This is a genomic window from Nostoc sp. NOS(2021) (genome assembly GCF_017115025.1).
Classification (GTDB): domain Bacteria; phylum Cyanobacteriota; class Cyanobacteriia; order Cyanobacteriales; family Nostocaceae; genus Nostoc.
This window is the reverse complement of sequence record NZ_JABXKM010000114.1, coordinates 1-57,671: the sequence shown is the minus strand read 5'-3', so window position 1 is coordinate 57,671 and position 57,671 is coordinate 1. Positions and strand designations below refer to the sequence as shown.

General features: G+C 43.0%; 44 protein-coding genes (1 of these 44 running past the window's edge). 15 read left to right on the top strand and 29 right to left on the bottom strand.

The window, feature by feature from the left end:
- A protein-coding gene (locus HWQ41_RS14375; protein WP_292763694.1) for an Nramp family divalent metal transporter crosses the window boundary here: on the top strand, positions 1–1,325 show its 3' portion. 13 nt of this gene lie to the left of the window's left edge; the window shows 1,325 of its 1,338 coding nt (coding positions 14–1,338); its start codon lies beyond the left edge, outside the window; its stop codon occupies positions 1,323–1,325.
- Positions 1,326–1,704: 379 nt separating this feature from the next.
- Entirely contained in the window at positions 1,705–2,088 is a 384-nt protein-coding gene (locus HWQ41_RS14370; protein ID WP_292763691.1) for a hypothetical protein, read from the top strand.
- A 273-nt stretch (positions 2,089–2,361) separates the two neighbouring features.
- Here HWQ41_RS14370 and HWQ41_RS14365 read toward each other — a convergent pair whose 3' ends face one another.
- The 5 genes from HWQ41_RS14365 to pipX all read right to left on the bottom strand — a co-directional run bounded on the left by HWQ41_RS14365 (position 2,362) and on the right by pipX (position 8,636).
- Complete coding sequence (locus HWQ41_RS14365) at positions 2,362–5,037, bottom strand: RNA helicase (RefSeq protein WP_292763689.1); 2,676 nt, start codon at positions 5,035–5,037, stop codon at positions 2,362–2,364.
- Between the two features lie 134 nt (positions 5,038–5,171).
- Positions 5,172–5,990 carry a pyrroline-5-carboxylate reductase gene (gene proC / locus HWQ41_RS14360; RefSeq protein ID WP_292763688.1) on the bottom strand — a complete coding sequence of 273 codons (819 nt, stop codon included), beginning with the start codon at positions 5,988–5,990 and terminating at the stop codon, positions 5,172–5,174.
- A gap of 477 nt (positions 5,991–6,467) precedes the next feature.
- Positions 6,468–7,067 carry a cell division protein SepF gene (locus HWQ41_RS14355; protein WP_292763685.1) on the bottom strand — a complete coding sequence of 200 codons (600 nt, stop codon included), beginning with the start codon at positions 7,065–7,067 and terminating at the stop codon, positions 6,468–6,470.
- 625 nt (positions 7,068–7,692) lie between these two features.
- Positions 7,693–8,361, bottom strand: coding sequence for a YggS family pyridoxal phosphate-dependent enzyme (locus tag HWQ41_RS14350; protein WP_292763683.1), 669 nt, complete (start codon positions 8,359–8,361; stop codon positions 7,693–7,695).
- Complete coding sequence (gene pipX / locus HWQ41_RS14345; protein ID WP_109010971.1) at positions 8,358–8,636, bottom strand: transcriptional coactivator PipX; 279 nt, start codon at positions 8,634–8,636, stop codon at positions 8,358–8,360. Before pipX ends, HWQ41_RS14350 begins: the two co-directional genes overlap by 4 nt.
- A gap of 48 nt (positions 8,637–8,684) precedes the next feature.
- Here pipX and HWQ41_RS14340 point away from each other — a divergent pair, with 48 nt between their 5' ends.
- Entirely contained in the window at positions 8,685–8,855 is a 171-nt protein-coding gene (locus tag HWQ41_RS14340; protein ID WP_292763677.1) for a hypothetical protein, read from the top strand.
- A gap of 299 nt (positions 8,856–9,154) precedes the next feature.
- Here the strand turns inward: HWQ41_RS14340 and HWQ41_RS14335 are convergent, their stop codons facing one another.
- The 4 genes from HWQ41_RS14335 to HWQ41_RS14320 form a co-directional block, all read right to left on the bottom strand.
- Positions 9,155–10,699, bottom strand: a complete 1,545-nt coding sequence (locus tag HWQ41_RS14335) for an anthranilate synthase component I (protein WP_292763674.1) — start codon at positions 10,697–10,699, stop codon at positions 9,155–9,157.
- Positions 10,700–10,791: 92 nt separating this feature from the next.
- Positions 10,792–11,712: an energy-coupling factor transporter transmembrane protein EcfT gene (locus HWQ41_RS14330; RefSeq protein ID WP_292763671.1), complete on the bottom strand. Its 921-nt coding sequence runs from the start codon at positions 11,710–11,712 to the stop codon at positions 10,792–10,794.
- Between the two features lie 79 nt (positions 11,713–11,791).
- Complete coding sequence (gene der, locus HWQ41_RS14325) at positions 11,792–13,162, bottom strand: ribosome biogenesis GTPase Der (RefSeq protein WP_292763668.1); 1,371 nt, start codon at positions 13,160–13,162, stop codon at positions 11,792–11,794.
- A 258-nt stretch (positions 13,163–13,420) separates the two neighbouring features.
- A complete protein-coding gene (locus tag HWQ41_RS14320; protein ID WP_292763666.1) occupies positions 13,421–14,617 on the bottom strand; it encodes a site-2 protease family protein in 1,197 nt (398 codons plus the stop codon).
- A gap of 149 nt (positions 14,618–14,766) precedes the next feature.
- On the opposite strand from HWQ41_RS14320, the gene HWQ41_RS14315 reads away from it, so the two are divergent.
- Complete coding sequence (locus HWQ41_RS14315) at positions 14,767–14,961, top strand: hypothetical protein (protein WP_292763664.1); 195 nt, start codon at positions 14,767–14,769, stop codon at positions 14,959–14,961.
- Between the two features lie 51 nt (positions 14,962–15,012).
- Here HWQ41_RS14315 and psaK read toward each other — a convergent pair whose 3' ends face one another.
- The gene (psaK, locus tag HWQ41_RS14310; RefSeq protein WP_292763662.1) at positions 15,013–15,267 is read right to left on the bottom strand and encodes a photosystem I reaction center subunit PsaK; all 255 of its coding nucleotides are present in this window, start codon (positions 15,265–15,267) and stop codon (positions 15,013–15,015) included.
- Positions 15,268–15,388: 121 nt separating this feature from the next.
- Here psaK and HWQ41_RS14305 point away from each other — a divergent pair, with 121 nt between their 5' ends.
- Positions 15,389–16,027, top strand: coding sequence for a phosphoribosylanthranilate isomerase (locus HWQ41_RS14305; RefSeq protein ID WP_292763660.1), 639 nt, complete (start codon positions 15,389–15,391; stop codon positions 16,025–16,027).
- Between the two features lie 350 nt (positions 16,028–16,377).
- Here HWQ41_RS14305 and folE read toward each other — a convergent pair whose 3' ends face one another.
- From folE to HWQ41_RS14280, 5 genes are all read right to left on the bottom strand, one after another.
- Entirely contained in the window at positions 16,378–17,085 is a 708-nt protein-coding gene (gene folE, locus HWQ41_RS14300) for a GTP cyclohydrolase I FolE (RefSeq protein WP_292763657.1), read from the bottom strand.
- A gap of 248 nt (positions 17,086–17,333) precedes the next feature.
- Entirely contained in the window at positions 17,334–18,059 is a 726-nt protein-coding gene (locus tag HWQ41_RS14295) for an SDR family oxidoreductase (protein ID WP_292763654.1), read from the bottom strand.
- A 354-nt stretch (positions 18,060–18,413) separates the two neighbouring features.
- Entirely contained in the window at positions 18,414–19,394 is a 981-nt protein-coding gene (locus tag HWQ41_RS14290; protein ID WP_292763652.1) for an acetyl-CoA carboxylase carboxyltransferase subunit alpha, read from the bottom strand.
- 162 nt (positions 19,395–19,556) lie between these two features.
- Positions 19,557–20,576, bottom strand: coding sequence for a long-chain acyl-[acyl-carrier-protein] reductase (locus tag HWQ41_RS14285; RefSeq protein WP_292763649.1), 1,020 nt, complete (start codon positions 20,574–20,576; stop codon positions 19,557–19,559).
- A 142-nt stretch (positions 20,577–20,718) separates the two neighbouring features.
- Entirely contained in the window at positions 20,719–21,417 is a 699-nt protein-coding gene (locus tag HWQ41_RS14280; protein ID WP_292763646.1) for an aldehyde oxygenase (deformylating), read from the bottom strand.
- 179 nt (positions 21,418–21,596) lie between these two features.
- On the opposite strand from HWQ41_RS14280, the gene HWQ41_RS14275 reads away from it, so the two are divergent.
- From HWQ41_RS14275 to HWQ41_RS14255, 5 genes are all read left to right on the top strand, one after another.
- Entirely contained in the window at positions 21,597–22,424 is an 828-nt protein-coding gene (locus HWQ41_RS14275) for a carbohydrate ABC transporter permease (protein ID WP_292763644.1), read from the top strand.
- Positions 22,425–22,958: 534 nt separating this feature from the next.
- Positions 22,959–23,267, top strand: coding sequence for a hypothetical protein (locus tag HWQ41_RS14270; RefSeq protein WP_292763642.1), 309 nt, complete (start codon positions 22,959–22,961; stop codon positions 23,265–23,267).
- Positions 23,268–23,565: 298 nt separating this feature from the next.
- Positions 23,566–26,013: a filamentous hemagglutinin N-terminal domain-containing protein gene (locus tag HWQ41_RS14265; protein WP_292763640.1), complete on the top strand. Its 2,448-nt coding sequence runs from the start codon at positions 23,566–23,568 to the stop codon at positions 26,011–26,013.
- Positions 26,014–26,616: 603 nt separating this feature from the next.
- Complete coding sequence (locus tag HWQ41_RS14260) at positions 26,617–26,955, top strand: hypothetical protein (protein ID WP_292763638.1); 339 nt, start codon at positions 26,617–26,619, stop codon at positions 26,953–26,955.
- A 488-nt stretch (positions 26,956–27,443) separates the two neighbouring features.
- Positions 27,444–29,684, top strand: coding sequence for a filamentous hemagglutinin N-terminal domain-containing protein (locus HWQ41_RS14255; protein WP_292763636.1), 2,241 nt, complete (start codon positions 27,444–27,446; stop codon positions 29,682–29,684).
- A 362-nt stretch (positions 29,685–30,046) separates the two neighbouring features.
- Here the strand turns inward: HWQ41_RS14255 and HWQ41_RS14250 are convergent, their stop codons facing one another.
- Positions 30,047–31,078, bottom strand: a complete 1,032-nt coding sequence (locus HWQ41_RS14250; RefSeq protein WP_292763634.1) for a hypothetical protein — start codon at positions 31,076–31,078, stop codon at positions 30,047–30,049.
- Between the two features lie 161 nt (positions 31,079–31,239).
- On the opposite strand from HWQ41_RS14250, the gene moaA reads away from it, so the two are divergent.
- Complete coding sequence (moaA, locus tag HWQ41_RS14245) at positions 31,240–32,226, top strand: GTP 3',8-cyclase MoaA (RefSeq protein ID WP_292763633.1); 987 nt, start codon at positions 31,240–31,242, stop codon at positions 32,224–32,226.
- 225 nt (positions 32,227–32,451) lie between these two features.
- Here the strand turns inward: moaA and rpsD are convergent, their stop codons facing one another.
- Positions 32,452–33,060 (bottom strand): 30S ribosomal protein S4, encoded by a 609-nt coding sequence (rpsD, locus tag HWQ41_RS14240; protein WP_292763632.1) that lies wholly within the window; start codon positions 33,058–33,060, stop codon positions 32,452–32,454.
- A gap of 606 nt (positions 33,061–33,666) precedes the next feature.
- On the opposite strand from rpsD, the gene HWQ41_RS14235 reads away from it, so the two are divergent.
- Positions 33,667–34,347, top strand: coding sequence for a hypothetical protein (locus HWQ41_RS14235; protein WP_292763631.1), 681 nt, complete (start codon positions 33,667–33,669; stop codon positions 34,345–34,347).
- Positions 34,348–34,661: 314 nt separating this feature from the next.
- Here HWQ41_RS14235 and hetR read toward each other — a convergent pair whose 3' ends face one another.
- The 8 genes from hetR to HWQ41_RS14195 all read right to left on the bottom strand — a co-directional run bounded on the left by hetR (position 34,662) and on the right by HWQ41_RS14195 (position 49,933).
- A complete protein-coding gene (hetR, locus tag HWQ41_RS14230; protein WP_292763630.1) occupies positions 34,662–35,561 on the bottom strand; it encodes a heterocyst differentiation master regulator HetR in 900 nt (299 codons plus the stop codon).
- Positions 35,562–37,339: 1,778 nt separating this feature from the next.
- Positions 37,340–39,511, bottom strand: a complete 2,172-nt coding sequence (locus HWQ41_RS14225) for an EamA family transporter (protein WP_292763628.1) — start codon at positions 39,509–39,511, stop codon at positions 37,340–37,342.
- A gap of 627 nt (positions 39,512–40,138) precedes the next feature.
- Positions 40,139–41,455 carry an inorganic phosphate transporter gene (locus HWQ41_RS14220; protein WP_292763626.1) on the bottom strand — a complete coding sequence of 439 codons (1,317 nt, stop codon included), beginning with the start codon at positions 41,453–41,455 and terminating at the stop codon, positions 40,139–40,141.
- Positions 41,456–41,591: 136 nt separating this feature from the next.
- Positions 41,592–42,638 carry a zinc-dependent dehydrogenase gene (locus HWQ41_RS14215; RefSeq protein ID WP_292763764.1) on the bottom strand — a complete coding sequence of 349 codons (1,047 nt, stop codon included), beginning with the start codon at positions 42,636–42,638 and terminating at the stop codon, positions 41,592–41,594.
- 58 nt (positions 42,639–42,696) lie between these two features.
- Positions 42,697–43,242 carry a PIN domain-containing protein gene (locus HWQ41_RS14210; protein ID WP_292763624.1) on the bottom strand — a complete coding sequence of 182 codons (546 nt, stop codon included), beginning with the start codon at positions 43,240–43,242 and terminating at the stop codon, positions 42,697–42,699.
- Positions 43,243–43,268: 26 nt separating this feature from the next.
- Positions 43,269–43,697 carry a helix-turn-helix domain-containing protein gene (locus HWQ41_RS14205; protein ID WP_292763622.1) on the bottom strand — a complete coding sequence of 143 codons (429 nt, stop codon included), beginning with the start codon at positions 43,695–43,697 and terminating at the stop codon, positions 43,269–43,271.
- A 267-nt stretch (positions 43,698–43,964) separates the two neighbouring features.
- Positions 43,965–46,421, bottom strand: a complete 2,457-nt coding sequence (locus HWQ41_RS14200) for a 3'-5' exonuclease (RefSeq protein ID WP_292763620.1) — start codon at positions 46,419–46,421, stop codon at positions 43,965–43,967.
- Between the two features lie 17 nt (positions 46,422–46,438).
- The gene (locus tag HWQ41_RS14195; RefSeq protein WP_292763619.1) at positions 46,439–49,933 is read right to left on the bottom strand and encodes an RNA-directed DNA polymerase; all 3,495 of its coding nucleotides are present in this window, start codon (positions 49,931–49,933) and stop codon (positions 46,439–46,441) included.
- Between the two features lie 271 nt (positions 49,934–50,204).
- Between HWQ41_RS14195 and HWQ41_RS14190 the strand changes: the two genes are divergently transcribed.
- From HWQ41_RS14190 to HWQ41_RS14180, 3 genes are all read left to right on the top strand, one after another.
- The gene (locus HWQ41_RS14190; protein WP_292763618.1) at positions 50,205–50,519 is read left to right on the top strand and encodes a hypothetical protein; all 315 of its coding nucleotides are present in this window, start codon (positions 50,205–50,207) and stop codon (positions 50,517–50,519) included.
- Between the two features lie 212 nt (positions 50,520–50,731).
- On the top strand, positions 50,732–50,860 hold the full coding sequence (locus tag HWQ41_RS14185; RefSeq protein WP_292763617.1) for a hypothetical protein: 129 nt from the start codon (positions 50,732–50,734) through the stop codon (positions 50,858–50,860).
- 51 nt (positions 50,861–50,911) lie between these two features.
- Positions 50,912–51,409 carry a GNAT family N-acetyltransferase gene (locus HWQ41_RS14180; protein ID WP_292763616.1) on the top strand — a complete coding sequence of 166 codons (498 nt, stop codon included), beginning with the start codon at positions 50,912–50,914 and terminating at the stop codon, positions 51,407–51,409.
- 186 nt (positions 51,410–51,595) lie between these two features.
- Here HWQ41_RS14180 and dacB read toward each other — a convergent pair whose 3' ends face one another.
- The 4 genes from dacB to HWQ41_RS14160 all read right to left on the bottom strand — a co-directional run bounded on the left by dacB (position 51,596) and on the right by HWQ41_RS14160 (position 57,617).
- Positions 51,596–53,059 (bottom strand): D-alanyl-D-alanine carboxypeptidase/D-alanyl-D-alanine-endopeptidase, encoded by a 1,464-nt coding sequence (gene dacB / locus HWQ41_RS14175; RefSeq protein ID WP_292763614.1) that lies wholly within the window; start codon positions 53,057–53,059, stop codon positions 51,596–51,598.
- Between the two features lie 75 nt (positions 53,060–53,134).
- Positions 53,135–53,683, bottom strand: coding sequence for a tellurite resistance TerB family protein (locus HWQ41_RS14170; protein WP_292763612.1), 549 nt, complete (start codon positions 53,681–53,683; stop codon positions 53,135–53,137).
- 625 nt (positions 53,684–54,308) lie between these two features.
- Positions 54,309–56,222 carry a biosynthetic-type acetolactate synthase large subunit gene (ilvB, locus tag HWQ41_RS14165; protein WP_292763610.1) on the bottom strand — a complete coding sequence of 638 codons (1,914 nt, stop codon included), beginning with the start codon at positions 56,220–56,222 and terminating at the stop codon, positions 54,309–54,311.
- A gap of 132 nt (positions 56,223–56,354) precedes the next feature.
- On the bottom strand, positions 56,355–57,617 hold the full coding sequence (locus tag HWQ41_RS14160; RefSeq protein ID WP_292763761.1) for an MFS transporter: 1,263 nt from the start codon (positions 57,615–57,617) through the stop codon (positions 56,355–56,357).
- Positions 57,618–57,671: the final 54 nt, after the last annotated feature.

Here is a 57,671-nt window from a genome sequence, read left to right as displayed (position 1 = left end):
AAAACCCAGACAGGAAGCCCAGCCTACCTGAAGTTCACCGCAGCATTAAAATTCCTAACACTAAAAGCATCTGGCGCAAGATGCTGGCTTATGGAGGGCCAGGATATCTCGTATCTGTAGGGTATATGGACCCTGGTAACTGGGCGACTGACTTAGCTGGCGGGGCTAAATTTGGTTATGCGTTGCTAACGGTGATTATGCTTTCCAACTTGATGGCGATTTTAATGCAATCGCTGTGTGTGCGTTTGGGAGTAGCAACGGGGCGAGATTTAGCGCAGGCTTGTCGAGATCACTTCAGTCTGCGTATCAACTTCGGGTTATGGATACTTTGTGAGATAGCGATCGCCGCTTGTGACTTAGCGGAAGTTTTGGGAAGTGCGATCGCGCTGCAACTGCTTTTTGGCATTCCCCTGAGTTTGGGCGTGTGTATAACAGCCCTAGATGTATTTGTATTGTTACTGCTACAAAACAAAGGCTTTCGCTATACAGAAGCTTTGGTAATCTTGTTGGTAGCAACTGTAGGCATCTGCTTTGCAGCAGAAATCATCTTTTCGCGTCCTAATTTGGGCGGAGTTTTATTAGGATATGTTCCCAAAATAGAAATTGTCCAGAACCCAGAAATGCTCTACATTGCTATTGGCATTTTGGGGGCAACGGTGATGCCACACAACTTGTATCTGCACTCATCAATCGTGCAGACGCGGGATTGGGAATCAACATCCCAAAAGAAATGGGAGGCTATTAAGTTTAGCACAATCGATTCTACAGTTGCTTTATGTTTCGCCTTGTTTATCAACTCAGCAATTTTGATTATTGCTGCTGCCACTTTTCATTTTTCTGGTTATCAGAATGTTGCAGAAATTCAAGATGCTTATAAATTGCTCTCTCCCTTATTGGGTGTGAATGCCGCTAGCGCAATTTTTTGCGTAGCATTACTTGCTTCTGGACAAAGTTCGACCCTTACCGCCACTTTAGCAGGGCAAATTGTCATGGAAGGCTTTTTGAATCTGCGTCTGAAACCTTGGTTACGTAGGTTATTAACTAGATTAATTGCGATTATCCCAGCATTAATTTCAATTATGCTTTTGGGAGAAAAGAGTACAGGCGGCTTACTAATTTTCAGCCAAGTTATTTTGAGTTTACAGCTATCATTTGCCGTAGTGCCGTTGGTGATGTTTACAAGTAATAAACGCTTAATGGGTGAATTTGTCAATCCTTGGTGGTTGCAGATTTTATCGTGGTTAGTAGCGATTGTTATCGGCAGTTTAAATGTTTGGCTGTTATTGCAAACTATTTCAAGCTGGCTGTTTCCGAATCCTAGCTAGAATGTTTATCCATAGCCGCCACAAATACCGATCAACCGTCAGAATACTATAATCAGGGGATGCAAAAGCTTCAACAGGTAATTTTAACGGAGCGAAGTCTGACTCGCTACCGCCACGCGTCTACGCAGACTTTAACTAGGTAAGTAGATCAACTTAATTAAACATCAGACACTCAGGATATAGAAGCGCGACTTCTGGCGAATGGCGAAAAGTCACGCTTCTGGGTATTATGTTTATTTATACCCATCTAACTTGCGATCAAGATATGGAACTTTTTTGGGTAACAAGTGTCAACCTAACTATTCTTAGAGATAATTCACTTGAAGTTTGAAAGTGAATCGAATACCCTAAACTAGTAGACAATTTTCTCAAGGAATTTATGAACAAAAGAATTATCCTGAATTTGCTTTCCACTTCCTCAATTTTTGTGTCCCTGATGTCTACGCTGGCAGTATTTCATCCTGCCCATGCTAGTAGTAGTATTACTCAGCGATTAATGCACACACAAGACGGTCGTACCTGTATCACTAACCCACATGGTGGAACAGATTTTGTGTGCATTCGAGATTCAGAGAGAAAGCAACCGTATACCTCATCTGCGCGTTCCTCAACCATTGTCACATCAGTATCAGATCAGAATATTGCCATGTTGAATTTTACTGACGAGGAAAGCGATGCTGCAATTAAGTTATTTAAATGTGACTGTCCATTGTGTATAAATTCTTTGCGTCAGTTGCGCGGTACTGGAAACTTGGTGTACTAAGATTGAAGAGGGCTGATAGCGACTATAACTTCTGTTAGATACACGTGATTAATCACGTATACGAAGATATACGAAACCAAAAAAGCATTTTTAACTACGTACCACTACTATTATTTGGTCAAATCTAAATTCATTGTTGGGGGGGTTTGTAGTACTACTCCAAACCCCTCAAAATTAATGGTGACAGACTACTACTTTTAAGCGTTTTTAATTTGTTTGAATTTGGCATCAACGGGCAATTAGCTGTATCACTCAGGTTTGCCCCGCTCAGGTTTATTCAACCACTTCATTTACAGGGAATCTATCAATCAACTGCATCGCCCGATGGGCATTGCGTTGGAAAGAGTCTGGTAAATGGGGAACGTGGGGTATCTGTGATAATAAATCCAACGTCCGGCGTAAAATTCTCACCACATCGCCTTCATCCAAGGTGGTGTTCTCGCAGAGTTCTGTCCACTCCATTCCTAGCGCCCATTGTTCCACTATGGCAATTAACTCAAATTCCAACCATATAGGCAGCGCTACATTATACCGCCGTTGTAGTTGGAACATTTGGCGGCGAATTCCCCGCAATTTTGCCAAGGCTTCTGCCACTTCATTACTAAGGTCAAAGTTAACCTTGCTATCTGGACGGGGCGTTTCCATCACTAAAGCCGCTGCTGCTGCTGCTAAATGATGCGGATCTAAGTTGCCCAATTCACCACTAGCGAATACTAAACCCAGCCATAATTCATTCTCGCCCCGAATAGCGGCAGCGATTCGCCCTAATACTGTAGGCACTAAGTTATCCAAACCGCCAAAGTGTTGCAGAATTGAGATTAAATTCAGAAACTCTTCCCAATGACGTTGTGACTGTTGCTCTACTTGCCCTTGCAACTGTTCGAGTTCGGCTTCTAGTTCGACATAGCGAGCGCGGCGCTTGAAAAGCGTTGCAGCATTGCCTGATTCATGTAGGGGATGAGCTTCTAATTGTTCTTGGACGGCGGTAAGGCGACTGAGTTGTTCTGCTACTTCTGGTGCCAGATGCAAAGATTCTACCGGATCGGGAATACGCCCAGCGATCGCAAAGGTTTCTTCATTGCCACGGCGCGACTGTCCTGGTTTCAAAGGCATCTCTGGCGGTGGTAGTACATCAGGTGGCACCTCAACTCGTGGGAGTTCGGCATACAAATCGACTACATCCCCTGTGGTTGCTACATACCAGCGATTATCATGTCCTAAGCATACCAAGTAAGGAGCTTGACCAGAACCAGGCGATTTTCCTACTAACACTGCGGTTACAGGTGAAGAAACTGTGATATTTTTGCCCTTGAGACTTAACAGAGTTCCTGACACTGCAAAGTCCAACATCATCCCCAATTCTTCTTGGCGGTCTGAGAGCGCTTGCTCTTGCAGGGTTTTCAATATCTGGCGTTCCACTTTCAGGCGTTGCCGCAATTTCTCATAAACAGCCAGTTCATTTTCATCAACTGCGACGATTTGCTCATGAAGTTGAGCTAATTGTGTTTGCAGTTCAGCCATCTCATCGTATTCTGGTCTTAAATGCAAGGTAGCCATGTACTGCCCAAAACTGCGCTCTATCAGTTCCCTGGTTTGCTCTAGGGTGTGGGTTTGCAGCAAATTGAGTACCATGCCATAACTGGGCGTAAACTGGCTTACTAGAGGGTCTGGCTTGGATGTTCCCAAATACGCCGCTTCTTTGGCTCCTTCAAAGGGAGTTTGGACTGTTACCACATGACCTTGTTTATCCATCCCCCGACGGCCTGCTCGTCCCGCCATTTGGAGGAATTCGGAAGCATTCAACAGGCGGTGTCCAGTGTCAGTCCGCTTGGAAAGGGTGGAAATTACCGTTGTCCGGGCGGGCATATTAATTCCGGCTGCTAGTGTCTCAGTGGCGAATACTACTTTAATCAGCCCTTGCTGAAATAGTTCTTCTACCAGTGCTTTCCAGGCGGGCAAAATCCCGGCGTGGTGGGCAGCAATTCCCCGGTACAGGGGCGCAATTTGTCCAGAACGCCCCGCATCGGGATTGCGGGCTAAAAAGTCATCAATCTGTTCCCGTAAAATTTGGGACTCTTCACTATTTACCAGCCATAAATCACCGACTTCCGCCACCGCTTTATCACATCCCCGGCGGCTGAAGATAAAGTAAATCGCTGGTAGCATATCCCGTTGCTCTAACTGGCTCAAGGTATAAATGATGCCAGGAGCCTCTGGTCTACCACTTCTCCCCCTCTCCCTTTCTCCCCCTCTCCCCTTCTTTTTCTGAAGGCGGGGGTTAATTTTGGTTTTGCTATCATTCAGCAAGGGAAATAACCCTTTGGGATTGCAAAAGTGAAATTCCAAGGGGACTGGGCGAAAATCGGAGTAAATTAGGTCAGTTGGGCCGTGAACGCGATTTAGCCAGTCGGTGAGTTGATCGCTGTTGGCAACGGTTGCTGAAAGGGCTGCCAGTTGAACTTCACGGGGACAATAGATGATTGATTCTTCCCAAACTGTACCGCGCTGGCGATCGTTCATGTAGTGGCACTCATCAAGTATCACCGCTTCAACGTCTACTAATGAGATGCCGACTTGCCCAATGGGTGTGCCATAGAGCATATTTCGGAAAATTTCGGTGGTCATCACCAAAATCGGTGCATCCCTGTGAATGGAAGCATCTCCAGTTAACAGACCGACTTGATCAAACCCGAATTTTTCTCGAAAGTCACGTAATTTTTGATTCGACAGCGCCTTGAGGGGAGTAGTGTAAAATACACGTTTTCCTCGCGTCAGGGCGCGATAAATGGCGTATTCCCCAACTAATGTTTTGCCCGAACCTGTGGGCGCACATACGACTACGGAGCGTCCGGCGTTTAGGGACGCGATCGCTTCTTTTTGAAACTGATCCAGTTCAAAGGGAAATATAGACCCTAAGTCAAGTTCTGGAGACGGTGCAGGATAATTCACTCAATCACATTTGCAACCAGATTGTTTACTATACTAACGAGTCTTTTGTCAACTTCGTCATTAGTCATTAATCATTGGTCATTGGTCATTAGTTTTTCACCAAGGACAAAGGACAAATCACAAAGGACTCTTAATTATTTTCCCAGTTCTTGCGATCGCTCTGTGGCAGCTTTTACTGCTTCAATTAAAGCTGAACGAAATCCTGCCTGTTCTAGTTTGGCAATCCCCGCAATGGTTGTACCGCCGGGACTGGTAACACGATCTTTGAGTTCTGCTGGGTGCAGTTTGGTTGACTGCAACAGTTTCGCTGTTCCCAGTACGGTTTGCAAGGCTAGTTGATTGGCAATTGCTCTAGGTAAACCTGCGGCTACTCCGCCATCAGCAAGTGCTTCTACTAACAGCGCCACGTAAGCCGGGCCGCTACCTGATAGCCCTGTGACTGCATCCATCAGCGCTTCTGATACTTCCACGACTTCGCCCAGAGCAGAAAAAACTTGCTGTGCTATTTGGTGGTGCTTGGGGCTGGTGTATGCACCTGAACAAATCGCGGTAATTCCCGCTCCCACGGTTGCTGGGGTGTTGGGCATTGCTCTAATAACTGGCAATTGCACAAAAGCAGCTTCTAGCTGACTTAAAGGTACACCCGCCAAGATGGAAATGATCAGGGGTAAGTGTTCTCGATTAATAATATCAATATCTGCTAGTTCTTGAGCGATCGCGCTAAACACCTGTGGTTTCACTGCCAAAAAGACAACTTCTTTTGCTTGAGTGAAAACCTGGCTATTATCTGTCGTCACAACAACATCGTATTGCTGTTTTAAAAAATCTAAGCGTGAAGATAGCGGTTCGCTAACTATGACTTCTGATGATTGATAAATTCCACGCGCAATAAGGCGGGATAAGAGCGCTTCTCCCATTACCCCGCCACCAATTAAACCAAATTTTATAGTCATTGATCATTAGTCATTAGTCATTAGTCATTCGTCCTTTGTCATTTGTCACTATTTTCAACCTCGCGTGACTTCTAGTCATGCGATGGAAAGCTTCAACCATCTCCGCCTGGAGCAATCCAGGTCTTATGAGTTCTCCACAGGCGTTTAAAGCTTCCCTAGCACCGACGGCGGCTATACTAATTTTAACACGAATCCACTTCCTTTATGGGGCGCCTAACTTATGACTAGAAGTCATGAGGGTGCGGCTTGTAGAAATCAAAACCCAGAACAAATGACAAAGGACAAAGGACTAACAACTAATTTAACTTTATCGTAAATCAAAGGCTTTAAGACCCTTTCTCTCAAAGGGAGAGGCTAACGCCAACGTCTACATGTAGATTTAGTTTCAGACGGGGATTTAAACCCCGACTGAAACTCTCTTCTCTACGAGACGCTACGCGAACAATTTTGAATGCGTGAATTTTGAATTTTGAATTGTTATTGTGCCATCCGGTTAGTTTCGTTGCCCCAGGTTTGATTTGAAGAACCTGTAGGACGAGAGGGACGGGCTGGTGGTTGTGGTACTTCATGAAGAACACCACCTTGGGTGCTAACTTGGACACAGCTTGGCGTAAACAAAAAGATGCTCTCACCAATGCGCTCTTGATGTCCATCTAGTGCGTAAGTACCACCTGCAACAAAATCTACTGCTCGTTGGGCTTGATCTGGGTCCATGATTGTCAGATTTAATACTACTGACTTGCGTTCTCGCAACGCTTGAATTGCCTGGGGCATTTCTTCAAAGGTGCGTGGTTCGAGTACTAAAACTTCCGAAATTCCGTTAATTGCTCCTGGCATACCAATCACATTCCCCATTGGCTTTGAACCTGCTGCTATATCATCTCCCATTGTAGGCACTGGTTCCCGCCAGCGTCGATTTTGAGCTGCTGTGCTCTCTTGTGCTGCTGGTTGGGGATTTTCTTGCTGATACAGATTTTGGTAATTATTATCTGTTTCTGGTTCTTCTTCGTAATACTCATATTCCACTTGCTCATTTAGACCCACAAAGTCTCTGAGTTTGGAAAAGATGTTGTTCATTGTGTGTGTACTCTCCTGATGCGAATAGCCTGTATTGACTTGGCTTAGGATTGATTGAGCTAGGAGCGATGCCTACGGTAGTAAACTACGCTACATCGGTGGATACTTCAGCAAATCTATTGCTATTTGTAGCCTATACTACGGGTTTTGGCGATGAACTGACACTTATTGGAAAGGTCTGTGCATCGCCTAAACATAATAAGGAGTCAAGATTATATCCTAAGGTTTGTCCGAAGGAAAGTTCTTTATACCCCATTTTCCCTTGGCGATTACTCTTGTCAATACTATATCCTTTGTTTCCAATTGCACCATTCTGTTAGAAAATTCTTGTGATCAAATTCTCAGCTTCTATGAATACTGACCTGCAAGGTTGATAAACAATAGGCTAAGAGCGATCTTTTAAAAGTATTGGGCAAATATAATTCGCTACTACACAGGCGAAATCTCCCTCAGTGGACTCATGCTAAATCAAGGGTTTGCTAACCCACTTCGCCCTTGGCGTTCCGTACCCCTATTCTTAAGGAAGCTACGCGCACCGTAGAAGTACGGAAAGGTCGGAGATGTCTTCTGTAGACGCGACTTCTAGTCGCCCAACGAGTCATAAATTAGACTTGACAAACATCCTCTAAGAGCGATCGCCAAACAATATGGTTCCTAATCGTACCATCGTTGCGCCTGCTTGCACTGCCAGTTCGTAGTCGCCTGACATACCCATAGACAGCTGCTGCATTTTAATCTCCGACCAGTTTTGCTCCTGGATTTCTTTTGCCAGTTCACGATTGAGATTAAACACACTTAAAATTTCGGAATCATTTAATCCTGAAGGGGGAATTGTCATCAAACCTTGAATTTGTAAATTTTTGTATTGATTGAGTGTAGGTAAATCAGCCAACAGTTCTGGTACACTCCAACCAGACTTGTTAGGATCGGGGAGAATTTTCACTTGCAGGCAAACCTGGGGACTCACTCCTAGCTGTTGCGCCAATTGATCTAAACGCTGTGCCAGCTTCAAATTATCCACGGAGTGAATCCAAGGGAATTGTTCGATGGCTTTTTTGGCTTTATTGGCTTGCAAATGTCCAATAAAGTGCCAGGTAATATCCGGTAAGTCTTGCAACTCGGCTTGTTTGCTGGCGGCTTCTTGGATACGACTCTCCGCAAAATCACGAATTCCTGCGGCATAGGCAGACCGAATGGCCTGGGCAGAAACTTGCTTGCTAACAGCAATCAATCGGACTGAAGTTGGCAGTGAGGAGCGAATGGTAACAATACGTTCGGAAATCGAACTACTCATTGGAAGGTGCGTTGGAAAACACTCTGAAGCTGATCGTACTCCTGAGATTGTCCACTGCGCCGCAGGGTACGTAAGCGATTTTCCAACATCATTCTAGCCTCAGTACGTCCTAGAGACTGGAATTTAACACCTTTAACGTCATTTGCGACCAAAAAAAATAAGCGCTGGGCATAAAGCGTGGTGAACAAATCCTGGTTCTCATCAACCATACAGATTTTGTAAAGTAAACCCCAAGTTGGATGGTTTATGTAAGTTTCTGCGTTTTCTGGATTCATTTAAGAGTCAAGGTGTAGTCAAGGTGGGAGTATGTATATCTTTTCGCAGTGAATTCCAAACATTCAGACGATAATAACTTCCTTTCGCCAGAATATTTGCTTAAAATGCAAAACTGCGGTTACGAAGACCTTGATCTAGTTCCTAATGGGCAGATGAAGCTAGTGGTAGTGAAGCGCAATGGTACAACAGAAGCCGCGAAGCGTAGATTACGAGAGTAGAGGCTGGTCGATAAATATCACCATCTGCTTGGTGACTTCAATTTACCAATCTGTGAGGACAAGGCACAATATAGTCCTGATCCTCTTGTTGAAAATTCGACATGGGAAGGAAAAACACCCTTTGAAGTTCCCAACGGCAACAGCGAATTTTTCAACTTCTTTCCATACTGCCACAACTGTCGCTAAATGGCGCAAAATCGTAACTGGAGAGTGGGGAGATGAGGGAGTGAGGGAGTGAGGGAGTGAGGGAGAAGAATTAATAACCAATGCCCAATGCCCAATGCCCAATGCCCAATGCCCTATTCCCTATTCCCTAATTGATTATTCAGCATTTTCAGTGCTGCCAGTTGTGCCTGAGCTTTGTGCAGAGATTCATACCATTCTCTCTCAGGATCGCTGTCTGCGACAATTCCCGCGCCAACTTGTCCCCAGACGATGTTGAGTCTTGAGTGGGGAGATGAGAAAGAATTTACTTCCCCTGCTTCCCCTGCTTCTGGAGACGCGGGAGCTAGTAGCAGGGTGCGGATTAAGATATTTAAATCTAAATGACCACGCCAATCTAAATAGCCACAGGAACCGTAGAACAAGCTGCGCCGCACAGGTTCTAATTCTTCAATAATTTCCATGCAACGGACTTTGGGACAACCTGTGATTGTGCCACCTGGAAACGTAGCGCGAATCAAATCAATGGGAGTGCGATCGCCTTTTAAAGTACCTTTGATGTTGCTGACAAGATGCATCACATGGCTATATCGCTCAATTGTCAGCAATTCGTCAACAGTAACCGTTCCCCATTCACAAACTCGCCCTAAATCATTGCGTTCCAAATCCACTAGCATGATGTGTTCTGCACGTTCTTTGGTGTTGCTGAGTAAATCTTCTGCCTGTTGAATATCTTGTTCTAGTGTGACACCACGCGATCGCGTTCCGGCGATCGGTCTGGTTTCGGCTTGTCGATTTTGCAACAGTACCAATCGTTCCGGCGAACAACTAATCACTTCCCCCCAAGGCGTTTGCCAATAGCTGGCAAAAGGAGAAGGATTGATTTTTTGCAAGGCTTGGTAAATTTCCCAACCAGAAGCCGATGTAGACGCTTGAAATCGCAACGAAAGATTTGCCTGAAATATGTCTCCAGCTTGAATATATTTTTTCGCCTGATTTACACCTGTTTCATAATCTGCTTGCGATGTCAAAAAGAGAGGGGGGGAGGGAGATGGGGGAGACAAGGGAGAAAATTCTACCTTGTCCCCCTTGTCTCCTTGTCTCTTCTGCAATTTCTCTTGTAATTCATCGAGTCCACTTGCATGACTGGCGGCTAGCCAAAGAATTTGTTGCGCGTGATCCAAAAGGGCAAAACAATCTGGTTCGTACCAAAAAGCTACGGGAAATGGCAGGGGATCAATTTTATGACGGGATAGCTGTTCAATTTCCCATGCCACATCGTAGCCTAGCCAACCCAACCAACCGCCGGTGAAGGGCAGGCTATCGGGAACAGGGGAGGCGGGGGGAGACAAGGGAGAAAATTCTACTTCGTTCCCCTTTTCCTCCTTGTCCCCCTTGTCCCTCTCATCCCCCCCTAACCCTTGCTGTAACAACTTTTCTAGGAAGGGGAAAACCTCTCCTACTTCTGGTGTCCACATCTGTGGGATGCCATCGACTACGCGAGGAGCGCCTGCACAGATAGAATATCGGCTGAGTTGGGGATGATCGATTGGTGTTGGGTAGGGACTTTCCAGTAGGGTAGCAATTCCCGGTGTGGCGGTGGGGCAAAACAGAGCAGCAAAAACTTCCGAACCTGTGCGCTTTTCTAAGGGTAGCGATCGCCAATACCAAGCCTTGGTCATACTGTTTATAAGTGTTGTCAATAATTAGTTGACAGTTTTTAGCAGTGAGTACAAATAACTACGACTACTCTTAGCATTTTCTCGGTGCAAAATTAGACCTGAGTTCCTATAGCTAACCGTATTCCCCAGAATAAGATTAAAGTTGCAAGAGCAAGCCAGTCACGCCCTTTTAATCGTAAGTCGTGCCACTGGACTCGATGCTCATTGGGACTGGTAAAACCTCGCACCATCATTGCATTCGCCATTTGATCAGCTCGTAAAAGCAGATTTTCTAACAATCTCTCTGCGACTGTCATCCAAACCTTGAATGCTCCTTTTAATCCCAGCTTTTTCCAATTAATTGCCCTTGTCATCACGGAGCGAAATAAGTTTTGCACTTCTTCTAAAACCAGGGGAATAAAGCGTAAGGACAAGGTTAAAGTTAAAGTAATTTCTGTGACAGGCAACTTGAAGCGTCGCAGGGGTTGCATTAAGCTTTCTATGCCAGATGTGATTTCTTCTGGTGCGGTTGTCAGCAGATACAGATTAGTGCTGTAAATCACGGTAAATATAAGTGTACTCAAGCGTACTGCTAAACTCAAGGAGTAGCGAGTCACTTTGACTGGCCCTTTGTGAAATAGCACGTAGCTGTATTTTTTTTTCTCAACTACTTGCTCTTGAAGAATATTATTGGAGTTTGATGGCTGGGTTAATATTTGTTCATTAGCTGGTAGACGTGGTTGATAATCTACACCCATTCCATCAGGACTGATGGCTGCGATCGCTAAGACAAAAAACGATAGTATTAATAGCCAACCCATTTGCTGCCGCCATACTCGTCGGGGAATTCTTGCAATCAAGGTGACAAAAATCAATGCTACCACTAACAGTACCCGCCAAAAGTTGTTGGCCAAAACATAGCTTGTTAAAAAGCTCATCAACCAGGCGAACTTGACTCGCGGATCGATTTTATGCAGCCAAGTTTGGGGTTGTTCTAAATAAAGTCCAAGTGGCAGCGATCGCAATAAATCCATTATTTTAGAGTTATAAGTTAGGAGTTAGCAGTTTTGACTTTAACTCATAACTCCTGTACAGACGCGATTAATCGCGTCTCTAACTTATTTTGACGCGAGTTGCTCTATTAACGTTACCACTTTCGGCATCACGGACTTTTTTGCTCCGCCACAGTAAAATAATTGGCGTGCCTTTAAATCCTAGCTGTTGCCGGAATTGGCGTTCAATGTAGCGGCGGTAGTTGTCGTTGAAGCGTTTGGAATCATTGACAAATAGAGCGATCGTTGGTGGTTGGCTACTTACTTGTGTACCATAATAAATCTTGCCCTGACGCCCACCACGGGATGCTGGCGGTGAATGCCAACTCACAGCGTCTGTTAAGACTTCGTTAATTACTGATGTGCTGACACGGCGTTTGTGTGATTCAGCCGCCGTTTTCACCAATTCTAGAATCTTTTCTACCCGTTGTCCTGACAAGGCACTGACAAAAATTGTTTCTGCCCATTCGGTAAAATGTAACCGTGATTGCAGAGTTTTTTCGTAGTCGTAGATTGTATAGGAGTCTTTTTCGACGACATCCCACTTATTAACGACGATGATGCAAGCTCGACCTTCCTCGATAATCCGCCCAGCTAATTTTTGGTCTTGCTCAGTGACTCCATCTACAGCATCTAGTACTAATAAAACCACGTCAGCGCGGCGAATCGCTTTGAAAGCGCGGTTAATACTAAAGAATTCCGTGCCGTATTCTATGTGTTTCTTTTTGCGAATGCCGGCGGTGTCAATCAAGCGGTAGGTTTGTCCGTCTCGCTCAATGATGGTATCAATAGCATCGCGGGTTGTGCCAGAAATTGGGCTGACAATTGCCCTCTCTTCCCCGACAAAAGAATTGAGTAAACTCGATTTGCCCACATTCGGACGTCCCAGAATTGCTACTTTGATTTCATTAGTTTCTGGGATGTCTTCAACATTGGGGATGTGATTAATTAACTCGTCGAGTAATTCTCCTGTCCCACTACCATGAATCGCGGAAATGGCATAAGGTTCGCCCAATCCCAGTTCCCAAAATTCGGCAGCTTGCATTAAGCCTTGTTCTGGGGATTCACATTTATTTACAGTTAGTAGCACAGGTACGGGTTGTTGGCGCAACCATTCGGCGATTTCTAAATCTGCTGATGTGGGGCCTGTTTGACCATCTACTACAAAAATAGCGGCACACGCTTCTGCAAGCGCGATCATTGCCTGTTGGCGAATCAGTGGTAAAAATTCGGTATCATCATTAAAGACTAAACCACCGGTGTCTACCACTAAAAATTCGCGACCATTCCAGAAAGCTGGCATGTAAGTCCGATCGCGTGTCACTCCCGGTTCATCATGGACAATCGCCGTTTGTTCCCCGGCGAGTCGATTAACCAGGGTGGATTTGCCCACATTTGGGCGTCCGATAATTGCAACAATTGGCAGTGCCATAAAACCAGGGTAAGTGAGAGACGTAGTATATCACGTACTTACATTTTACTCACTTTAAACTTGAAGTTTTAATAATTTCCCAATTATCTGAAGCGATTTCTACAACGGGCTGTATGGCGATCGCCAGACTTTGAAAAATAAAAAAGGTAGGAAATCCTACCTTTTACCCAAAAAAAGCATTTTGTAACCAAATACCAATTTAAATATCACACAAGCTTTTGACGTGTCTATTGCAAAACTATGACGAGTGTATGACGTTTAATTTGTAATTGATTTCGCTATGACTCCCAGTTGCAACCCAGGCGGATAGCTACCTTCTTCTTTGATCCGCTTAATTTCTGCATCCGTTATTCGCAAATTTAACTTTTGTGCCAACGATCGCACAATATCTCCCCGATCAATTACACCAGCTACAGCGCCAGCCGGAGAAAGTACGGTAATTCGAGGTAACTGCTCATTTTCCAGCTTGTTAATTACCTCAGCTATCGATGTTGCTTCAGTAACAGTGGGTATTTCTGTCAGCGGATGCACAATGCTGTGTAAGGTTTGGGTTTCCCATTCACTCCTTTCGGTTAAACGAAAATCGTCAATGGAAACTAGACCCCGGTAACGTCCATCAGAAGCAGCAAAATAAACCTGTGAGGGAGCGGTTTCCAACAGGTATAAATCGGCAAAGGAGCGCAATGTCTGGTCAGCATCAATTACGCGAAAGTCACGGGTCATCGCATCAGCCGCCGCTACCTTGAGTAGACTTTCTTGCAATGTAGTCATGCTGTCATAACTGTTGGCGTTGCGGACAGCAAACCAACCTAACAGCGCCATCCACAAACCAACGACTAACTCTCTAGTCAAAAAATCTACAACAAATCCTAAAGCGATCGCACCATAACCCAAAATTTGCCCCGCCTTTGCAGCCCAGTGTACGGCTTGAAAACGATTACCTGTTATTTGCCATAGTGCTGCTTTTAACACTTGCCCTCCATCTAGAGGTAAGCCGGGAATCATGTTAAATAGAGCCACCACCAAGTTAATTCTCGCCAAATCTCCGACCATTATACTGAGTGGACTAGTATCAGGTATCACAATAGATCCCAGCCGGAGCAGCAAAAATAGTCCGATACTCACCAAAGGCCCAGCGATCGCTACTTGAAAGGCTTTGAAAGGAGTTTTAGATTCTTCTTCAATAGCAGCAATCCCGCCAAACATAAATAGGGTAATTGAATTAACTCTAATGCCTTGCGATCGGGCTGCCAAGCTATGACCCAACTCATGTAACAACACCGAACTAAATAGTAGCAGTGCCATAACTATTCCAGCACTCCAAGCTATAACAGTCCCCCATTCCTGATAAGCTACCCCAAAGTTGAGAGTTGCTAACCCTAAAATCACAAACCACAACGGGTCTAAAAACAGAGGAATTCCAAATAAAGACCCAATTTTCCAATTTGTTTGCATTATATTGTCCTAAAACTAGATATCGCCAGTAGTTCCTATACTGCAATATTTGCGTATATACTTATACATATAATTTTGAGCATCAATTCGCTAGTCACAAGTTACGAAATGGTCTTATAAAGAAAAGGGCTGAAAACGTCTGACAATTAATGCCTGTGAGCAAAACTCTGGAGTGGGGCATTGGGGAGCCAGCGCGGTCTTCTCCCATGAGTGACTGGCGTCGGGCAATGTCCGACTTGTCCCTTGCGCGTCTCCCAAGGGGAGAAGCAACTAGCGTCATTGGGCATTGGGCATGGGGCATAAGTTATTTCTTCCCTACTCCCCCTGCCCAAAATCGTTTTTAGGAGTTTTGTATTGATCGTGGCGTTACAAGTAACGCCTCTGTCATCGCAAAACTACAGACGACCGATGTTAGTCAGTCCTAAAACGATGCCAACGCCAATAATGTGACCAAAAGCCATCGCTGCGACGAATGTTGGAATACTGATCGGCAGGATCGGGAACTTGGGGCCAACAAGGGGTTTTTCAATCTTAGTACTTAGCAAAAGCACTACTAAGCTGCTGACGCTGATAATTATCCCTACTGTCGGATTCCACACAGGTGTTGGGGGAACAGATGCAGCTGCTGCTAGTAAAATAGATGAAATCAAGCTTTTGTCTCCTAAATGGAAAAGTTAATGTAGACCTACAAGATTATAAAATTACAAGGCCCAAAAGTTTTTTAGATAGTTTAGACTTTTTTGATGATTATTTTAAATTTGTCAGATTTTCATGCGCGTTAAGATTTGCGGCATCACTCAACCACAGCAGTCTATAGCGATCGCCTCTCTGGGCGCAACGGCACTAGGATTTATTTGTGTGCCAACCTCACCTCGCTACGTAACTACATCTCAAATTCGGTCAGCAGTGGCAGAACTCGCGGCAAATATTGACACAATTGGTGTTTTTGCCAACGCTAGCATCCCCGAAATCAGTCAGATAGTTGTTGATTCTGGGTTGACTGGTGTCCAGTTACACGGAGATGAATCACCAGATTTTTGCTACCAGTTACGTCAAGCTTTACCCAATGTCGAAATTATTAAAGCACTGAGAATTCGCAGTCTTGAGCATCTTGACACAGCGATTGATTACATTAAATACATAGATACTTTACTACTTGATGCCTACCATCCCCAACAACTTGGTGGTACAGGCAAAACCTTAGATTGGACAATCTTAGAGCAATTTAACCCCAATTGCCCTTGGTTTTTGGCTGGAGGACTAACAGCCGATAATATTGTGGAAGCCTTGAGTCAGATAAATCCTAGCGGCATTGATTTATCTAGTGGTGTGGAACGCGCACCTGGAGATAAGGATTTAGATAAAGTAGCACTTCTATTTCAGAGCCTAAAAAACATTGATTTACGATAAAAAAACATCCAAAATTTTCTTGTGGGATGGGTGTCCGCACTTCGTGCCGCTACGCGAACACCCATCCTATATTCAGGGCGGGCAGGACTTCGGCATGAGCGCTACTTCTCTACGAGAGGCTGCGCCAACGACAAAGCTCAGTACAAGTCAGTCGAACGCTGCCCACCCCACAAGATAGATAATTTATAGCAGGGGACTGGGGACTCTTTACTGGGGACTGGGTTGAAAGTCTGTTTGTATATAGGTTTTATCATCAGTTAATGTCCTAACCTTCTTGTCCGTTGCTATATTTCTTGGAAGTCCCTAACTCTTAACTCCTAACTCCTAACTCTTAACTCCTAACTCAGCACTTAAAAAAATGCTGCTTGGTGGCGAATCAAGTTAAAAAATTCTTCGCGGGTTTTATGATCCTCTTGGAACACACCAACCATTGCGCTAGTGACAGTCCAAGAACCTGGTTTCTGCACACCCCGCATGACCATGCACATATGGCTAGCTTCCATCACTACTGCAACACCTTGAGGTTCCAGAATGGTCTGAATCGCTTCGGCAATTTGGCGGGTTAACCTCTCCTGCACTTGCAAGCGACGGGAATACATCTCAACAATCCGGGCTAGCTTACTCAGTCCCACAACTTTTTGGTTGGGGATATAAGCAACGTGTGCTCTACCCATAAATGGCAGCATATGGTGTTCGCACAGACTAAAGAAATTAATATCTCTAACTAGTACCATCTCGCTATGCCCTTCATCAAAGATGGCATCGTTAACGAGTTCTTCAAGGGATTGGTTGTAGCCACTGGTAAGAAACCTCATTGCCTCGGCCACTCGCTTGGGTGTTTTGAGGAGTCCTTCACGTTCGGGATCTTCGCCAACTCCCAATATTAGTGTCCGCACGGCGTCCTTCATTTCCTCCATCTGTTCCTCTTTTGGCGAGAACAAATCCGCTTGTCGCCCGTTATGAGTATTGCGATCGGGTCTGGGAGTTATGGCTTCTGCCAAGTCGGGAATCAGAGGTGATTGAGAGCAATTGGAACCGTTGGAACTACCGATAGTCATGATTCAGTCTTGGTTATGGTTTGAATTTAGTTATGAGTTATGAGTTATGAGTTATGAGTTATGAGTTATGAGTTAAAAAATTCGGCGTTGCCCAATTGCAGTATGAATCCAGATGTTTAGACGGGATATATAGTGTCTCAACAAGGATCTTGATATCAAACAAAATCATGTTCATACTTTTATTCAGCAACACCAAAAACTCTAACTCCTAACTCCTAACTTTTAATTCCTAACTCCTAACTTCGCAATTAGAGTGCGCCAGCACTGGGCATCAGGGTCAATTCATCAATAACTGCCTGTTGTGGTAACAGAACTGTGTAAAGAATTGACTGAGCCACAATTTCCGGGGTTAACATCTTGGAACGGTCTAAGTTGGCATGGACTGTCTCTGTGTCCCAAAGTTCGGTATTGACTGCGCCCGGACAGATAGCTGTGACACGAATGCCGTGGGTGCGTTCTTCTTGTGCCAGGGTTTGAGAGAGGGCAATCAAACCAGCTTTGCTGACGCTGTATGCTCCCCAACCGGGAAACGGTTGCTTGGCGGCAATTGAGGCGACGTTGATAATTGTGCCTGTGCCCCGATCGCGCATTGAAGGTAAAATCCCCACAATGCACTGAAACACGCCAGTCAGATTCAAGTCAATTACCTGCTGCCAGTCCTCTAGGGGAGTTTCGCTCAAAGTAGCTGTATAAGCAAGGCCCGCATTGTTTACCAGAATGTTTATATCACCAAAGTCAAGGGCGATCGCTTCGATCTTTTCTTTTACTTCGGAGATCCGCGCTAAATCTACAGCGTAAGCTTTCGCTTCCACCCCAGTATGCTCGACTGCTTCTCTTACCGCCTCCAACTTATCCAAAGAACGGCTGACTAAGGCGACATCTATTCCCGCTTTCGCAAAGGCTAAAGCCGTTGCTTTCCCAATTCCACTACTTGCCCCAGTAATCAGGGCGCGTCGTTTTTGCTCAACACTCATGGTGTCTCCCAATTTTTTGGCACTTCCCAAAGCCTATTACCATCCAATTATTCACACTTCTCGGTTTGGATATATTAAAGGAATTTAAAAATATGATGATTTTCATTAAGCAAATGCTATGATTCAGTGCAATAGTCGGCATATTGTGGGTTTTACCAGTGAAGACAACAAATCATCCCCTGGAAAATCACGCCGGAGACTCAAATTAGATTACTTAATACTACAAAAGCTACTCAATCAAATTGAGTAGATTTGCCAAACATGCAAATGCCTATGGCTAGATTGTTAAAAATCTTTAAGCACATAGGCAATTATAGCATTGCGGCTCGGCTAATCAATCATTATGCAGTGCCGTTAGTGGGCAACTTCTGTAAAAACACCAATTTTGCGGAATTTTTCATAGCGCAGTTGCCGGCGTTCTGGAGCGGTTAAACGATTGAGTTCATCCAAATTTTCTAGCAGCACTTGCTTGAGAGTGGTAGCGGCTTTTAAAGGATCGGAATGAGCGCCACCAGTGGGTTCAGGCAGTATTTGGTCGATGATTCCCAACTTTTTCAGGTCGTGGGAAATAATTTTCAGAGCAACTGCGGCTTGGGGAGCCTTAGCAGCATCTTTCCACAAAATGGCGGCGCAGGCTTCGGGAGTGGCGACGGTATAAACGGAGTGTTCAAACATGAGTAGGCGATCGCCTACGCCAATACCGAGTGCGCCACCGGAACCACCTTCACCAATGACTGTGCAGATAATTGGCACATCTAAGCAGAACATTTCTCGCAAGTTGTAGGCGATCGCTTCTCCTTGACCTTGGTGTTCTGCTTCTACCCCAGACCAAGCCCCCGGTGTGTCGATAAAAGTTAGTATCGGCATACTAAACTTGTTAGCGTGTTCCATCAACCGCATCGCCTTGCGGTAGCCGCCAGGGTAAGGCATTCCAAAGTTACGGGCAATATTGTCTTTGGTATCACGACCTTTTTGATGACCCAACATCACCACAGGTTGCCCACTCAGACGACCGACACCACCAACTAAAGCCGGATCGTCACCACCACAGCGATCGCCATGCAATTCCATCCATTCATCACTAATAGCCTGAATGTAATCGAGGGTACTGGGGCGACGCGGGTGACGAGCGACTTGCAATCGCTGGGACGGGGATAGACTAGTGAAAATTTCCTCACGTAGTTGCATGGCGCGTGCTTCTAGTTGACGAATTTGACCAGAAACATCGACACCATTTTCTTCTGCAAGTTGCCGAATTTGATCAATTCGGGTTGCGAGTTCTGCTAGGGGTTTTTCAAAATCTAACAGTAGCGGTTTACGCTCGGTAGTTGCCATCGTAGGGGTTATGAATTACGAGTTATAAGTTATCTATCCTTTGTCCTTTGTCCTTTGTCCTTTGTCCTTTGTCCTTTGTCCTTAGTCATTTGTTATTTGCAAATGACTAATGACTAATGACCAATGACTAATGACCAATGACTAATGACCAATGACTAATGACTAAACCAGCAGCGGTCTAAATCCATGTTTTACTGATACCCGACCAATCTGCTCCATTTTGTCTACGGTAATCTGATTGCGTCCCCACGAAAAGTTCGTGTATAACTTCTCAAATTCCAACAGCATTGCTTCGGCAAAACAAGCAAACAACTGGCGGGCTGGCACGTCCATATTGACGATTTTCATAATTTTCCAGTCAATATCCAGGGAATGCTCTACAATTCCACCATTTAACACGTATACACCAGGATGCTGAATTTTCGTCGCTAAGTTTTTAGGATAACCACCATCAATCAACAAACAGGGTTGTTTCAAAGTGGTGGGGTCAATTTCCACGCCTTTGGGCATACTGGCAACCCAAACTACAACATCAGCTAGGGGCAGTGCTTCTGTCAAACCCATGATTTTTCCTCGCCCCAGTTCGCCTTGCAACTCTTTAAGACGTTCTTGGTCACGGGCTATCAACAAAAGTTCTTTGACATCTGTTCTTGCATCTAGCCAGCGTGTAACTGCACTACCAATATCGCCAGTTGCCCCACATATTGCAACAGTCGCGTTTGATAGATCAATTCCCAGTTGTTTTGACGCTTCTTCCACCTGCTTACAAATAATGTAGGCAGTATGCGTGTTTCCTGTGGTGAAGCGTTCAAACTCTAGTTTGATGTTGCGGACTTGGCTAAACTGCTCTAACTTAAAGTTTTCAAAAATAATCGAGGAAAATCCGCCTAAAGCTGTGATGTTAATGCCGTGCTTCTGTGCATGGGCCATGGCGTTGAGGACTTTGCGCGTTGCAGCTTTGATGCGACGACTCGCTAGCATCTCCGGCAAAAAGCAAGATTCTACATACCTTCCTTCAATTTTTTGCCCAGTGATACTGGTGACAATAATGGTATCGACAATTTGCGGCGGGGCGCTGCACCAAAAGTCTAGCCCTTGATCGGCATATTCTGGGTATCCCAATTCTTGAGCTACCGATTGAGCGTGTTCTAAACTAGTCAGATGTCCAATTAGACCAAACATGTAGTGATTATTAAGCTTATGCTGTCTTGAGCGCGTGGAATTTAGTAGAGTTGGGAGTTAGGAGCAAAGCAGGAGACGCTCCGCCTCCGGTTAGGAGTACGACTGATAATTTCTCACTGATCATTCCTCACTCCTAACTTTTTTAAGCGCCTATGAGTCCGTAGGCTGACAAGCGCATAATATCGCGAGTCGTAAAACCTATGTTACTTAATGCTTCACCGTATTGAATCATAAAATCTTCTACTAAAGCATCTTTTTCCATTGCCATTGTGTGGGCATCACCCTCTACTTGGTTGAGCATTTTCCAGACGATGGGTAGGTTATGGCGATTTGCTTGCTCTAGTTCCGCTTTGGATTCTGTAAAGTGTTCTTTCAACCAAACTTCTCCAAAGTTGAGGTGGCTATATTCTTCTTTTACAACTCCCTCAGTGATTTTGCGGGCAAAATCGTCGGCGACGGGGATATAAATGTTATATGCTGCGATCGCAAAACATTCAATAATTAAAGACTGAATCAACAAACAAGTGACGACGTTGCCGGATGCCGCAGCTGTTTGAAAATTTTGGTGTAGTCCAGAGAAAAACTCCTTGGCAAATTGCAAATCTGGGGTAACATGCAAATTGCGTCCACAAGCTTCAAATCCTTTCTTATGGCGGCTTTCCATCTTGGATAGGCGAATCAAGTCATCATGAGATTCTGGCAGCAGTTGGGCTAGTGTGATGTAATTTTCATGGGCTTCTTGTTCCCCTTCAATCACGATCGCATTAATCCGGCTATAAGCATCTTTGTATGTTTCGCTCTTGAAATCTAATTCTTTAAATTGGTCTGTAAGCTGCTGCATGGTTATGTTTACTCCTGTAAATCTGAATTATTTGACACCAGGACTCAATTTACCCTACGAACTGAGAGTAACAATCACTGTGGTTTAATTTAACTTAACAAGTAGACTATTTTTTAGATTAATTGTTGCTGGGGGCAATGCTCTAGTACTAGCGAAATAAATGCTTTGCATCTCAAGTTATGTCCAAACCGAACCCGAATCTGAAATCTGGCGATTTTTTCAGCCTAGTAGTGTTACTGCTAGGGGCATTGATCGTTCTACTACCACTGTTTGTGGTCTTTCTCACCTCCTTTGCACCAACCGCCGCCAGCCCAGAAAATTTGTCCAAAAATAACTGGTCTTTAGCAAATTACCGCGTTGCGTGGCAACAGGGAAAATTTTTGCTGGCGTTTGCTAATTCTACCTTGGTAGCGATCGCTGTGACGGCGTTTCAGATTGTCACTTCTGCTTTGGCGGGTTACGCCCTCGCCCGGCTGAAGTTTCGGGGACGCCAAGCACTGCTATTAGTCGTTTTAGCAACTTTGGTGATTCCCTTTCAGTTATTGGTGATTCCCATCTTTTTGGTTTTGAAGTGGGGACACCTGATAAATACCTATGGGGCGCTGATTTTACCTACTGCTGTCAACGGCTTTGGGATTTTCTTATTACGTCAGTATTTCCAGACAATTCCCGTAGAGTTAGAGGAAGCTGCCGCCATCGATGGGGCGAACCGACTGCAAATTTTGTGGCGGGTGATGTTACCTTTAGCCCGTCCGGCGTTGGTGACGCTGTTTTTGTTCACCTTCATCGGCGAATGGAATGATTTATTTAAGCCTCTGGTATTTACGACACGACCGGAATTAAGGACGGTGCAGCTGGCGTTGGCAGAGTTTCAAGAGCAATTTACGAATAATTGGCCCTTGATGATGGCAGCCGTGACGATCGCGACAGTTCCAGTGATGGTATTATTTCTCATCGGTCAGCGTCAGTTTATTCAGGGTATTGCCAGCACGGGGATTAAGAATTAGCAACCGATAGTGGGCAGTATAAATGACGTTAACACCAGCGGAAGTTATGAAAAAGGCAATGTTTGTCGCAAAACGGACGATTTTAAATTTTAAACCTTACTCAATAAGTATTTTTGACTTTTTACTTTTGCCTGATTGTACTAGTTAGCAGTCAACTAATCAAAGTTTAAAATCATGGTGTATCCCTTGCCCCTCAACTGGCAGCCCTCTTGGCTGTAACTGCTAAATAATTTAGTCTTCGGACTGTAAAGAGTTTATTTTCCATCATCCTCAACAATACCGACATAGAAACATAGGCAAAGTTGTACGCTCTTATAGATCAATACGCTTGGGTTAAAGCTTGATCCTCCCTAACCCTCCTTAAAAAGGAGGGAATTAGAGCAAGCCTTAAAAACCAAGCGTATTGTCTTATAAATTATCAATGCTTAAAGTAAATACAGCAGTAAAACATTAAGTTTTGTGACAGTAGGCGAAATTCTTTTTAGCCAAGCTGAATCAACAATTGTACACATCCTGTAGGAAATGGAAACAGTCATGAACCCTGAAACATTACAACAGTTACAAGACGAGATTCAACAGAAACTGCTTGAAAGCGTTAATAACGCTGGCTTATACACGGTGCTTGAGAAGTACGGAGTATTAGAAGATAGAGCTTTGAGAGTTCAGTGGCAGTGCAATCTTGACCTAAATAAAATCAAATCTGGTGATGCAGTTGCTCAAGAGCAACCTAATGAATTATTGGCAGCAAACCCAGGAGGCCCAAGAGAGGGAATTGTGCTAATGGAAAAATCATGGTGTGTCCCTTGCCCTTCAACTGGCAGCCCTCTCGGCTGTAACTGCTAAATAATTTAGTCTTCGGACTGTCAGAAACCATTTATAAAGTAAATCTAAAGAAACCAACTTGGGTGCGCTGGTTGACCAGTTGCTACAACTCTTTTGACTAGAGCAACACACTGGCTCCCCTAGATTAATTTTATTTTTACTTTATAAATCACCTCTAAAGAGTTTATTCTAGTGAGTATAAAAATGCTGAACTTTGCATTTACTAGTTAGGCTACAGAGATAATCTCAACTATCACTATACCTAATTAGCAAGGAGCAGTATTTAAATATACTCTTATTTTTTGGGTGCAAGTTTGTCATGTCTCGATACCTAAGCAGTTGGTACTGGGAGTTAGGGATAGTGAGTACTTTAGCAATTGCTGGAGTGCTCACTTTCTTTGAGAGTTTTGCCTTAGCCCAAATACAACAGGATGGCACGCTTGGCTCTGAAAGTTCAATCATTACACCAAAGTTAATCGATGGTCAGCCTATAGACCAGATTGATGGTGGGGCAGTTCGTGGTACAAACTTGTTCCACAGCTTTGAACAGTTTTCTGTCCCTGCGGGAAGGACAGCCTACTTTAACAATGCAATAGATATTCAAAACATTATCAGTCGGGTGACGGGCAATTCTATTTCTAATATAGATGGCATTCTGAAAGCTAACGGCACAGCCAACCTGTTTCTGATTAATCCTAACGGCATTGTTTTTGGGTCAAATGCTTCTTTAAATATCGGCGGTTCATTTGTGGCCAGTACGGCGAGTAGCTTGAACTTTGCTGATGGTACAAAATTTAGTGCTACATCTCCTCAAACTACACCCCTGCTGACAGTAAGTGTTCCCATTGGTTTACAATTCGGAGCAACTGCGGCTCCCATCCGCAATCAATCCCAAGCAGAACCAGATGGCGCAGTTAATATCTTTGGACAAGGCGTTGGTCTACAGGTGCAGCAAGGCAAAACCTTGGCACTTATAGGCGGTGATATCACGCTAAATGGGGGAAATATAACAGCAGAGGACGGAAGCGTTGAGTTAGGAAGCGTCGCTGCTAATAGTCTGGTCAGTTTAAGTCCAAGGAACCAAGGTTGGGCATTTGGATATGAAGGTGTTCAAAATTTCCAGAACATCGAATTAATCAAATCGCAGCAAATTTCATCTACTATAGATACCCATGCAGAAGATACTCATGAAGAGGGTGGCGGCAATATCCAGATGCAAGGCAAGGTTGTGCGGATAGCTGGCGGTTACGTAATTCTAGTTCATCCCTTGGAAGAGCAATCAGGGGGGAATTTGACAGTGAACGCCTCAGACTCTGTAGTAGTTGAGCAAAATGCACAACTGTTTACTCAGAGTTTCTCCACCGGAAACTCTGGAAACATAAATATCACTACTAAAAAGGTGGTCGTCAAAGATGGAGCACAATTGCAGGGGCAATTGACCATAAACGCCTCAGATTCCGTGGAACTAATCAGCGGCACTCCCATTCCTGTCTTCGCAGATGGTAGTGATTTAATATCCAGTGGATTATTTAGTGCAACTTATGGCGATAAAAACGCTGGCAGCATCACAATTAATACTGGAAAGTTGCGTATCGAAGGAGGGGCAAGTATATCAACAACCTCTGAGAGCATATATAACTATATTCCTAACCAACTTATACCAGCTACAGGAAATGCAGGAAATTTGACGGTGAACGCCTCTGAGTCTGTAGAACTAATTGGAACCTCACCAAATGGTTCTAGAGTCAGTGGCTTGTTTTCTGGAACTCAAGGGCCTGGAGATGGGGGTAACTTGACCCTAACGACAGGGCAATTGATTATCAAGGATGGGGCTGCAATATCTGTGAGCAGCCAAGCTCGAAAAAATGTAATCTATATCGGAGATCCAAATAACTTAGGGAAAGCAGGCGATTTAAATATAACCGCTCGCTCCATACTTCTGGACAAAGGAATACTCACATCTAATAGTGAGTTGGGTAAAGGCGGGAATATTACGCTACAGGTGCGGGACTTGTTACTAATGCGCCGCAACAGTCAAATAACCACTAACGCCGGGGATATTGGAGATGGCGGAAAGATCACCATCAAAGCACCTAATGGCTTCCTTATCTCCGTTCCCTTAGAAAATAGCGATATCACCGCCAACGCCAACTTTGGCTCTGGTGGTAAAATCACAATCGCCGCTAAGAACATCTTTGGTTTTGTGCGCCGCACAGGTGCAGATGTAGAGATGTTTGATCCAACAGGCGAAAAAAACCCGAATAATCTGCAAACAAATGACATCACGGCATTTTCTCAGCAAAACCCTTCATTAAGTGGCACTGTACAAATCAACTCACCAGATGTTAACCCCAGTAAAGGATTAGTGGAACTTCCTGTAAATCTGGTTGATGCTTCGCAGCAAATTGTTGCTGGTTGTAATTCTGGTGGAAAAATAGGCAGGAGTTCATTTATTGCGACTGGGCGTGGAGGACTAGCACCCGATCCTACGGAGCCATTGATAGCTGATGCGGTGCTAGCAGATTGGATCACACTCTCTCCAGAGAGTAAGAATCGTGCTGGCGGTATTCAGAAAAGAGTGGTTGTTCACAAGCAGCGAAACACAGAAAAATCACAGAAATTTAATTCTGTCAACGAACCTACTCAAATTGTGGAAGCCCAAGGATGGGTAATGGATGCTAATGGTAACGTGGTTCTGGTTGCTCAAGTACCCACTACGTCGCCCCATAACTCCTCACTGGTCGCTACATCTTGCGCTGCTAATTAAAAATTGACAGGACTTACGCACAAGCAACGGAAAATCGAACCACAGAGGACGCAGAGAAGCCAGTGCGTTGCGGGGGTTCCCACGGCAGTCACTCATGGGGGAAACCCCCAAGACCGCGCTGCCTCCCCGTTGTAGCAACTGGCGCGACACGGAGGAATAAGAGTTTGAGAGGTTTTTTGCGTAAGTCCTAATTGAGATAAGTTAAACAGTCTTTGGATTAATAATTCTCGTAAATTTTGTCGGCGCGATCGCATAGCCCACCGTACCCCTACTCTTAAGCAAGCTAGGCGTAGCGTTCCGCAGGAAAGGTATCGCTTCTTCGCTATGAACTTCACACAAGCGATCGCCCCTTGTACCAAGCTTTAAGTAAATTCCGCAAAAAAATATAAAGTTTAGTTCTACAGTCCGTAATTGTTACTAGCCAAGCTGAAGTAATAATTATGGATGTTTGCAAAAGTTTTAGACTACTAAAACTTTTGCACCCCTCTAGACTCCGTATACTTAATTCCTTCGTTGCCAAACTGTACTAATCGAAGTCACGTTAATTTAGTACATCACAAGATAAGTTCACACATTTACCAATCTGCAAGGAGAGCAAAATTCATGGAATCTCAAACTTCACAGCTAACAATTCTAAATGCTCAAACATTACAGCAATTAGAAGACGAGATTAAGAACGAATTGAGTCACATACTGAAGAACTCTAATTTCGGCGAAGTACTCAACAAATATGGCATATCAGGACAAAATATTTTAAAAGTTCAGTGCTTACTCGATTTCACTCAAATCGAAGTTAGTGATGCTGATGGTAATCAGGAAAGCAAGAAATTTTTGCAAACAATTATTCAAGAACAAAACACAACGCTTAAAGCACTTCCTCAAGTCGTTTTTTGTAAACCTTGCCCAGTACCTGGCTATCCTAGTGGCTGCTGGGTAGATTAGATATCACTAAACTACCATCTAGTGATGTTGGTGAGGGTAAGCAAAGAATTTTCATCAGCAATTTTGCAACAGTAAACAATACTAGTGAAATTGTGACAGTGGAACCCTTGCCTACTACCCTCGCTATTAGGACTTACGCACAAGAGATCCCCCAATCCCCTTAAAAAGGAGGCTTTTAGCGTTCCCCCCTTTTTAAGGGGGGTTAGGGGGGATCTAGGTTTCAGGTTTTCAGTGCGTAAGTTCTCGTTATCTTTAAAATTATCTACTGCTAAATAATAATTGCTAGATAATATCACTCATCCTGCTAGCAAATCAACAATATTTCACTACTAAACTATTAGATCTCTTGCATAAATGCTTAAATTATCATGTTGAGTCGAGCGAAACATCTGTGAGATTCTTCTCTCCACTGCGTTCCGCTCAAAATGACATTCCTGATTTTTTGACTTTTGCAAGAGGTCTATTATTTATAAGGTGCAAATTTTGTTATGACTAAAAATAGCAGCGTTTGGTCTTGGCAGCTAAGTCTAATGAGTTTTTTAGTAATTACTGGAACACTCACCTTATCTGAGTATTGTGCCAAGGCACAGATTAAAGAGGATAGCACTCTCGGAACTAACAGTTCAATCGTTACACCCAAACTGATTAATGGTCAGTATACTTACCAGATCGATGGTGGGGCAATTCATGGTACAAACTTGTTCCACAGTTTTGAACAGTTTTCTGTTCTCACTGGCAATACAGCCTACTTTAACAATGCGGCAAATATTGATAATGTCATCGCCCGGATAACGGGCAAGTCTATTTCTAATATTGATGGCACACTTCGAGCTAACGGTACAGCCAACCTGTTTCTAATTAATCCCAACGGGATTATTTTTGGCCCCAACGCTTCTTTAAACATCCGCGGTTCATTCGTGGCAAGTACGGCGAGTAGTCTGAACTTTGCCGATGGTACTAAATTTAGCGCCACAGCTCCCCAAACTACACCCCTTCTGACAGTCAGTGTTCCCGTTGGCTTACAATTTGGAGCTACACCAGGAACCATCCGCAATCAATCCCAAGCAAGTCCAGATGGCGCAATCAATGGCTTGGAAGCGCCTGTTGGTCTACAGGTGCAGCCAGATAAAACATTGGCACTTGTAGGCGGTGATCTTGTGCTGGAGGGAGGAAATTTAACAGCAAAGGGAGGACGAATAGAGCTAGGAAGTGTTGCTCTTAATAGTCTGGTTAAAATCAAGCAAACAGACCAAGGTTGGGACTTGGGATACGACAGTGTAAATAATTTCCAGGACATCCAATTAATTTCGCGAACTGGAATCCCTTCTTATGTAGATGTCAGTGGCGAGGGTGGAGGTAATGTTCTGGTGCAAGGCAGGGACGTGCTATTAACTGGTTTTTCAGAGATTTTGGCTAATAGCCTGAACGGGCAACTAGCAGCAAATTTGACGGTTACTGCCTCAGATACTGTAAAACTAATCGGTGGTGAGCCTTTGACGGTTGGGACTTTTGGTGGAGGAGGCGCTGGAAACTTAACGATTAACACTAGGAAGTTGATTGTCAGCGATGGGGCACAAGTGTTGCTTGATACTTCTGTCTCCAATTCGGTGGGACAATTGACCGTGAACGCCTCAGATTCTGTGGAACTAATCGGTGGTGTATCCTTTACAACCCCTTCTTCACTAAATATTAGTTTTATACCTAGCGGATTGTTTAGCGCAACTTATGATGTGGGAAATGCTAGTAACATCACGATTAACACTCCCAGGTTAAGTATCCGCGAAGGGGCACAGGTGTCAACAGAGTCTTCCAGATTATTGCTATTGGCTGAGAACCAATCTATAACCGCTACGGGGCAAGCAGGGAATTTGACTGTGAACGCTAGCTCTATACTTCTGGACAAAGGAACACTCACATCTAATAGTGATTCAGGTGAAGGCGGGAATATTATGCTACAAGTGCGGGACTTATTACTGATGCGCCACAACAGCCAAATATCTACTAATGCCGGGGGTGATAAAACTGGCGGTAATATCACCATCAATGCACCTAATGGCTTCCTCGTCGCCACTCCCTTAGGAAATAACGATATCACCGCCAACGCCAATTTTGGCTCTGGTGGTAAAATCACAATTACTACTAAGAACATCTTTGGATTTGTGCCCCGCACAGGTGCAGATGTAGAGAGGCTTGATCCAAAAGCAATCAACCCGAATAACCTGCCAACAAATGACATCACCGCATTTTCTCAGCAAAACCCTTCATTAAATGGCACTGTACAAATCAACTCACCGGATGCTGACCCCAGTAAAGGATTAGTAGAACTGCCCGCAAATCTGGTTGATGCTTCGCAGCAAATTGTTGCTGGTTGTAATTCTAGTGGAAAAATAGCAAGAAGTTCATTTATTGCGACTGGGCGTGGAGGAATAGCAGCCGATCCCACGCAGCCATTGATAGCTGATGATGCGGTGCTGGCAGATTGGATCACACTGGAGTCAGAGAGTCAGAATCGTGCTGACAGTATTCAAAAAAGAGTGGTTGTTCAGGCGCAGCGAAACACAGAAGAAAAATCACAGAAGGTTAATTCTGTCAACGTCCATACTCAAATTGTAGAAGCTCAAGGTTGGGTTATAGATGCCAATGGTAACGTGGTTTTGGTTGCTCAAGTACCCACTGCAACGCCCCATAACTCCTCACTCACCACTGCATCTTGCGCTGCTAAGGAATAAGAATTAAATAACATACAATTTATGTCTCTGGCTTACCTCACCCTCAATCCCTCTCCGATATATTGTAGAGGGAAGCTAGATACAGGATGAAGTTTTGTATTTTATTTAATCCACGTTCCTAATTAGAATTTGAGATATGGCGGTTTTCATACGCATAAGCTAGGGCGAATGGAATTCGCGGCTACACAAACTCTCGTCCGCCTCCGCGGACTAAGGAAAAATTGAGGGTTTGAAACCCACGGAGGTAGGTTTTGCCTCGTGTAGACGCGGTTTCTAACCGCCCTTTTGACTAGAAGTTAAACTGTCTCTGGATAAATGTTTAATTCTCGTAACTTCGCGGCCATGCGCGGCCTCCCCACTACCTAACTCGTCTCCTGAATTTGCAGACGAATAGTGTGTTCAGTCGCGCCACTAAGTTGCAACTCCATGATTTCACCACCCAGAGGTTCCAAGCAAGTGAGGAGCGATCGCAAGTTGGGTGTACTTGCGCCAGTATCTACATATAATCGATCTGCTAAATTACTGATCCGTTTCCAAGTCATGTAAAGTTTAGCGATCGTTTGTTCCATCTGCGATGCTTGATTTACCAAATCAGCAGCAATACTCAAACAGCCGACTCTTTGCGCTTCTTCTAAGGCTGTTTCAATATCAACATCTTCCTGCGTCAGCGCCTGAACTTGAGCCGCCCCTTTGAGATATTTCGCCAAGTTACGCGCTTCGGTTGTTACCTGTTTCAGGGTATCCACATCAGGATTAGCAGCAATTTCCTTTTGGATAAATTTTTGGTGCGATTCTGGCAGTTTTTCCATTTCCTTCACCAGTGGGGCGATGTAGCGTGGAGGAAGGGTGTTATCTGCGGCTTTTTCCTTAACTTCTTCAGGTAATAAATCTGAGGACATGGCTGTCCATTCATCGCTGAGTTGACGCACTTCCCGCCTGGTGATGCGATCGCCTTTTTGGGCGGCTTCACTCACCATCTGTTGCACTTGGGGGGATGCTTTGGAGGTTTCGATAAAAGCCCGTTTGCTGAAGTTGTTTACAGATCCGGGGTCAAGTTTACCGTCTTCGATCAGGGTATCGGCACTATTCGCCAGTTGAATCCAGGCATAAGCTTGACTTTTGCTGATTTCCCGCTCTTTTAGCCATCGCAGAAAGCCAGTACCGCGTCCGTCACCACCAATTTTCTCTCTGTCGCGGATCGCCCGTAAAATTCGCCCCCGCCAGATTTCAGTTTGCAGATCAAAGCGATCGCATACCTGCCAAGCTATTTCTAGCTGCTGTTGAAAATCTGACTCTAGAATCTGTTCATCTTCTGGATCGGGCAGTTCAAAGCTGATATCTACTGGCTGTAGTAAAGCAGCAGCAAGGTCGTTGGTGGAGTCGGTGTCTTGCACGATTGATGACTAACTAGTGGATGCGATCGGCTTATTATGCCACAATCTGTAGATTCTAACCTAAGTAGGTGGTACGGTATCTTGAATTACAGCAAAATGGTAGCAAGGGGTAAACCACCTAGCGAAGTCTTTAATTGATCAGAGAGAATAAAAATAAAACGATGAACCAGGTAGACTACCTCCGCATTAGCTTAATCGATCGCTGCAATTTTCGTTGTCAATACTGTATGCCAGAGGGAGTAGAACTGGACTATATTCTCAAGCAACAGCTGTTGACTGATGAGGAGCTGCTCACCTTAATTCAAGAGGTATTTATTCCCGTAGGCTTTAATCGGTTTCGTTTGACTGGGGGTGAACCGTTATTGCGTCCGCGGGTGGTGGATTTGGTAAGTGCGATCGCAACTCTCCCCCAAACTCAAGATATCTCGATGACCACCAACGGGTTTTTGCTGGCTCCGATGGCGCAAAACCTTTACAATGCTGGTCTGCGACGAATTAATATTAGTCTGGACTCTCTTGATCCCGACATTTTTGACCAAATTATTGGTAATCAGGGGCGTTCTCGTTGGCAACAAGTTTGGCAGGGGATTCAAGCTGCCCATCATGTCGGATTCGACCCACTGAAGCTGAATGTAGTCGTGATTCCTGGCGTAAATGACCACGAAGTTCTCGATTTAGCCGCCCTGACAATTGACAAACAGTGGCACGTTCGATTTATTGAATTCATGCCCATTGGTAATGCACATTTGTTTGGCGATCGCGGTTGGGTATCTTCAGCCGATTTACGGCAACAAATCTGCGATCGCTGGGGCTTGACAGAATCCCAAGTTCGTGGTGCTGGCCCTGCTAATGTCTTTCAAATTCCCGGTGCGAAGGGGACACTAGGATTTATTAGTCAAATGTCGGAATGTTTTTGCGATCGTTGTAACCGGATGCGCCTGAGTGCCGATGGCTGGCTGCGTCCCTGTTTATTGAATGAAACTGGTCAAATAGATTTGAAAACTGCTCTCCGTTCTGGTACTAGCACCGCTCAATTACAAGAGCAGGTCAGGCATTTACTCGGAATCAAGCCAGAAATTAACTTTAAAGGGCGCGATTCTGGTATTTTAGGTACATATACCCGCACCATGTCGCAAATTGGCGGTTAGTTATTAGTCATTGGTTATTTGTCCTTTGCAAATGACTAGGGACAAATGACTAGCCCTTTCAAGGTGGTGAAATTCCGAACCAAGATTGGTTATTTCAACTTTCAAAAAGCCCAAAATCTGAGCAGAGAACTCAGGATGATAGCACTGAAACAACGTATCTTCGTTTGTCACCTTGAAAGGGCTAGGACAAATGACTAAGGACAAATGACTAAGGACAAATGACTATTACGCTTGTCGTGAGTAGTATTCCACCACAAGTAGTTCGTTAACTTGTAGTGCCACCCATTCTCGCTCAATAACGCTGTTGACTTTACCAACCAACTTAGTTTTGTCGAACTCCAAATGACTGGGGAGGTTGGCCAAACCGGGATATTGCAAGTTAGCTTCCACCAACTTCCGGGATTGTGCCCGATCCCTGACCGCAATTACTTCTCCAGGACGGCATTGATAGCTGGCAATATTCACCACACGACCGTTAACAGTTACGTGACCATGATTTACCAGTTGACGAGCTGCTGGAATAGTCGGGGCTATACCCAAACGGAAAACCGTATTATCCAAGCGCATTTCTAGCAATTGCAGCAGCACTTGCCCGGTAGAACCAGTAACACGTCTGGCTTTCCGCACATAGCGTAGCAATTGCTTTTCAGTCAAACCGTAGTTGAAGCGGAGCTTTTGCTTTTCCTCTAAACGGATAGCATACTCAGAGCGCTTCTTGCGGTTCTGACCATGCTGACCAGGTGGGTAAGCGCGTCTGGCGCTTTTACGAGTCAATCCTGGTAAGTCGCCCAAGCGACGGACAATTCTGAGGCGTGGCCCTCTATATCGGGACATGAGTTTCCTTTATCTAATCCTGTTTAAACTTTACCCAAACATTCCATTTTGACATTCCACTGATGATAAATCAGGGGATTCTTGTTTTTTTGAGGCTGCTTGCCTTGGTATGACGTATCCTACCAATGTAGAGGCATCTTCTTTGTTGCCAGTTGCTTGAAGTCGGTAGAGCCGACGCACTGGCTCCCAAGCCTGAATTCCGACGTGCCCCGCCGTACTCCTGCCAATAAGTTTTTTGTGTTTATTTAGTTTCGGAGGCTACTCAATCATCAGATTGGTTTACGCAGTATTCTTACTTTGAAATACTTTTTACGTTGCCTACTTATCTTTCAAACAGATATATTAACACAATTTTCGGCATAATTAATTATGTCTAGGACTTACGCATTGACAGACATAACCAAATTGCCTCTCGTTCCTGGGCAGCAGCCCAGGAACGAGGCAGGGCAAGACTTTTATATTAATAAGCTTGATATGCAGATGATGCTCAATTTTTAAAGTGCGTAAGTCCTAATGTCTATACCTTGCTCACGCTGAAATTATTTGATTGCAGAGGATTTTTAAAATATTTGAGTTAGCATAACCTTGGGTGTTTGGAGAATGGCAATGTCACAGAGCAAAAAAGTGGTTAACAGAGGTAAGAACAAACAAGGCAGTTCCACCTCCAGGATTTTAACAGTATCAGTTTTGGCTATAGCTGGATGGTTGACAACAATCTTGCCTAATGTGGCTGTTGCTGCCTCTTACAGCAATGATTATAGTGTTTGTGCGGGTCGCCTTTTGAGCGTGGGTGTCACGGCAGAAGCGGCATCACAAGGTTGTGCAAAGGCACTGCGTCCAAGGGATTTGGCTGCTTGCGTGGTTAAGATTGAGAAGCAGACCCAAATTGCCGCGACAGATGCGCTTTCCTCTTGTGGGAAGGCCCGGCGTCCTGAGGAGTTAGCTACCTGTGTAGTTGGCGTCACCTCTAGTACTCAGGAAGCAGTTAATCCAGCAGCTTTAGATTACTGTGGTCGTAGTTTGTTGCCCGTGCGCTTTGGTCAGTGTGTGGTTGGCTTCCATAGTAGTAAAATCGACCTTCCCCCTACCCAGATATTGGAAACTTGTATCGATGCTAGTGATAGCGTTATCGGGGCTTCATCTTCGTCTACACCGCAGACTATAACTCCTGCAGGATCAAGTCCAAGTCTAGAGATTACCCCAATTCAAACGCCGCAGCCGCCTGCTCCCACGCAGCCGGTTGTTCCACTGCAACCGCTTATTCCCGGGCAACCCCGGACTAATTAAATTAGGAGTTGTGATGCGTAAAGCCCCCGTCATTTATGTGGGGGAGTGCGTCAAAGTGCTTTGTAATTGACTGAAAATACAGGTTAATTTTTTTTAGGGTGGGCATTACAATGCCCACTCTACTATCTATCAGCAAAGCGACAATATTTATATAAAACCCGCCATAATTGCCCTCTGCTTGCAAATTATGCAAACTAAATACTTACAATACAAAAGTCACAAAATTGCTTGTGACTTTTGTACTACTAGTACAATATGACAAGTAAAAAGCTTACTTTATCAGCTTTTGGAATTTTGAATTCCGCATAATGGCACTAGTCTTCTCTTTCGCCAAAAGCTGTCTGTAAAATCACTGCAATACCACCGTCTTGGTGATATTTATCTGCCCAGGCCCGGATAACTTCATCCAATTCTTCCATAGCCTGTTCCATTTTTTCTGGAAGGATATCAAGTTCTTCCAGCAAGCGCATGGCATTTCGTCGCCGTTCTGCCCAATTTTTCATCATGCGGAAATACCGAGCGGTATCTTCTACCATGATGTAAGTGCGTTCTTGATCGTCTGCTGGGGCATAAAAAGGACGGGTAAGAGCGTAGAAGGGCATTCCCCAAGGAGAATCAATGCGTGTTACCGTGCCTGAGTAGAGTAGACGGCGCTTGATATGCTCACCCAAGGCTTCACTCAAAGGCATTTGGTGTTCGGGTGGCAAGTCTTCTTGCGATCGCCTGTGCAAAAACTCAATCAAATCCAGAAACTCAAAAGAGCTAACTAACTGGGCATCAGGTAGATTGCTTGGCAGTTTCTGCTCAATTTGTCTTTTTTCTTCACTAGTCAGATTGCTACCAGGAACGCGCGATCGCCCCGGTTGCCAAGGATACTTTTCTAGCCAGACATAAGGCAATTGAATCAAATAGCGCGGTTCCTGAGAACCCAGCATCTTCAACAGTTTGCCTTCTGTTAGTGCCTGTCTGACTTCTTCTACAATAATTTTTACCCGTTTCGGCTCCAGGTGGTGCAAATGCCCTGTCATCCGCAGGTTTTGTCCCTGCTCCAGATAGGTCATGTAAATTGCACACTTTGCTGCCGTTGCGGCTGCGTCTAAAAATGCCCCATGCCTGTGCCCACTCGTCCGCATGGCACTAAAAGCCAGATAAAGCATGATCTGATCCATCGCACTGGGGTCAAGACGTTTGATCAGATCTATGTCGTTACTCATATTACAGACAATTGAATAGCACGTTTACACAATTTTTAATCAAGTGAGAATAGGTAGTATACACCTGGCTGAAAGGCAATGTCTTTACTTCAGACTATATTAGTATGCGATAACTATGAAGTCGGTAGTAGCCAAAACTACCATTCTCACATATTTTCTGGTACACAAGCAGATTCGGTGGTTGTTACTATAACTTGTCTCTGCATCTGACCGGAAAATTACAGACATCACCAAGTCCAGCTTGACGGCGGTTTACGTCCCAAAAATCAACTGTGTTGCAAGTAATCTACAAAGCCTTTAAGTTCTCTGAGGTTTTTCTCATTTTTCAAGAGCAACAACGTCAAGCTGCTTACACCTAATTATGGCACTATGCCGACTCAGAGTAAAAACTAGTTTGCGCGGTTAATCTGGGATATCTGTTACTCGAAAAAGATGGTTTTTTTCAGCTTTGGCAAATTATTTGTAGGACACAGGTGACTAGAAATAATTGGGAGTGGTCTAAAAAGAAATCGCTTACCAGGTGTAGCCACATTTAGAGGTTGAGCCACACGGCTCGTTGTGAACTATTATCCCGTTCATAACCTCCTGTGATGTCTCGGTAGTATCAGCCGTTGGCTTGAGGGAAGATAGTAGACATCAAGTAGAGCAGATAATTCCAATTTCAAAATACCTGTTGTTTTTTCAAATATCGTTACTTATCATATCATTATTTTTGGGATTTGGAAGAAATTTATGTATTTTAAAGTTTATAAATGAGCGTATTTAAATAATTTTTATTCTGGTTAAATCAAGGTTTGATGATATTTTTATTGTTACTCCTAAATCCAAGTCTGATTTATCCTTTTATGTCGATGATTGGACACAGAAACCCGCGATTAATTCAGACTTAATCGCATAGCCATCAGGCTTTGTTGATCATGCTAATAACCTCCAGATTAGTTAGTAGCCATAGATATAATAAAACACATTGGATTACATCTGATGATTATTTAGAGCTTTTTTCTCAATGAATTTATATTTCTTTCATGAAAAAATTTTAAAATTTCATGATTTAACTAATTCATTGGCTATTTTCAAGTATGTTTTTACCTCGCTGTTTTATATATTTGAGGGGCTTCAATTGCGTAGATAGTTTGTTGCTAGAAAAGGAGGAGAATCCGTAGCAGGCTATGATATAATCTTCTTTCTCTGGGTGTTTGGGCGATCGCAGACCAAGTTTACTAGTACAGATCGGCAGAAATAACAGATACCATCTCACCAAACACAAGAGCATGGAAATGAGGAATTTTGAATTTCGCCTTACTCGCAGGGGTTTTCGTAAGATAAAGTTACTAGCTGTTTCACGGGCGATCGCTCCACATATTCATCTAGCTACAATAGTCTCCCACGCTGAAAAAACGGATTACTCTAAACACTTCTGCTACTTCTTTATCTTTTAGTTCCAAAACGTGTTGCAATGGTCTTAACTCCTTGCCAATCTCCTCTCTGAGCAAGTACTCGTGCTCAATTGCTTGAGTCAGTACTACTCGTACTGCTTATATATACGTGTTTTCCCTACCTGTATCAGGCTAAATCCATAAAAATATATTACAAGTCAAGTAGGGGCACAGCATTGCTGTGCCCCTACTGCTATAGATATAGAAATTTAGTATCTAAATATATAGAATACCTGCGATCGCATTAGTTTAGAGAAGTTACAAGTGGGCGTCAGGATTGATGCCCAGAGTGATGGGAGGTAAAGTGGCTCCCATCACACCTAAACTGATTGAACTCGCCATTTAATTCGTGGGACTAGAGGGTTTAACCTGATTTCGCATTGTTTCAAAGCTGAAAGCAGCCGCGCCAAAGGTTACTAACAACACTCCCAGAATTTGCACAATATCCAAATTTTCTTGAATGATTAACCCAGCGAAAATCACGGTTAAAACTGGGATGCTACCACCAATGAGCGCCGATCGCGAAGCACCTAGCTTACTAATACCAACATTATTCAGCAAATATCCGGCAAGAGTCAGCACACCCAAAATAAATGCGCTTAAAACCAGTTCCAGCATCTTAGAGGGGTCAATTACCAAGTTCCAACTGGTTGGTAAAGGTAGCATCAAGCAGATAAAGCTCAACAACAACATGGTAGCGAAGTTAATTAAAGTAAAAGTCACGGGATGCAGTTTGCTAGCACAAACCCGCGTCAGAATTATGTAGGCAGCAAAAGCCACGCCCGAAAGAATGGCGGTGCTGCTTCCCATTGAAGTATTACCCATACCGATGCTGGGAGAACCGCTTAAAACCAACAATTCACCGCAGCAAATAGCGGCGATCGCACTGATGCGGAATATGGTAGGGCGATCGCGAAACAGAAACCACGATAATAGACCACTAACCATCGGATAGACAAAGAACAGTGCGATCGCCATTCCAGTCGTGACTTGAGCGATCGCAATGTAGATTAGCACCTGAGACAAAAACAAAAAGCCCCCACTCACAATCGACAACAGCAAAATCTGCTTCGTAGCTGCATTAGCAGCTGTGGGATTTCCTCGGACTGAGTTAGCTAAGTTTTCCAGGTCTTGCCACAATCGGGGGTGGAGTATCGGTGACAACAGTAACATCAGTGGAACTACTACCATAAACCGTAGGGTCAAAATTAACAGAGTATTGCCCAAAGTCGGCGGCAGCAAGCGCTCTACCTCTAATACTCCAAAAATCTGGGAACCTTCGTGGAAAATTACCTTGATGGCTACGTTGTAAAGTGACGATACGACTGCCGATAAGACAATCAACAATAAACCGATTTGGCTCGGCGATAAGCCTGATGAATTAGGCGATCGGGATTGTGGGGGTTTTGCTTCCGGCTGCGGCTCTAGCGCAGTCGCAGATGAGGATTTAGCTTTGCTCTGTGACACGTTTCTGCGGAGGACAGAAATTGGTTCAGCAGCGTTTCTCCTTAGTGAAGGTGGCATTGCTCCCGGCTGTGGCACAGATGCAGTCGGAGCCTCCGATGTCGTTTTGTTTTCCGGCAAGTCCTGATTGAGGACAGAAATTGGCTCGGTAGCATTGTCCTTTGGTGGCGGAACTACAGCAGACAGCGGCTGTGATATCGTTTCCCTTTGGGACAAGTCTTGGCTGGGGACAGAAATTGGGTTCGCGGCGTTTTCTCTAACAACCGGCGGCTCTGATGTCGTTTCCCTTGGTGAAAATTTATTAGCGATCGGGGAAATTGGCTCAGGTGAATTTCTTACTACTTCGCCAAACGGTGGCGGGGATGTCTCAAAAGAACTGTTTTTCTCTGGCTGTGTAAACTGCAAAACAGTAGGTGTGCCTGCTGTTGCTGGTTTGCGGGAAGTTTCTTCTATAGTTTTTTCTAGTTCTCCATGCAGGCGATTAACAAACTCCGCCAAAATCGTTTCCCCTTGCTGCTGCTGGCTATACATCCGTGACAACTGTTGGGAAAGATTACTTTGATAGTTCTTCAACTCCTGTTGCAGCGAGTTAAAGGTAACAGTAACGGTGTCATCCAGGCTGTCAAACATGTGTTCGACTTTTTCATTGATTTCACCGACTACATTGCTGCTCACTTCAGCCGACTTAAGCGCAGCTTGTTCGTAAGATTTGCCCTCTATGGTTTGGTTAGCTAAAGTTGCTAGAGAGGATTGCAGTTGTGAAGATATATGCTTTGCCAGAACTTCTGCCAGTTGACGAATTAACACTTGCTGCTCAGTGATTTGGCGCACTTGTTGTAAATGCTCTTTTTCCTCTACCAAGCTTTGAATCTCATCAGATAACCGATTTTTTTCTGACTGAAGCCGCTTTACGTCTTCCTGCAACGCTCTGAGGACATTCTGCTGAAGATTTTCTAAGTCTTCAACTACAGCCCAAAGAGCATTTTCTGCTGCTCTGGATAGCTCGCCTCTGACTCGCGGGTTTTCTGGTTGCTTCTCGAATCGCCCCATTAGCTTCTAACCTCTAACACCTTGACGATAAAGCTGCTTCCCGTACACTTGCTTGGCGCTCATAGTAATTTCCTGTATTTTGTCAGATAAATTAAAAATTTTAACAGCACTTCCGCATTTCAACGTAATTCTGTCATACTAGACACAGGTTGGCAAAGCATCAAATTTGTTCCACTGCTTACTACACGGTCTTCTCCTCAGCATTGACAAGTATTTGGCCAGTTTAATTTCCATCAATATAATATTCGCCAATGAGATTTTTACTTTTAAAGAAATCTCACTCCAAATAAATATTTATTGTTTTGCTGCCAATAGTAATTTGCAAACACTTACAGATGCGTGCGCGTAGGCGCAAAGCGACTTTTCCCCAAACATCGCCACAAAATTGTCTGACTTGCGAAACTAGCTGTAAATTTGTGTGGAATGTAACTTGTGTGACAGTTTACATCTCTAAATGGAGATTAAAGTATCTTTCTGTGGAAATTCCAAGTTACGCTATCCCCTGCACAACATTGTAATGAATGAGCAGCAATTCTGCAAAAACAGGCTTTTTTGGCGTTGTTGCAGTCTAGGTTCTACTTTGAGAAGATGCAGTATAGGAAAAAGTTAGGAAAATATTAATAATTCTTAGAGGAATAAAATCCGGGCGATGCTAAAGATGGCAGCGCTAAGGACAGCACTCACGGGGATTGTAATTAGCCATGCGGCGGCAATACCTTTTAGTGTTTGGAACTTAATCGACTTGATATTTTGCACTAGTCCAATACCAACTACACCGCCGACGAGAGCGTGGGAGGTTGAGACTGGTAAACCTAACCGGGAGGCGATGAGGATGGTGGTAGCAGTCGCAAGTTCGGCACAAAATCCACTACTAGGTTGCAAGGAAATAATGTTTTCGCCAATAGTGGCGATGACTTTTTTACCCCAGACAGCTAAACCACCAACAATCCCAGCACCACCAAGGATTAAAATCCAAATGGGGATAGTGATACCATCTGTAGGTACGCTACCAGTGCGATTGATGTAAACGATCGCAGCTAAAGGAGCGATCGCATTTCCGACATCATTAGAACCATGAGCAAAGGCTACAAAGCAAGCACTCAATAGTTGGAATCGGGCGAATATGCCCTCAACGGGATTTTGGATTTTAGATTTTGGATTTTGGATTGATGGTAATTCCTGAGTCGGGGGTAAAAATTTTTCTTCCAATTCCCCTCCCCCCGTCCCCCCTAATTGTCGCCAACTAATGATTGTGAGTCCAACTGCTGCGACTGCACCCGTTAACAGTGGAATATCGTAAGCAGGGATTGTAAAACCAACTTGCTCAATTACAAAATTGGTTAGCGGTTCAGTCAGCGATGGTAATACAATCACGCCAAATACACCTAGCAGTAGAGTACTCAACCAGGGAATCCATTCTTGTAACTGCACTAGTTGATTGGGTTGCTCCAAAATCCAGTGCTTGATTTGACTGTACAATAAAGCAGCGATCGCACCACTAATTAACGGTGTTAAAATCCAGCCAATGGTAATCAAGCCAATTGATGACCAATCAATTGCATCTACTCCCAAAGCTACCCAACTAAATCCAGCGATCGCACCAACAACTGCATGAGAAGATGAGACTGGTAAACCGCGTGATGTGGCAATTTGCAACCACACACCACACGATATTAGTACCGTTACCATCCCCACAACGAATATTTGGGGTGTAGCTGCGAATAAGACTGGATTAGCAATTTTCGTCGCTAGGGTTTCTGTTACCTCATGTCCAAACAACACAGCACCCGTAAACTCTAAAACCCCAGCAATTATTAGTGCCTGTTTGAGGGTAACAGCTTTGGAACCTACAGAGGTTCCCATCGCGTTAGCAACATCGTTTGCTCCGAGATTCCAGGCGACGTAGAAAGCTAGTAGGGCGACTGCAACTTGGGTAATAAGCATTTTTTTGAGGCTGATGGAGGGATGAGGGAGCAGGGGGAGATAACAATTCAAAATTCAAAATTCAAAATGACGCTCACAGACTCGCTAACGCTGCGCTAACAAAATTCAAAATTGAAGAGATCCCCCCCATCCCCTTTTAGGGATAAATTAAGATTTTATAAGTATCTGGTGTGGGTGCGATCGCAACTTCCACAGCTGCTGATAAATCTTTTAATGGATAGCGATCGCTAATCAACGCTTTCACGTCAATTCGCTGATGAAATACAATATCGGCTGATAGATTCTGAAGCCGATAAGATGAGCTATAACTGCCTATCAAGTCAATTTCCCGACGGTAGAGAATATTGGGGTTGATGGCAATTTCCACCTCATCAGGGAATTCGGCGAAAAACAAGATTTTGCCACCTTTTCGGGTACAATCAAGTGCTTGAAAGAAGGCTTTCTCACTCGGAACAGCGAGCAAAGTAACATCAACACCCAGTCCACCAGTTAGGGCATGGATTTTGGCGGTTAAATCGGCATCACGGGCATCAAAAGCCGCCTCTGCACCGACACTCAAGGCTTTTTCAATTCTAGAGGGTAGTAAATCGGTAGCGATCGCTTTTGCTCCGAAATATTTCACCAACATGATAAACATTAACCCAATTGGGCCAGCACCAGTAACTAACACAGTTTGTCCTGGGGCAATTTGGGCTTTTTTCACAGCCTTCAAGCAGCAGTTAGTTGGTTCGACAAAACTCGCTTCTTCAAAACTGATGCGATCAGGGATGGGAATTAGCCCACCATTTTGGACAATATGTCCGGGAACCTTGACATAATCAGCAAAACCGCCGCCACTGGCGTTAAAGCCTGCGGTTGTGGAGATGTTTTTGTAGACATCGCACATTGAAAAATTATCATTTAGGCAGTAGGCGCAACGCATACAGGGGATGTGGTGCATCACCGCTACCCGTTGTCCAACTTGCCAACCTTTGACATTATTACCTACGGATGCGATCGTCCCGGCAGTTTCATGTCCAAAAATGCGCGGCGGTTCATACAGTGGATAACGAATTTTTTTAATATCTGACTGACACAACCCCACAACCCGCACCTGTACCAGTACTTCATCTGGTTCCAGGGTTGGAACTGGGATATCTTCGTAAGACAGTTGATTGACGCCTCTAAATACCTGTGCTTTCATGTTGATTTTTCCCCGCTCAACGATACTAGATGTAACATTAGCAGTCAACGTTAAGCTATCAAGTTTGGGATTTAATATTGTTTGTAAATCTTGGTGCTTCTCTACTGAGTAATTCTAGAAGCTCAAAAAAACTCATGGCTGGCTTTTTGAGACTTTGAGACTGTCGCTGTAATACCTCAATAACTTGTTGCGGATACAGATTATATAATTCACTTAAAAACTCATCTGGAGATTTGGCATTGATTTGCCAAGGTGCTAAATCCTGATCTTGAAAATGCTTCAGGTTTGAGGTGACAATTATATTAGCCTTAGCTACCACAGCAGCAGCCAGAACATGGCGATCGTTAGGGTGATTTGTCATTAATTGAACAATATTATCAGAAACTACGATTAGTGCTGTGGGAAAGGCTTCTTTAATTCTCCCTTCCAGTCTCATCGCTTGGGTAGTTGTGAGTCTACCTGTATTTACTAGATTACGAGTTGCGCCATCAAGTATTTCTTGCGACCAATGTGGTACATATAAACCAGCCTCAGACATACACAATAGGGTATCTCGTATGTACATAGGGAACAGTACACAAGAATCTAATAGAGCATGATACATAATACTCAGTAAATAATCAGAACACCCTACTGATAAAATCCTAACTCTTGGCTTTCGGCTATTAATTCATCTAGCAGTTGTCTACGTTTAGTATCCCTTTGCTGTTTATATTTTCTTAAATCCTCAAATTTCACGCGTCTATGAGTTCCTACCATAATGTAAGGAAGCTCACCCTGCTCTAATAATTTAATCAGATAGGGACGTGACACATTCAACAAATCAGCCGCTTGTTGTGTTGTTAGCTCTGGATTATGTGTGACTATAGATACATTTTTCCCTGATGCCATTGCCTGCACGACTTGGCGTAATACACAACATACAGAATCAGGAATAGTCATTTCTTCGCCGTTTGCTGCTGCTAATTTCAGTTGACTATTTTCTGGATTGAGTATTTGTTCAAGTTGCTTTATAGCCTCAGCTTCGGCTTCTGTAAGAATACTGGAATCAGTAGGCATTTGGTTAGATAGGAAGGTATTCATAAAAAGGGTTAGCTTGGTATTTTATTTTAATTGTATTACACAAACGCAATAAACGAAATAGGAATCAAACACCTGTCTATATTCCAGGGGTAAAAAATAATTGATCTAATCTTGTGGTGCGGACAAGATGATCGCTTTTATCTATACTATTTGATTTTTGAAAAGCCAAGCTGACTGAAATATTACCAGTTCAAGTTTTGGTTCTCAGTATACTTAGCAATACTCCAGTTGGATTCCTATAGTTTAAACTAAATACTCACAAGGGAGTGAAGCAATAAACTGACTTTTGGACTTTGAATAGTTTTTAGAATCTTTCATAAAAAACGATATAAACAAGCGTTTTTTTGCCCTTGTCATAGCTACATAAAATAGACGTTTTTCCTCTTCTAAATTACTATCACGCACACTGAAATAGGTGGGGAATTCATCTTCAGATATACCAGCTAGAAAAACTGTATCGAATTCTAAGCCTTTTGATTGATGAATTGTGATAACAAGGACTTGATTATTATCCTGAGAAATTTGATCTAAATTTTTCGCTAATGCAGTATACTCAATAATGCTTCTGAGTGCTGTATCTGGATGAAGTTCTAAATCATCCTGTGCTTGAAAAATCTTTACTAGCCGTTTGATATTTTCTAGGCGTTTTGGTTCGTCCTGGTGATAATAGTCATATAAACCAGACTCAACAAAAATTTTACCTAATAAATCTGCTGGACGTAATTTTTGGCTGGCATCTTTCCAACTTTCAATATTATGAGCTAAATTTTCAAATTCTTGCCCATAATGATAGACTAAAGCTTGGCGATAGTCAGTATTAATTCCAATTATAGGCATTAAGATTGCCAACAATTCAACCGTTGTGCGAGTGTCGTCAATGGCACGATGAGTGGGTAATTGAGTCAGCTTTAATTTAGTTGCCAAAGCTTCAAGACTATAGCTATCTGATTCTATAAAGCGTTTAGCTAAATCCCAAGTATCTGCCCATTGAAATTTAGGAGTGAATAAACCGACTTTTTGAGCATGGGACGTTATCATCTTGATATCAAAGCCAAGATTATGCCCAACTAATAAAGCATCTTGAATAAACCATAAAAATTCCTGTAAAACATCAATTGAAGGTCTACCATTTACAGATAAAAAATCATCACCATAACCATGTATTAGTTCTGATTCTCCCACTGGAACAGTATTGGCAATATAAGCATGAAATTCTGCTTCTACTTTCCCTGCAACTAATTTAGAAGCAGCAATTTCAATAACTTCATCTTGACTCGCTGAAAAACCAGTTGTTTCCACATCAAAAACAACAATTGTGCCAGAATTATAAGCACTTAGTAAATTGCTAAAAGGGTCGCCATCAATAAAAGTTTGAGTTGAAGCCATATCAGTGAGTTTAAACCCACAAGCTTCTCCCTCTTTGATGACATTCTCAATAGTCACAGAACCAATTCCCCGATTTGGACGCAGTAACATCCGACGCATTGAACCTGCATCAAAAGGATTTAATATTAATCGTAGATAAGCCAAAGTATCTTTAACTTCCTGACGCATGAAGAATTGATGTTGCTCAACTGTTATACAGGGAATATTTAACTTTTCTAAAACTTTAGTAATAATCTCAATTCGTTTATGATTTCTAGTTAAAACAGCAATACGGTTATAGAGAAAATTGGGGTCATTATTAGCTAATTTTTGAATCTGTGTTGCAATCCATTTAGCTTCATCTAATTCATTTTTACCTGCATAAACTGGAATTAATTCTCCAACCTCACAATTAGGTGCAGGGGTAATTTTTGTGTATCTTTGTTCAAAAGAGTCAGCAAAACCAGAAGCAGCATTAAGTAAGGTTTGAGTAGCACGGTAATTCCAAGTCAGAGAATATTCTTGAGGTTGAAACTCTTGTTTAAATTGACTGATAAATTTATCAGGTTCAGAACCTCTCCACTCGTAAATAGTTTGATCTAAATCACCAATCATAGCAATATTGCCAGTACGAGAAGCTAAACAACGGACAATTTCATATTCGGATAGATGAGTATCTTGTACTTCATCAACTTGGATAAAGTCAAAGTGTTGCTTCCATCTTTGTTGAATTTCAGGATAGTAATTTAGTATTGAGCGAACATAAAAGATTAAGTCGGCAAAATCGAGAGAATGACGTTCTTGGAGAATGCTTTGATATTGACTAGCTAATTTTGCATCACCTATTCCTAAAGGTGCAAATAATTTTTCTAAGGGATAATTGGGAGATAACTGCAATTGACTAGCTTTAACTTTACAGTCAGTTAATTGAGAAAATTTATCTTGAGCTTCTTTGTCTTTTGTAAGACGAAAAATATCTTTAATTAGTCCAAGACAGTCAGCATCATCATAAACTACAAAATATGCTGGTAAACCAATTTGACGAGCTTCCACTCGCAGTATTGAAGTACATAAACTATGAAAAGTTTTGATTGTAATGTAGCGAAATTGCTTTGGACAAATTTCTGCTAACCGTTCGCTCATTTCTTTAGCTGCGCGGTTAGTGAAAGTCAGACACAGTATTTTTTGAGCAGGAATGCCGCTATTAATAGCTTTCACTACTCTTTCTGATAAAACGCGGGTTTTACCAGTTCCGACTGGAGCAAGAACTAATATTGCTCCGTTGATGTGGTTGATTATTTTTAGTTGTTCTGGATTTGCTTGGGTTTGAGACATAGAAAGTATGATAATTTTTACTGAGAATATTGTTTATCTTTAGTAACGGCTGCTTGTTTCAGGTTGTAATATTGTCTAACTCTTGCTGGTTCAACTTCCTTGAAGATTTCTGATACTTTTCCTGATTCTGCAAGTTTCAAAGCATCTTTGATTAAATAATCATTTTTCTCTTCATCTGAAAGAAGAAGATTATCTGGTAAGTCGTAGTTGTACATCCCCAAAATCAAGATGTAGTTTTTCTTGAGTCGAGTAAATGGAGAAGGAACACTATTTAAAGCCTTGACAACATTTTGAAGATGTTTAGGTTGCACAAATGGCTTGGCAAGACAACCTAAATATAGCCAAGTTTCAGTTGCTTTAAGCTTTTCAATATCAGATTTACCTTCTGTTGCAGATTGAAATATTAATTGCCAATTCTCTAACTCAAGTATTGGCAGAAAGCGAAATGCTTCGATCAGAATAGCACGCATATATTGACTTGGCTCTTCTGTGGCAATTTCTTCTTTTTGATAATATTGCCATAGTTGCTTAATTGCATCGGCATATCCTTGAGAAGCTAAACCAACAATAATATCTAGTAAATCACGAATCACAAATAAGTCAGGATCGCAAATAAGGTCAACAATTTCTTGCCAAACTTTATCAAAACCTAAAATCAGTAATTTATTTATAGATGATCTTATGCGAGTTTCAGCTTTTCTGCGGTTTACATTTAATTCCCGCTTTTCTTTTTTACTGAGAAAACTACTTTGTTCACTGAAAACTTTAGTAACATCTCTAAGCTCTTTTAAACTGTCTTGAAAAAGACTAACAACTCGAGACTTAATCTGATTTTTTTTATAAAGCCAACTATCATTTAATTCTTGAAATTTATTAGCCCATTGAGAAATGATGATAAAATTATCATCATTAGGAAAATATGAAAAGCTTAACTCTTTTTTCTTATTTAAATTTTGTGCAACTAATTTTTGATATATTTTACGGCTCAAACGCATTTCGGTGATATAAATTCCCAAAGAATATAAACAATGTTGATAAATTTTAATAAGTAGCCACCATGCTTTTTCGTCATGACTACTATTAGCTAACTCAAATTCAGTGCGGTAATCATAATTCATTATCCATAAAGGATAAAGTATTACATTAAAGTCCTTATTTAATTTCTCTAGTTTAGTATCTAGTTCTATGGTTGGTAAAAAATCTGAAATATTATCATAATCTTCGGTTTTATTTTTATTAAGATGAAGTCCAAGTTCGCTGAGTTTTTTTTCTAATTCTGTTGCAAATGATTTAATATTAATGCCATGTCGAGTCACTGCAATCATATCATCAACGAAGCGATGAAAATTTAATATATCTTCCCACTGTTTATCTTTACTAAAATAATCATCAATTGACTTCAGATACAAATTAGCATAAAAGCCTGATGTTAGAGTTCCTTGTTTAAGTCCTATACCATTTTCATGTCCATTCAAATTTTGTTTGATAATTTTTCTTAATAACCACTTAATCCGTTGACTGGTGATTTTTAATTCTCTTTCAGTAATATCAAGTAACTGTTCTTGAATAACTGTGACATAATATGATTCTATGTCAGTTCTTAAAACAGCACCATCTTGATAATAATTAGCACTTTTTTTTGATACTTCTAAAAAATTTTTATAGAGAGGAAAGTAATCTTCATATAAGTCTTCTGTCTGTTCAAATTTGAGGTTATACGAATAAAAATTAAGGTCGGGTTTGTTTTTTTTTCCAATAGTTTGCAGAATAGCAATAGCTAGTATTTCTTCTTCTAAGCGAGTTAGCTGCTTTGGGCGACCTTTTGCTCTACCTTTGACAAATTTATAATCAATGTCTTGATTCGTTGGCAGAAGATTATCCGAATATAGCTTGTCAACTAAATTATCAACAAGCATCTGAAGGTTTTCATCCAGATTATTTTCAAATAACCGGATCTCTATTTCATCATAAAAAGACTCATTAAATAGATTGCTTCTAGCTTTAACCCAAGCTAACTCTATATTATCCAAACTTACCAATTTATTCCATTCATTGTCTTCTTCAAGTTCACTATTTTTGATTGTTTGAAAAGCAGCCTGAAATTTAGCAGCATAATTGAATATATGTTGGCTTTGCCAATAACTATTAATAGGATTTTCAAAATTAACTGCTTGCTGATCTTCAAGAACATAAGAGATTCTATGATCTTTACCAATGAATTTGTTGATCGCTGTATTGATAGCTTTTATTCCCTCAGCGATATCACTAACTTTAATTATTTGTTGAAGAGATTTTTCTAAGTTTTTTGTTCCTATTGTCATCAAATGTAACTTTTCAATGGGTACTTCCTCTAATAACCGTTTTAAAGAAAGTGCTTCATCTTGCCAAAACTCTTTTTCTATTTCTGTATCAAAATCTGGTTCTAATCCTAAAGCTTTGAGCTTTTTATCTCGTTCCCTTTTCAGAACGTCATCTTTCCCAATAGAAGAAGCAATATCAAGCTGCATCAGGAAAAGATTAGATAAAACTTTCATAGAAGAATCTTTATCATTTAGCTTATTTTGCAAATGGCTAATTGTACTCATCATTGCTTGGGCAAAAGGCTGATTAATTGCCTTGAAGTCTAAGTGAATATTAAATGGTTTAATATTTGCCTCTAGTTCCTGCATCAATTTTTTATAAATAGCATAGCTATAAATGTTTGGTTCTATGCCTACACAAACAATTTCTATTGTTTTTGATTGAATTTCCTCTTTTGGCAAAGTTAGAATCATTTCAATAAAAGCAGCAGTAGCAGCACCCATCGTACAACCAACATCTACTAAATAAATACGTGGATTATATTTAATTCCTCTCAGTAGTCTATTTGACTGAATAACATTATCTAAAACATGAGCCGCCTCAAAATAGTGACGAGGAAAGAGAGTGTAAAACTGAAATGCTGTACTTTTTAAATCTGCTTTATCTAACGAGTTTGAAATATCCTTTGAGTAGTCAAGTTCTTGATATCCCTTTGCTTCTGGTATTTCTAACAACCATTGATGTACGGCAGAATAAGCAGATGCAATCACAGGATGAAAAGAACGATAAATCTTGGCTTCTTCAGCCATAACTAAATTAGTGCGTTGTTTGGAGTTCTGCGCGGGAAGTCCTGAAAGTGCTTGCAACAACAATTGCTTGGCTATTTCATTAATAGTCTTTCCATCATTTTTGGCTCTCTGTTTTAGAGCTTCTATGGTTTCATCTTCTAGTCGAATACTAACTACTTTTTTCGCTTCCCATAAAATAGTTAGCTCTCCGTTGAGAACCTGAACTATATCTTCAATGGTTTCTAGCTTGGATGTACCTGGATTATCTATAGCTTTGCCAAGGGAGGTGTGATAGCGCGATGCGGGAGGAGCTTCTTTTTCACCTGCACGATTAGCACGAAGTTCAGCAAATTCCTTTGCCAGCCGGTAAAGTGTCCAGTCTAATTCTTGTAGACGTTGCTCAATATCTTTCTTGCTTATCATAAGTTACGCTATTGTTTCAGTATACATCTACAACTGTATAGTGGCTTGTAAAAATAAATATGACAATAAATATAAATACTTATTGGTAAATTAGTAAAAAACATTTATACTGGCATTAACAGATAAAAGGCAATCCAACGCCATTGGATTGCCTTTTGATTTGGTTAACCTTTCCCAGTTGTCTTTGGGATAGGCTATTAACTTATTTCAGTTCAATAGTTTCTAAAAACTAAGTCCTCAAATCCACTGAATAATTCAGTAATTAATGAAAATGAGAACCACGCCTAACAATAATAGCTCGGCTGTTGATTTATTACAATCATTTTTCTCCTGTCCTGAATCTGTGTCTGAAAAAACTAAATGTATGAAAACCGCAATTTCTTTCATAAAGGCAAAACAAGACGATGAGAGACGTGGCTATTTAATGCAAGAGATTATGCGGTTGCTTGAACAGCTTGGAATTCCCTCTCGTAATCAGCGCGTTCTCAAAGCAATGAAAACTCGGCAACTTGATACCTACAAAGAGGAGTTAGATCAACAATTAAAAGAGCGAGATCGTCCGTTCAAACATCTGTCAGTAGCATAACAAGCTTTCGGACATTTAACTTGCACATTCTCAATTGTGCAAACTCTTGTGGGGTGGGCATCTTGCCCGCCTTAACTATGCAATTTAAATATATATTATTTTATACGCTGATATGCCAAAAAAGGAAGCTATTTATACCTTTCTCTAGCAACGGATATTAAAACTATCTTGTCTGATCTAGCCTAAATGGGTACATTCCAGCGAGGTGAGAAATGCTTCATCAAACCTATACAGCTGATGTTTTAGTTGTTGGTGGAGGAACCGGAGGAACTGCGGCTTGCTATCCAAGCGACGGTCTACCACTTCTTCTAAGATACAAGGGTGGGTTACGGCTTCTGTAACGCTGTATTATTTTTGAATATTTTCTCAAAATTTTCTCCAAGACGCCAGCAATGACTATTCGCCATGCGACTGAAACTGACTTGCCTGCAATTGTGGCAATTTACAATGCTGCAATTCCTAGCCGCATGGCAACTGCTGATTTAGAGCCAATATCTGTGGAAAGTCGCTTTTCTTGGTTTAAGGCGCGATCGCCTTTACAACGTCCAATTTGGGTAATCGAAGTAGAGGGAGTAATTGCTGGATGGCTTAGTTTCCAATCTTTTTATGGGCGGCCCGCCTATAGTACGACTGCCGAAATTAGTATTTACATAGCCCCTCACTTTCATCGGTGTGGTTTGGGACGACAACTATTAGCACAAGCAATTAGCGAAAGTCCTAGTTTGGGTTTAAAGACCCTAGTCTGCTTCATTTTCGCCCACAATCAACCCAGTTTAAAACTTTTTGAAACATTTGGTTTTCAAAACTGGGGACATTTACCTAAAGTTGCCGAAATTGACAGCGTTGAACGGGACTTAGTAATCATGGGACTCCGAATTATTGACATCTGAGATAGCTATAGCAATCCTAAATCATTCGTGAAAAGTTAGATCCCCAACTTCTTTGAGAAGTCGGGGATCTGGACATAGAGAATTTTCACAAATCAGTGTTCTGATCATCCTATACTGCGATCGCTTCAATTAATTACCAGAGTAGACGAATGTAGAGACGCAAAATTTTGCATCTCTAAACATTTCTTAACAATGCCGCAACTGTGCTAGCAACACAACAATTTCATCAACAGCTTGGCGTACAACTGTTGCAGGTTGCTCCGATTGATTCACGATAATACTAAAAACCAACGGCTCATATTTAGGCGCATTCATATATCCAGATAGAGAAACTACACCCGTTAACGTACCTGTTTTTGCTTGGACAATGCCCTCAGCAGGTGTATCTTGAAAGCGGCCTTTCAAGGTTCCACTTTTACCCGCTACGGGTAAAGATGCGCGATACACATATGCTGTTGGTGTTCTTGCGATTCCTCGCAAAGTTTGTACAAAAGCTTCTGGTGTCACTAAGTCCCGACGTGATAAACCCGAACCATCCACTAATACATAATTTGCTGGATCAACTCCCAATTGAGTTAAACTCGCTTTGACAACTTCCAAACCGACATCAGCGCTAGTTTGATTTTTCACTCTGGTTTTTTTTACAGCTAATGCTCTCAGCAGTGCTTCAGCATAAAGATTATTACTATTCTGAAGAGTTTCCATTAATAATTCCGATAAAGGTGGCGACTCTACAAATGCTATTTCCGCTTGATTAACACCACCACTTACGACTAATGTTTGCCCCAAGGTAATTTTTTCTGTTGCCAAAGCAGTACGGAAGCGCCGTAAGAAGTAATAATTAGGGTCAACTACAGGCAAATCTATTAAAGACGGTTCAGAATTCGTTGTCAGTTGTCCTTGAATTCGTAATACTGTTCCTGATAATTCGCGGGTAACGTTGACGTAGCTTGGTTGATTTTGGGCAACGGTTACTGACTGATTAATTATCCGCCATTGTTTCGCCTCGCCAGCATCAATCCACAGCACTTGTAAAGATTTACCTACAGCCTGCGGTACAAGTTTTAAGCTAAAAATATTTTGATTTAGAATAAAGCTGCTGACTGGTGCGCCATAGTCTGACTGCACATCTTCCCATTGCCAGGTGGGGTTAACAATATCTCCTTGAATATAACTATCATCAGCTATCAAGCGCTGAATTTGAGTAATACCTTTCTGTTTTAGCTGCTGTGCCAATGTTTGCAGTTGAGTATCACTTAAACTGGGATCTCCCCTACCGACAACACGTAAAACACCATTGCCATTCTGATAAATTGAGGTGCGAATCCGAAAATTAGCACCCAACTGCTGCAATGCAGCTGCTGTTGTCAGCAACTTCAGGTTAGACGCGGGAGTAAAATATTTCTGAGCATCCCGACTGTAAAGAGTTTGCCCCGTTGACAGGGGTTGCACCAAAATTCCCCAGCGCCCCCGACTGAATAAGGGACGATTGATTACAGCATCTATAGCTGTTCCCAGTTGGGTAGAGCAAATTGATTTTGTGGTAGTTGTTGGTGCAACTGGGGTTTGTGCTTTAGCTGCTGGCTGGGTAACACCAATTTGAGTACCCAGAAACAGCAGCATCAAGCTAAGAGAAATTTTCCTGGTCATCACATAGTTCTTAAAACTACTTGATGATAATACCTTGGTGTGGCATTTTTTTAACGTCAGTTCGACAGGAGGAAATTAACGCTTTGCTTTTGCTTTTCCTTTTTGTTTTTCCTCTTCCTCATCTTCCTCACCTTCCTCATCTTCCTCGTCTTCCTCGTCCTCCTCGTCCTCCTCGTCTTCCTCGTCTGCCCCGAATACTTCGTCTATGAGTTCTTGTGCTCGTTTGTCTGAAATTTTCAAGGCTTCCTGAAGCTCAGAGATATAATCCTGTTCTGCTTCGGGTACTTCTTCGTCAATCCCCACCACTAAGATAGCGGTGATATATGCAGCTTCTCGATAATCTTTATTCGGTAAGGATTCGATCGCCTGCTTGATTAGAACTTCAGGTTCTTCTTCTTCTAGTAAGCTGGTGACTTTCTCGGTCAACTCTTCAAAGTCTTCATCAGAGAAATCTTCAAAGTGGGAAACGGCACCCAGCATTTTACTCAAAGCGTATTGTTCTTCTATGGTTATACCATCACCATCAGCAGCTGCGGAAAAAAGTCCTATAACTGCGATCGCAACTTCTGGTTCTAGAGCAACTGAACTGGTGCTACGGCCTTTGGGCAACTTGCGTTTAGACATAATTATCCTTTAAAGGTTACGTGATATTTCAGGAAGTAATACCTTGCGGCTTAGAAGGCTTCCTAAAATTTAGGATTCCCAAAAGAATGCGGAAAAACACATTCGGATGAATCTTTTTTTCATAAAAAATACGCAAAGAATATATTCCTCTGCGTATAAAAACGGTTAAACTGCCCAGAATTATCAAAAAGCGTTAAGGACTTCCATAAGACTTACGCAAAAGTACACGCTGTACGGGCAATTCATGAATTGCCCCTAAGAAGAAAATCATTCTTTTCGGCTATTGTTTACGTAAGTCCTGTTCCAAACAAAAAAATATCCAACTATTTATTGTGGGGTGGGCGACACGAGAGTTCGTAATCAAGGGCGGGCAAGATGCCATTGGTGTCAACTTAACGTGAAAACCAGCCTAGAACAAGCTTTTAGAGATTGTCTCGTTCCCAGTCTCAGACTGGGAATGCCCGTCGTTGAGGCTCCGCCTCTCTTGCTGGCGGCAGAGCTGCGATGAGGTGCATTTCCAGCCAGAGGCTGGAAACGAGGTTTTAAAAGGGTTTTGGCTTAACTTGACACCAATGGCTTTTCGGCCCACCCCACAAGTAGTAGTAATTTATTTCTTGGAAAAGCGTTACAGTTTCGTCCCACACTCAGCGCAGAAGTTGTGGGTAGGAGCATTTTTTGCACTACAGTGGCTACAATAAACTGCTTCTACTGCGGCTTTCGGCGGTTGCTTCTGCAAACCGACCATTTGAGCGTTGCTCTTGCCAGGGATTACCATTGGATAGCAGTTTTCGTCTCTGGTGACGTGGGCATTCACGATTACCGGGCCATTATGTGCCAGCATTTCGGCGATCGCATCTTTCAATTCACTGCGATCGCGGATTACCATGCCTTTAATCCCATAGGCTTTTGCTAACAACTCTACGTCTGGCATCCCTACTTCCATGTTTGAGCAGGAGTAACGCTCACCATAGAAGGCTTGCTGCCACTGGCGCACCATCCCTTGCCAGCCGTTATTGATAATTATTGTCTTGACATTTATCCCATACTGTGCAAGTGTACCAAGTTCCTGCAAACACATTTGGAAACTGGCATCGCCACTGATACAGATGACTTCTTCATCAGGAAACGCCACTTTCGCGCCCATTGCCGCAGGTAAGCCAAAACCCATCGTTCCCAAACCAGCACTAGAAATCCAGCGCCTTGGGCCATTCTTCAGGAATTGTGCTGCCCACATTTGATGTTGTCCGACATCTGTGGTGTAGAAAGCGTGGGGTGCTTGGCGACTGACTTCTACAATCACTTCTTGGGGTGAAATGCTGTCGGGATGGTGCGGCACTATTAGAGGATACTCTTCGCGCCAACGGTTAACTAAATTCAGCCACTCTTGGTTTTGATTAGGTGTAGCCTTGACCCCTGTTTCTTGGCATCGACGCAACAAGTCTACTAACACATTCCGCACATCGCCGACGATGGGTACTTCGGGAACGCGGTTTTTGCCGACTTCTGCGGGATCGATGTCGATGTGAATTACTTTGGCGCGGGAGGCGAATTCGTCTAACTTGCCTGTAACGCGATCGTCAAATCTGGCACCGACACAAATCAGCAAGTCACAATCACTAACGGCAAAGTTAGCGTAAGCAGTGCCGTGCATCCCCAACATTCCCAAAGCTAGGGGATGATGTTCGTCAAATGCACCGATCCCCATTAAGGTTGTGGTGACAGGGATATTGAATAATTCAGCTAGTTCTTTGACTTCTTCATGGGCACCAGCTGCGATCGCACCACCACCGACATACAATAGCGGACGGCGACTTTCAGTAATCAACTGGATCGCGGCATTAATCTGCCGGGGATTTCCCTTTACCGTCGGACGATAACCGCGTAATTTTACTGAACCTGGTTTCACAGGTACATAGTCAAATTCTTCTAAAGCTACATCCTTGGGGACATCAATCAAAACTGGCCCCGGACGCCCAGTGCTAGCGATGTGAAAGGCTTCGGCGACAATTCGCGCCATATCTTTGGGGTCACGCACTACATAGGAGTGCTTGACGATTGGTAGGGTAATCCCGTAAATATCAGTTTCTTGAAACGCATCTGTACCAATCGACGGACGTGCTACTTGTCCTGTAACCACAACCATTGGGATCGAATCCATGTAGGCTGTGGCGATGCCTGTCACCAAGTTAGTTGCTCCTGGTCCAGAAGTGCCAAAGCATACTCCTACTTTCCCTGTGGCACGGGCGTAACCATCAGCAGCGTGGGCTGCACCTTGCTCGTGTCTCACGAGAATGTGCTTCATAGCGCCAGTTGCTTGCACCTTATACAGGTCGTCGTAAATTGGGAGAATTGCCCCACCAGGATAACCAAAAATATAATCAACGCCGTGGCGATGAAGGCTGTCAAGCAGAGCAAAACCTCCAGATGCACGTTTGGGCACGACTGGCGGGCTAGAAGTACGAGACTGTTTGTGATTATCGATTTGTGGGAGAGTAATTTGGTCAGGCAAATCTCCTACGGAGACACTTTGTGAACGCACGGTCAAACCTCAGACTATAGCTAAAATTAATGCTGAATTCTGTAGTTGATATTTCATTTTAATTGAAAAGTTCAATCAAAATCTGAGAATTTTATATATTAAATATAAATCTAGACTATTAGCCTACATTAATTAAATTACGTCTTGCAAGACTTTGCGGGTATTTTTCCAAGCCCAAACACCGACAACTGCAACCACAAGGCTCATTCCTACAAGCACAAATCGCAAGCCCAGAGCATCAGTTAATGGCCCAGTAATCGCCAGAGGTAAGGCCAGAGCGATGTTGACGGCATGATTTTGAAAGCCAAATACTTTACCGTGCATGGTAGGTGGTGTTTGCTGTTGAATTAAAGTTTGCATGGGCACACCAATTAAGGCAGCACCTACACCCAAAAATGCACAGAGTCCTAGCGCCAGCAACAAGTTGTGCGTAAAAGTGAACACCCCTAAAACTAGTGCAATCATCAAAAATCCAATTAAAGGTAGGGGCTTGTGATGAAATTTTTCACCCCAGTGACCTAAAATCGCCGCACCAAATACCATACCCACCCCTGCTGCTGCTAAGAAAAAGCCAAACTGTTTTTCTTTTAAACCAAACTCTTCGGCTAATCGAATTGTCAGCACTGTTAACGCTGCAAACACACAATATAAAGTTGTCAGTTGCAGCATCGCATTCAAGATCAAAGGGTTTTTCTTGAGATAGCGCAGGCTATCGGTGAATTCAGCCCAAGGGTTATTTGATGCCCGATTTTGCTTCGGTCGTTTGGGTTCTTTAAACTTAATCGGCTGGATGATCGCACCCGATAATATGTATAATCCACCAACCACAAGCTCTTGACCGTATTCTTCTCCCATCAAGCTTTTCGCCAAACTCAAAATCGGCTCTCCGATCGCAAAGCCAACAATTAAAGCTCCCATCATCGTGCTGGTAAACAGCGCATTGGCTGCTAACAAATTCTCTCGCTTCACCAATAAGGGAATCGCTGCTTGTTCAGCTGGTGCAAAAAACTGCGTCACCGTAGAAATGGCAAAAGTCAGGATTAACAAAATCACGAACTCTCGTGGTAACAAGGGAAGACACAGCGTCAATATTCCCCGCACCACATCTGAGCCGACCATAATCAGCTTTTTTGGCAAGCGGTCAACAAAGATCCCACCGGCAGAACCGAAGAAAATTGCTGGTATTGTAAACGACAGCATCAAAGTTGAGTACATCGAGTTTTGTGCCAACCCAGGAAGCGGTGGGTAGTTCTCCAGTAGAGCAATCAGCAAAACGAAGAAAACCTTATCTGCTAACTGGGACAGCAGTTGCCCAATCCACAAGAGCATAAAACCACGGTTTTTTAGCAGTGCGCCAAACCCGTTATTAACAGCAGCAGGTTCAGTTGGAAACATTAAATACTTTCTTTGGGTAGATGGGGCATTGGGCATTGGGCATTGGGCATGGGG

Coding starts and splice junctions, on each gene's coding strand:
- HWQ41_RS14265 (WP_292763640.1), top strand. CDS start 23,566: ATGTCTCGATACCTAAGCAGTTGGTACTGGGAGTTAGGGATAGTGAGT.
- HWQ41_RS14215 (WP_292763764.1), bottom strand. CDS start 42,638: ATGAAAGCACAGGTATTTAGAGGCGTCAATCAACTGTCTTACGAAGAT.
- HWQ41_RS14295 (WP_292763654.1), bottom strand. CDS start 18,059: ATGAGTGTTGAGCAAAAACGACGCGCCCTGATTACTGGGGCAAGTAGT.
- HWQ41_RS14330 (WP_292763671.1), bottom strand. CDS start 11,712: ATGGATTTATTGCGATCGCTGCCACTTGGACTTTATTTAGAACAACCC.
- HWQ41_RS14235 (WP_292763631.1), top strand. CDS start 33,667: ATGTCACAGAGCAAAAAAGTGGTTAACAGAGGTAAGAACAAACAAGGC.
- HWQ41_RS14200 (WP_292763620.1), bottom strand. CDS start 46,421: ATGTCTCAAACCCAAGCAAATCCAGAACAACTAAAAATAATCAACCAC.
- dacB (WP_292763614.1), bottom strand. CDS start 53,059: ATGACCAGGAAAATTTCTCTTAGCTTGATGCTGCTGTTTCTGGGTACT.
- HWQ41_RS14285 (WP_292763649.1), bottom strand. CDS start 20,576: ATGTTTGGTCTAATTGGACATCTGACTAGTTTAGAACACGCTCAATCG.
- HWQ41_RS14160 (WP_292763761.1), bottom strand. CDS start 57,617: ATGTTTCCAACTGAACCTGCTGCTGTTAATAACGGGTTTGGCGCACTG.
- HWQ41_RS14190 (WP_292763618.1), top strand. CDS start 50,205: ATGAGAACCACGCCTAACAATAATAGCTCGGCTGTTGATTTATTACAA.
- HWQ41_RS14305 (WP_292763660.1), top strand. CDS start 15,389: ATGCGCGTTAAGATTTGCGGCATCACTCAACCACAGCAGTCTATAGCG.
- rpsD (WP_292763632.1), bottom strand. CDS start 33,060: ATGTCCCGATATAGAGGGCCACGCCTCAGAATTGTCCGTCGCTTGGGC.
- HWQ41_RS14355 (WP_292763685.1), bottom strand. CDS start 7,067: ATGAACAACATCTTTTCCAAACTCAGAGACTTTGTGGGTCTAAATGAG.
- HWQ41_RS14210 (WP_292763624.1), bottom strand. CDS start 43,242: ATGTATCATGCTCTATTAGATTCTTGTGTACTGTTCCCTATGTACATA.
- HWQ41_RS14255 (WP_292763636.1), top strand. CDS start 27,444: ATGACTAAAAATAGCAGCGTTTGGTCTTGGCAGCTAAGTCTAATGAGT.
- HWQ41_RS14180 (WP_292763616.1), top strand. CDS start 50,912: ATGACTATTCGCCATGCGACTGAAACTGACTTGCCTGCAATTGTGGCA.
- HWQ41_RS14335 (WP_292763674.1), bottom strand. CDS start 10,699: ATGACCAAGGCTTGGTATTGGCGATCGCTACCCTTAGAAAAGCGCACA.
- HWQ41_RS14315 (WP_292763664.1), top strand. CDS start 14,767: ATGCCTGTGAGCAAAACTCTGGAGTGGGGCATTGGGGAGCCAGCGCGG.
- pipX (WP_109010971.1), bottom strand. CDS start 8,636: ATGAATCCAGAAAACGCAGAAACTTACATAAACCATCCAACTTGGGGT.
- HWQ41_RS14205 (WP_292763622.1), bottom strand. CDS start 43,697: ATGCCTACTGATTCCAGTATTCTTACAGAAGCCGAAGCTGAGGCTATA.
- HWQ41_RS14275 (WP_292763644.1), top strand. CDS start 21,597: ATGTCCAAACCGAACCCGAATCTGAAATCTGGCGATTTTTTCAGCCTA.
- HWQ41_RS14290 (WP_292763652.1), bottom strand. CDS start 19,394: ATGGCAACTACCGAGCGTAAACCGCTACTGTTAGATTTTGAAAAACCC.
- HWQ41_RS14320 (WP_292763666.1), bottom strand. CDS start 14,617: ATGCAAACAAATTGGAAAATTGGGTCTTTATTTGGAATTCCTCTGTTT.
- HWQ41_RS14270 (WP_292763642.1), top strand. CDS start 22,959: ATGAACCCTGAAACATTACAACAGTTACAAGACGAGATTCAACAGAAA.
- HWQ41_RS14220 (WP_292763626.1), bottom strand. CDS start 41,455: ATGCTTATTACCCAAGTTGCAGTCGCCCTACTAGCTTTCTACGTCGCC.
- hetR (WP_292763630.1), bottom strand. CDS start 35,561: ATGAGTAACGACATAGATCTGATCAAACGTCTTGACCCCAGTGCGATG.
- HWQ41_RS14350 (WP_292763683.1), bottom strand. CDS start 8,361: ATGAGTAGTTCGATTTCCGAACGTATTGTTACCATTCGCTCCTCACTG.
- moaA (WP_292763633.1), top strand. CDS start 31,240: ATGAACCAGGTAGACTACCTCCGCATTAGCTTAATCGATCGCTGCAAT.
- HWQ41_RS14370 (WP_292763691.1), top strand. CDS start 1,705: ATGAACAAAAGAATTATCCTGAATTTGCTTTCCACTTCCTCAATTTTT.
- der (WP_292763668.1), bottom strand. CDS start 13,162: ATGGCACTGCCAATTGTTGCAATTATCGGACGCCCAAATGTGGGCAAA.
- HWQ41_RS14195 (WP_292763619.1), bottom strand. CDS start 49,933: ATGATAAGCAAGAAAGATATTGAGCAACGTCTACAAGAATTAGACTGG.
- folE (WP_292763657.1), bottom strand. CDS start 17,085: ATGACTATCGGTAGTTCCAACGGTTCCAATTGCTCTCAATCACCTCTG.
- HWQ41_RS14280 (WP_292763646.1), bottom strand. CDS start 21,417: ATGCAGCAGCTTACAGACCAATTTAAAGAATTAGATTTCAAGAGCGAA.
- proC (WP_292763688.1), bottom strand. CDS start 5,990: ATGACTATAAAATTTGGTTTAATTGGTGGCGGGGTAATGGGAGAAGCG.
- HWQ41_RS14185 (WP_292763617.1), top strand. CDS start 50,732: ATGCTTCATCAAACCTATACAGCTGATGTTTTAGTTGTTGGTGGAGGA.
- HWQ41_RS14260 (WP_292763638.1), top strand. CDS start 26,617: ATGGAATCTCAAACTTCACAGCTAACAATTCTAAATGCTCAAACATTA.
- HWQ41_RS14170 (WP_292763612.1), bottom strand. CDS start 53,683: ATGTCTAAACGCAAGTTGCCCAAAGGCCGTAGCACCAGTTCAGTTGCT.
- HWQ41_RS14225 (WP_292763628.1), bottom strand. CDS start 39,511: ATGGGGCGATTCGAGAAGCAACCAGAAAACCCGCGAGTCAGAGGCGAG.